A 57,671-nucleotide genomic window follows, 5' to 3' on the forward strand; every position below is an offset into this window, starting at 1 on the left:
ACAAGATGAAGGAAATTATCGAGGAGAGCAGAGGGCTCGGGATTGAATTTGCCGAAATCACAGAGATGATGAAGTTGCTCTATGAGGAGGAGAACGGATGAGGGATGTCATTCAGTTAAGCAATGTGAGCAAATACTACGATCGCTATGCCATGAGGGATCTTAGTGTCTCTGTCAAACAGGGATACATCACTGGTTTAATCGGACCTAACGGCGCAGGCAAGACCACACTGATTCAAATGATCATGGGGATGATCCACCCGGATGGGGGTGAGATATCTCTATTCGGGCAACGCAACGCGCTGGATACGCCTCAGGTGAAGGATAGGATCGGGTATGTCTCAGATGAGAATTATTTCTACGAATCTTTAACGGTCAAGCAGATGAAGAAGATCATTGCCCCGTTCTACAGCAAGTGGGATGAGGAGGTCTGCCGGAAGTATCTGGAGCTTTTCAAGCTTGCACCTGGCAAGAAGATCAAGGATTTGTCCAAGGGGATGAAAATAAAACTCTCTTTAGCCATGGCGCTTTCGCACGGAGCCGATCTGCTGATTATGGACGAACCGACTTCAGGACTGGACCCGGTATTCCGGAGAGAACTGCTCGATTTACTAGGGGAACATCTCCAAGATGAGAGTAAGTCAATTTTGTTCTCCACCCATAATACCGCTGACCTCGACAAGGTTGCAGATTACATTGTATTTATCAATGACGGCCGATTGGTGTTTCATGAGAGCAAGGAAAGCTTGCCGGAGAAATATCTGCTTGTCAAAGGTGAGAAGGAATTGCTGGACCGTGATACCCGCACCTGGTTCCTGGGAATTCGGGAGACACCATTCGGTTTTGAAGGTCTACTTAACAATCGGGCTGAAGGGGAAAAGCATTTTGGGAATATTGCCATCTGTGAAACGCCGAGCCTGGAAGAGATCATGTATTTTACCGTAAAAGGCGGTGGGGTGCATGTATAAATCCATTCACTTGATCCGCAAGGATTTTGTGTTGATCCGCAGATTCTTGCTATTCCTGGTCCCTTACTATATCTACATGGCAACGATGAGTTTACATCTTTACAGCTTATTAGCTACGTTGCCACCCTTGATGCTGCTGATCAATTCCTGCACACAGGATAGCCAATTGCGTATTCAGCGTCTGTTGGTTAGCCTGCCTGTTCGTAGGAAGGAATTGGTGTTTTCAAAGTATTTAGCGCTCCTGCCCTATACTCTGTTCGGTGCCATCAGTATTCTGTTGTTCTACCTAGTAACAACTGTATCTGGACATGTCATTTCGTCTACCTCTTGGCAGGAAATTGGTATAACCCTGGCAATCTTTCCGCTTTTGGCATCCATCTATCTGCCGCTGAACTACTGGCTTGGGGCTAAGGGAGCACAGGTCGTGAACATCGTCTTTATGTTGGCTGTCATGCTTCTCTCCGAGAGTGTTCAAAATCTGGTCAACTTGTTGTCTACTCTAACTAGGGTGTCAGAGGGACTACTTTCCAACCACACGCTATTTTACCTCTTCTCTGGATTACTCTATATTGGCCTGATTGGCTGCTCGTATTTCATTTCCTTGCGTATTTTTGTACAAAAAGATGTATAACTGCCGCTCAATTATCGTTTGACTTCCAGGATATTCTTAATTAATATGGGTGTAGATGAATCGGGCGATGGAGTTCGCCATTAACCGTCTTTTGCAGACTAATGACTCCTACCAGTGAAGTTTTGGCTGGTAGGAGTCTGTTTTATTATGGGATAAATCTGGGTTATAGGAGTATGGGCGTGATGAGGAATTGGCGAGAACGATGGATGGCTTATGCGGGAAAGAGAAGCCAGTTGGCCATTTGGACCACGGTTGTAAAATGGATCATCCTGGGGAGCTGTGTCGGCATTTTAACCGGGACAGCCTCGGCGTTGTTCCTGAAAAGTCTGGATTATGTTACAACGCTACGCATGGAGCATTCATGGCTGCTGTTTTTGCTGCCGCTTGGGGGCGCGCTGGTCAGCTATTTATATTTTCGATATGGAAAGGACAGTGCCAAGGGCAATAATCTGATCCTGGAAAATATCCAAAGTGGAGGAGCGCCAATTCCACTTCGTATGGCACCGCTTGTGCTATTCGGAACGCTCGTCACCCATCTGTTCGGCGGTTCTGCCGGGCGAGAGGGAACTGCGGTGCAGATGGGTGGCAGTCTCGCCGACAGCTTCGGCAGATGGATTCGGATCAGCCCGCTGGATCGTAAAATCCTGTTGATGTGCGGGATCAGCGGGGGCTTCGGTTCTATTTTTGGCACACCACTGGCCGGAACATTATTTGGGCTTGAAGTGATTGCGCTTGGATTGATCAGCCACCAGGCACTGCTACCTTGCTTCGCAGCCAGCTTCGTTGGTGATCTGGTCGCCACGAAGCTGTGGAAGGTGCATCATATTCATTATGCCGTCAGCGAGTTTCCTGCACTCGGCTTCCTGGTTGTGTTAAAGGTGCTGCTGGCATCTGTGATCTTCGGGCTGGTCGGCATGCTTTTCAGTCAGCTTACTCATTTTTTGAAAGTGCGTTTTACATTGTTGATCAAGAATCCGATGGTAAAAAGCGCACTGGGCGGATTCATTATTATTGCCTTGGTGTACCTCGTGGGGACTAGGGAGTATCTGGGTCTGGGCCTCCCGCTAATCGCGGATTCTTTTCAAGGAGAAGTCTCTCCATTCGCATTTCTGTGGAAACTGATCTTTACCGCGTTTACTCTGGGGAGCGGATTCCAGGGAGGAGAGGTAACGCCGCTGTTCGCAATTGGCGCAACACTGGGCCATACCTTGGCCGGACTGCTGCATATGTATGGTCCTTTTCTGGCTTCGCTCGGCTTTATCGCTGTGTTCTGCGGCGCGACGAATACACCGATCGCTTGCTTCCTGATGGGGATTGAGTTGTTTGGATCTGGCGGAGCCATCTATATGTTTATGGCCTGTGTCGTAAGTTATCTCTTCTCCAGTCATACGGGTATTTATACCTCACAGCTGATTGGAGTTTCGAAGAGTCATTTGATTTCAGTACCGGAAGGGACTACTCTAGCTTCGATTAAAGAATTGCTTAAGGTGAAGCGCGAGAAACGGGATGAAACTTAGCCTGCAATCCATTTTCTAATAAGTAAAAAAATGTTATAATCGAGAAGAGGGTGGTGATAATAATCATGAGTGCTCTTTTAGTGATTGGTGTTATCATTGCAGTTGTTGGCCCGTTAGCCTGGTCCTTTGTTGCTGTTGGAAAACGTATATCCGCTGAAGAGAAGAAGGCAGGAAGAGATCTTACGAATGAGATCAATCCTTTCACAGGCGGAAAATAACTTGCATGCCCCTGCTTAAGTAGCGGGGGTTTTTGTTATGGAGAAAATGGAGGGAGTATGAAGAAAACATTAGAAACTGCCTGACACTAGGTGATGCGGGAAGAATAAGCGGAATTGTGAGGGAGGAATTAGCTGCTCTACGATCTGATGTGGTTACGTTTGTTGGAGATTCTCAAAAAGATCGGCAGAGCAGCCATCAAAGCCAATTAATGAAATAGAGCTTTAGTCAGGTAAGGCAAAGCCTAAATATTAGTCCGTATCGAGCAACTCAAGCTTTTCAAGAATTTTAATCGTTGTTAGAGCGGACAACCTAACCGCTAGTTCTACATTACCAGTTAGTACGCCTTCATTTTCCAAAGCTTCTTTATTCTTTGAAAATACTTCTTCAGTTACCTCATTCACAAGATTAACGACGATATCTTTATTCAATTGAATACCTTCCTTCTTGATATTTTACCGATACCTTATATTTCGTCAGAATACAGGAATTTTATTTAGGTCTATAGGTTCAAAATTAAGTATGATAGCGATACTATGGATATCTTTTGTATTTAATAGTCTTTTTTTAATAAGAAATATTTCAATTTTATATACTTGCTGCTGATTAAAAGGGGATTATCATGAAGGTATATAGAAAATGCAATCGGACAATAACCCGCGAGTCAGAAGATGCCTGCAATTGGATGGGTAAATAATAGGATGGGCTATCTATCTATGTATAAGATAATGCCAGCTACATTAACCCACCATCAATAACGCTTCGATGAAAATAGCTCTCTATTCCAAATTAGGTGCATTTTTGTATCTTAATTTTCCCTTCAGTAGAGAAAAATGGAATATAAGAGCATTATTGTACCTTATTTTAGGAGAAATAAGCCCATAGAGCATATTTGGAGGAATTTAACATACGAAAATGCACTTATATAGCTAAACCTTTAGCTGCAGCTGAATTAAGGTACAAAAATGCTGCTATTTACATTTTGGGCGCGGTTAAAAACAATGTTACTCTTCAAGCGTTGTTTGTTACTACATTCGATTACTTCAAGTTATTGTTGATTATGATCTTAACGTTGGTGCTCCAACACAAAAGTGCCCGGACGCGTATAACGCGTACCGGGCATTTTAATAGTTACTGGTTTGCAGACTGTATGGAGAAATCGACAACGCCCTTTTCACCGAACAAATTGCTGTAGCATTGAGAGGTACACCTATGTTAATTTTGTGCAGATTGTACGAACGAACCGACAACGCCCTTTTCACAGACAAATACCCGCAGCATCGAAAGATACGCCTTAACCGGTTGGCTGAGGAACCGCGGTTATGAATAATCGCTACCTGCCTGCTCAACACGGGATGAATAATAGGGATGGCGCGAATACTACCGTCATTGTACAGATGGATCAGCGACTTGGATAAGACGCTAACGCTTGCTCCGGATTTGATGAGGCTGAAAATAGAGTCTATGGTGTTAGTCTCGATAAATGGCTCCAGTGAGAAGCCGGAGGTACTACAAGAGGCGTCTATTAACTGGCGGCACCGGTGCTCCTTCGGGAACATGATGATCGGCATCGTCTGTACCTCAGCAAATTCAACAGAAGGCGAGTCGGCTAAGGGATGTCCGGCTGGCACGGTTAAATAGAACTGTTCCTCATACAGGGGATCTGCTCTAACCGGTCGTCTTCGACGGGCAGGATGGTCACAGCGATATCCATCTCATTTTGCAGAATCGGGTCTACGACATTTTCAGCGGCAACGATTCTGATCTTGATCTTTGGAAATTGGCGATTGAACTCCACCAGTAGCAGTGACACGAGATGATTCAGTTCGCCTGGAAGCGAGCCGATCGTAATGGTACCCTGTTCGCCATCCTGCAATTCCTCCAGTTGCTCTTTAGCGCTGTGCATTACATTGAAGATGGTACACGCATGGGTATAGAGTATAGATCCAACTGCTGTGATGGCAATTTTCTTACCAATCCGGTCAAAAAGCGGTATGCCAAGCTCGTCCTCCAGCGCCTTGATCTGATGAATAAGTGTAGGCTGGGTAACACCCAGCTTGTCTGCCGCACGCGTAAAATGTAGCTCATCGCAGATGGCTTTAAAATATTCGAGTTGCCGTAGTTCCATGTGTCCGTCTCTCCCTGTTACATTATCGCTGCCTACTATAGCAGAAGCCCTCTTGACAGGCAAATGATTTAATACTTTATAGACACGATCCGTTATAATAAGCAATGCGGAATGTCAGCAAGGGAGAGGGAGAGATGAAGATTAAGCGGATAATTTGGAAATGGTTCAGTGGAATGACGTTCAAGAGCAAGCTGCTGACTGTCTTTATACCTTTAATTGTCGTGTCGCTTAGCATTTTGGGAGTGGTATCCAGTGAGATTTTTAGCCGTTCTCTCATCAACCGTAGCGTTAATGATGTAATTGATCAATCGAGTCTGATTATCAATAAGCTGGATTCCATTACGAAAAATATGGAGATTTGCTCCAATATGCTGGTCACGGATGTGAACCGGTTATACGATAACTTTCCCATTGAACGAACAGCTGTAGAGGAGAATCAATTCCGGTTGACGATGCAGAGCCGCTTGGCGATTGATCTGTCATTGTTCGCGGAAACAGATGCAGCCGTTTTCATTGACAGTAACGGTAAAATTTATACGTCCTATCCAGCACGAAATGATGAAAGCGAAGCCATTCGCAGTGGCGTTCCTGAGGAACTGCTGAAACAGGGCAACTATGGCTCAGCTTACTGGTTTCCTATGCAGAAAAGGAATTACATGACACCAAATCCTGATGTACCTGTCCTAACACTAGGAAAGGTAGTTATTAACATCAACACTGGGGAACGCTATGGCACGTTATTCCTAATTATTAAAGAGCCTACCCTGTCAGCTTCTCTTGTAAGCGGGAACAATATTAATCAAAAGAACTATTTTCTCGTGGACGAGCGCCGGATCATCGTGGCCAGCCCGGACAAGGAGCAAGTACTGACCCCAATTACGAATCCAACAGAGCTTGCGCTGCTCAAATCAACATCAGAGCAAACAGAGACGGCTACCCGAAATACAGATGGCAAGAGACTAATTACGGTTACAGATTATCCGGGGATGCAGTGGAAGCTGCTTAATGTAGCGGACCTGGATGTTCTGACGAAGGATGTTGGCAAAAACACAAAGCTCACAATTCTGATCGGCTTCACCTGTCTTCTGTTGTCTTTGCTGGGGGCCCATTTTCTCTCCAAGGTGGTCCTGAATCCACTGCAGGATTTGACGAAAAGAATGCGCCGGGTCATGGACGGTAACCTGTATGTAGAAGCACCAGTTCACACCAATGACGAAATCGGTTTGATTTCCCGTGTGTTTAATTCCATGATCAAGCAGATTCAGGAGCTGCTGCAGAATAAGGAGAAGGAACAGAAGCGGAAGCGAGAATATGAGCTGGCATTGATTACTTCTCAGGTGAAGCCGCACTTTTTGTACAATACGCTGGATACGATTTATATTCTGAATGATATGGATCGTAATCAGGAGGCTCGGGATACAACCAAGGCCTTGGCAGATTTTTATCGGGTGGTGCTTAGCAAGGGCCGTGAGCTCATTATTCTGGATCAGGAAATCAAGATGACTACCGACTATTTGTCCATCATGCAGATGAGATACCCCGATGTGTTCCAGTATGAGATTCGTATCCCGCAAGAACTTCGGAACACGCCGATTCCGAAGTTATCGCTCCAGCCGTTGGTGGAGAACGCTATCTATCATGGCCTTAAGACCAAAGGGGAGCGTGGACTCATTGTTATCTCCGCAGTGAAAGAGAAGGCGAAGATCATCCTCCGCGTGGAGGACGACGGAGTGGGAATGAGTGAGGAGCAGCTGAAAGAGGCTTGTTGCTTCCAAGAGGAGGACAAGGTGGTTAAATCCATCGGCGTTTATAGTGTTCAGGAGCGAATAAAATTGTATTTTGGAGCAAAATACGGTTTAACCATATTCAGTGAAGAGGGAAAAGGAACAAGGGTGGATATTACTGTTCCAGGCGGAAAAACAGGAGGGAAAGCGGATGTACCGGATTATGATCGTGGACGATGAACCCTTGTTTCGAGATTATTTACGGATGAAAATGGATTGGGAAGACTATGGCTACATGGTATGCTGCGAAGCCCGCAATGGTAAAGAAGCGCTGGAGGAAGCAGAGATTCATCGCCCTCATCTGGCCTTGATTGATATCAACATGCCGTTCATGAACGGCTTTGAGCTTGCAGAGCAACTGAAGATACGTTTCTCGGAGATGACGATTGTCTTCGTGACAGGCCACAATGAATTTGAGTATGTCCAGCAAGCGGTTCGTCTGGGCGTTCATGATTATTTGTTAAAACCATTTAATCGGGAGGAGCTCGCGGCCATGCTGGAACGGATTCAGCCGAAGCTGCCGAAGCTCCAAGAATCGCCCGAAGAAGCACAGGCTGCTCTGCAGAGTGCTGATGTCAATAACAAGCAATACCCTGCAGCCGCGATTCAGGAGAGTATCCTGATCTCGTTGCGACTTAGTGACCAGGACACATTAAGTGAGGTAAAGCGCGCCATTCAATCGCTTCGCTCCCATGATTTGAACAGCGAATACGTCTATACGATGCTTATGGGGCTGGTCTCGATCGGACTGTCCTTTGCCGGAGAGCGGGGAGTAGCCTCAGAGCATCTGCTGGAGAATCTGACTGGGTCGTCTCCTGACAAGAATCTCCGCGGGTGTGTGACCTGGGATGAGATAGAGGTTTGGTTGCTGAGCTTTTTCGAACGGCTGATTGGCTTGACGGAGAGCACAAGACAAACCAAGTCTTATAAGCTTTACAGTGATGCAAAAGCATATATTGAACAACATTACACCGAAGAAGAGTTATCCGTTGAGGCTGTTGCTGCCATCTTATTCGTGGACCCCAGCTATTTGCGGCGCGTATTCCGCAAGGAATCCGGTTATTCGGTGCTGGATCACATCACCCATATCCGAATGAAAAAGGCTAAGGAACTGATCCAGAAGGGGAATATGAAGCTATCGACGATTGCATACGAAGTGGGATACAGTGATCCGAATTATTTCAGCAAAAGCTTCAAAAAGAAATTTGGCATGACGCCTACAGAGTTTGAACAACTGAGGTAAAAGGGAGCCGGGTCTGCCCGGCTCTTTTGCATGAATATGGGAATTTACATGTTCTACGCTATAAATTATCCTTATATTTCTCGCTGAAACGGATACCTTCCCTTAGAGTCGGCATTGCTGATTCTACTTGTTGTCCCGTTTTTTACTTATCCGGCCCGTTTTGCTCATTCTGCAAAAGGCACAGATCATTTTATAATGAAAGCGCAAACAAGAAAGCGCTAACTAAATTAAGCTACAGGGGGAAATAAAGATGAAGAGCACATGGAATAAAACGTGGGCTGGAGTACTTGCATTGACACTGGTTGCGTCCCTGACCGCCTGTGGCGGCGGATCTTCTTCAAACAAACCGACTAACACAGGCACTTCAGGAGGAAGTGAAGCCGGAGCGAATGAGAAAGTCAAACTGAAAGTGTACGCACAACATTTTGATGATGATACCGCCAAGCCGTTTGATTACGCAGTTGAAGAACTGAAGAAGGAAATGCCAAATGTGGAGATTGAGCTTGATCCTGCAGTTCAAGACGGATTCCAGAAGCTGAAAACTTATGCGGCGACAGGAAATCTGCCTGATATCTACTATACAGATTGGAACACACTACAAACCTTCTCCAAATCCCAAAACGTACAGGTACTCGACGATTATGATACGACCAAAGAATACAAGGCAAATCTTAATCCAGGTGTGGAATCCCGTATGGTTGCTCCAGATGGTCACGTATATGCCTTCCCGGATACAGGTGTAGAGTTTGAGCTTCTGTATTACAACAAGAAGATTTTCCAAGAAGCTGGCATTTCGGTTCCAATCAAAACGATTGACGAACTTGCCGAAGCAGCCCAGAAATTAAAGGCTAAGGGTTATGTACCACTCTCCATCTTTGCCAAAGAAAAATGGATCACTACAGCGTTCTACAATGCCTTCTTGACACGTGAGGATGGCATCGGAACAGGCGTATTTGAAAAAGGTGACCCGAAGGAAACGCCGCAAAGCGCAGTTACTGCCGCTGAGCAAGTGAAAAAGCTGCAACAAGCCGGGTTACTAGATGTTAATGCAACTAATACGAACTATGACCAAGCCTCTTCAATGTTCTATACGGGTAAATCGGCTATGCTTATCAACGGTCAATGGGAAATTTACAGCGCACAAGAAAAAATGGGTGACAATGTAGACTTCATGTACTGGCCTGCTAAAGACGAGCAAACCTATGAGAACATGAAATTCCAAATGAACGGCTCCGGTGGACCACAAGGATATGCTGTATCCTCCAAGAGCAAAAATATTGATGTGGCTGTTAAAGTAGCGGCTTTCATCGCCAAAAAATCGGCTGAGTACAAATTTACGGTACTAGGTAACCCGATCGTTGCACCGAAGATCGATAAGCCTGTTACGGCAACAGATATTCCGGCAATGATGAAGCGCCTGACTACGGATGTACTGCCTAACGCTAAGGGCTACGCTGTAGCGGTCAGCAAGTTGAGCATCAGCACGGCGATTGATGATAATACGCAAAACCTGCTGGTTGATGGATTTAGTGTAGACGACTTTGTTAAAAATATGAATCGCGCTTTGAGCAAATAAAGAAAGAGCTACAGAGAAACGTTTAAGAACCCTGGACTTCAAGCTTCGGCTTGGGGCTTCCGGGGTTCTAAACCAGAGAATATTTATTTTGGAAAGGAGCTGTGGAGGGTTATGAGACAGTACTTGGGCAATAAAAAAGCGATTCTATTTTTCCTTCTGCCCGCCATGCTAATCTACACCGTAATTATTATCTATCCCGTGCTGCAAACCGTTTACCGCAGTTTTTATAACTGGGACGGACTCAGTGAAGCTACCTTCAATGGGCTAGGGAATTTCCGTGATTTATTCACGGACCCGCTGCTCAAGACATCGCTGAAGAACGGCGGGATTTTCGCTTTAGTGCTTGTTGTGTTTCAGATCGGCTTGGGTACGATTTTGGCTCTGGTCTGTGCAGACGTTAAGGTAAAGGGACGCAAGCTGCTTAAGACGGCTTACTTTATTCCGGTTGTATTGTCTGTGACGGTTGTCTGCCAGCTCTGGATTGCGATCTATGATCCGACTAACGGGCTTATCAATCGCCTGCTGCAAATGCTGGGTATTCCTTATCAGCAGCATTGGTTAACTTCACCGACTAAATCGATTATCGCAATTGCATTTGTCAATGCATGGCAGTTCATGGGCTATCAATTCGCACTCCTGTATGCAGGCGTCAAGTCGATTCCTGAACAATACATGGAGGCCGCGACGATCGATGGCTGCAGCAAATGGAAGGCCCACTGGAAAGTGACACTACCGCTAATGAAAGAAACGTACAAGTTCTGCTTTACAATCGCTATCACCGGCGGGATTAGCGCCTTTACACAAATGCTGATCATGACCAACGGTGGACCGGGAACGAGCAATTATACGATGACCTTCATGGTATACCGTTACGCTTTCTTGGAAAGCAACTATGGTTATGCTTGCGCCGTAGCGGTAGTTCTGGTAATCATTTCGCTCATTGCAACGGTGGTTATCAACAAAGTATTTGATCGTAACGAGGCGGTCTAGGCAGAAAGGGGAACGTGACATGAAAAAGGCGTTAGGCGTACTTTACCAGGTTCCGCTGTGGATCTATTTTATCGTTTCGGTATATCCGCTAGTCTGGATGATTTCATATTCATTGAAAAATAACGACGAAATTTTCTCGACCAATCCGTTTGGCTTACCGACACACTTCCGCTTTGAGAACTATGTGACTGCATGGTCACAATTCAATATTCCAAAATACTTTATCAACAGTATTGTAGTTTCATCCATTGCTACAGTCTTCATTCTGCTCTTTGCGTTGATGTTCGCCTTTGCTGTAGCCCGGCTGACCTGGAAGTTCAGAAATGCCGTTCGGATCTATATGCTGGTCGGGATGTTTATCCCGCTTCAGGTCATTATGATTCCGCTGGCGATTCTGGTTCGGGACTTCCATTTATCTAATACGTATGGAGCACTGATTGTTCCTTATATAGCCTTAGGGCTTCCGTTCTCAACCATGATATTCTACGGATTCATGCGTGGAATTCCAACGGAGATTGAAGAAGCGGCTTGTATGGATGGTGCGAATATCTACCGGATGTTTATGCAAGTGATCATGCCGATGGTTATGCCGGCTATTGCAACGGTTGCAATTTTCCAATTCCTTACGAACTGGAACGAATTCACCCTTGCATATATCCTGATCTCTAATGAAGCGATGAAAACTCTGCCGCTCGGTCTCTTGTTCTTCCAAGGACAATACAGCACGGACTGGGGCGGAATGGGTGCCGTAATGACGATGGCTTCGCTGCCGATGATCATCGTGTATCTGTTCTTCAGTGAGCAGGTGGAACGAGCAATGACGGTCGGCTCTGCGGTTAAGGGATAGGCGAAACAAGCTGAAACTTAGTAAGGCTAAAAACTTTCTGTCTTTCGAGACAGAGAGTTTTTATTGTTTTTTGAAATGAATCGCCCCTATGCTATAATGTTCAGAAAAACAAACGCAGGAGACTGAAATGACTACATTGATTGATAAAATAGCTTTGGTTCATATCGTTGAAGGTCGTGTGCTGGCTGCCCGCTCCACCGGAAAAGATACCTACTATCTGCCTGGAGGGAAACGTGAGCCCGGCGAGACCGATGAAGAGACGCTTGTTCGTGAGATAGAGGAGGAATTGTCCGTTCAGATTAAGCCAGAGACGATCTCGCCATTAGGGACCTTTGAAGCAGGGGCACATGGAAAAGCGGAAGGTGTGACTGTGCGAATGACCTGCTATACTGCGGAATTTGAAGGGGAGTTAGCCGCCGCCTCGGAAATTGAGGAACTGGCATGGTTAACCTACAGCGATCGGGATCGCGTCTCCGCCGTCAGCCAATTGATTTTCGACAAGCTGCATGAGTTGAAGCAGTTATTCTAAATGAAGTCCTGAATGAAATTCTACACGAAGTTCTGAGTAAAAGTCCGTTTACAGCCTATAATAGGCGTAAAGCGGGCTTTTTTTGTTCAAATATAAGAATTTATATGTTTCACTGTATAAATCATCCTTATATTTCTCGCTGAAACGGATACCGTCCCTTAGAGGACGGCAAAGCCGTTTCTACTTGCTGAAAGCGGAATTTACGAATTAAGGACAGATGTCCTTCCCGGAATGCCCCGTAATGTCTTTTAATTAGTAGGAGAGTTAAATGAAGGAGAGAGACGAGAGATGAGAGGAATTATTTTTGCATTTTTGGGTGGGGCCTGCATTACACTGCAAGGTGTCGCTAACGCGAGAATTAGTCAGGATATTGGCACCTGGCAGGCTGCAACAATCACTCAGCTGACCGGATTTTTGATGGCATTGCTTATCCTGCTATTCGTACGGGATGGTAAGAAGGATGGCTTTAAGAAAGTGAAGCCTTTATATTTGCTGGGAGGTTCGTTCGGAGCTATTGTTATTTTCACTGAGGTTACAGCGATTCAGATGATGGGTGTGACCTATACGATCTCTGCGCTGCTAATCGCCCAGTTATTCCTGACGTTCTTAATTGATGTTCGCGGATGGTTTGGGGTTAAAAAACTGAAGCTGCGGGTACCGCACTTTATTGGCATCGGGATGATGATCGCTGGTGTCGTAATTATGAAATTCTAAAACTGTAATACACAAATGGGGGATACACATATGTTAGCGGGAATACTACTGGCGCTTATTGCGGGTTCGTTTGTCGCCCTGCAAAATATTTTCAACAGCAAAGTTAATCAACATACCGGTTCATGGTCGACCACTACATTGGTACTCGGCATGGGCTTCATCGCTTCACTGATCATCAGCCTGATTGTTGAAGGAAAAGGCACCTTTGCGCTGCAAAATATGCAGCCATGGTATTGGATCAGCGGAATGATCGGCGTTGGCGTTGTGATCTGTCTCGTTCAGGGAGTGAAGCTGCTGGGGCCTACCTTCGCGATCTCCATCGTGATGACTTCACAACTCGCTTTTGCCCTGCTATGGGATTCTATGGGGTGGCTTGGACTAGAAAAGGTTCCGTTTAACTTTAATCAGTTTCTTGGAGTACTGGTCATTGTCGGCGGAATTATTGTGTTTAAATTTGGAGGTAAAGCGAAAGGGACAGAAGCAGCACAAGCACCTGTCCTTGGCAGAACGGGTACACAGGAGTAAATCTTACTGTATAGAAATGCAGAATAAGTCATAATCCTCGTTGCTGCGAAGCACCTGATGACGCAGACAAGAGGTTTGAGCACCACCTTAGACCCCGCACCGGCGCGCCGGGGAGGCGCACACGTTGCGGGGGAACTCTTACAGTACTTCGTGCAAATTGTATCCATTGACTTTAACCGAACGATCATTTAAGGTGAGGTCATGAGACATAAAGACGAAAAAAAGAGTAAAGCCATCTTTGAAGCAACGATTAAACTATTGAATGAAATTGGATTTTCGGATATTTCCATGTCCAAAATTGCCAAGGTGGCGAACGTCTCCTCGGCAACCATCTATGTGTATTTTGAAAATAAGGAGGATATGTTAGCCAAGCTTTACGTGAAGGTTAAGGAGAAAATGAGCCAGCAGATGAGCAAGGGACTGGATGAATCCCTGTCTTCCCAAGAATTGTGCGAGCAGCTTATGCGAAATTCTCTGGATTTTATCATGAACAACAAGGATTACTTCCTGTTGCTGGAACAGTATCAGCACTCTCCCTATGTTGAACGGCTATGCCTGGATGATACGTCATCGATGTTTGTTGGGCTGTATGAACTATTCGACAAAGGGAAGCAGAAGGGAGAGCTTAAAGCGCTGAACACTATGCTGCTCTTGTCCTACTGTTATCTGCCAGTCACGCATTTCGCCAAAACGGTATTCAAGGGGCAACTGGAGGGCAGCGAAGAGAATTTCCAGCAGATTATTCGTATGAGTTGGGATGCGGTTCGCTCCTAGATGGAGAAGCTGCTACTATATGTATGACCGAAGAAGTGTTTTACTGGGGGAAGCTAGAGAATATTTAGCACACAACGGATGACATCCAGGCGCATATAGGCGGTAAAAGAGTCTGCAAATAAAAGAACCCTGTCGCTAACCGACAGGGTTCTTTTTGGTTATGGGGGGACGCAAGCCATTAATTTGCACTATACCATTCCTTAGCCTCTGTCTTGCCGAGTCTCCAAACGACAAGGACCGGCAGGATGATGCCAACCAAGAATCCGAAGTTATGCCAGACAAAGTACTCCACGATCCGTAGAAGAATTAGAATGCTGGCGAGTACGATAGCATGGTTACGCCGGGAGGGAATGGGTTGTCCCAAGCGGCTTGCGACCCAAATGGCGACCAAGCCAAAGAGGATCATGATCGCGGCCAATGTCATTTTCAGAGAATTATTACTGCCAATGGAATAGAAACCGTTGAAAAGGTTAACAACCGCTGCGAGATATAAAAGGATTTGCGTCAGCATCACCGCTTGCGGCTTCTGACTGCTTGTCCGAAGATTGCTTGACATATGGATCACTCCTCTTCAATAGGTGAATATGATCACGTTGCTGAGAGTAATTTTTCATCGTCGCTATTAGCCGTATGACTATTCATAAAGGAACTTCACCTCTTTTTGATTCCCTGAACCACGTTGTATTATTCCTCTGACTCGGCCACAGGTGAGGTTTGTTGCACGTACGCAATAAAGCGTTTGGTAGCTGGTGAGAGGTAACGATCTTTGCGCCACTTCAGCCCAATCTCCCAGTACCAGCCCTCCTCCTGGATGGGAATCCAGGCCAAGCCATCGAGCATGAGGCCCAGCGTCTGAGGAAGAACAGACACCCCGAGTCCGGCTTTGATAAAGCCGGCAACCGTAGCCAAATCCTCAGCGTCATATGTGGAGGTCAGCATAAAGCCTGTACTTTGAAAACGAGAGGTTAGGGTAGCCTTCAGGCCACAGTTGTTCTTGAGTCCGACAAAGGGTTCTCCTGACAGCTCCAGCAGGCTCAGTGATTCACGTCCGGCAAAGGGGTGAGTGGAGGAGACAACGATATACAGGGGCGTTTTCTCGATGATGATCCATTCATGATTGTCCATGATGGTTTCCCTGGAAGTGATCATCAGATCAGAGTGACCGGTCTCCAGATGCTCATCAATATCGCCATTGTTGCCTTGCTTTAGTTCAAATCTCACTTCTGGATGGTTTAAGCGGTAGTCCCTGATAAGAGAAGGAACTCGGTCTACGCCTAAGATGTTCAAATAAGACATGGAGATGACACCTTGGTCGGGATGAATCCATTCCTCGATTTCCTGCATCCCGTTCTTGATGTCCTGCAAAGCTTGTTCCACCCATTTCACGAACATTTTCCCGTAACGATTCAGTTGTATATTGCGTCCATTACGCTCGAAGAGCGGAACACCGAGCTCGCTCTCCAGCTTGGAGATCGAATGGCTTAATGCAGGCTGGGTGATGTTTAAAGCCTTGGCAGCCATGGTCATATGTTGCAGACGGGCAGCAGTCAGGAAATATTCTAGTTGGGTAAGCTCCAACTTCGGCACCTTCTTTTATATGAAATATATTAATGAATTTGATTATAACTATGAATTAGACAATATAACAAGTCGGAGGATAAGATTACAGTGAACTTGATGAACAAGTGCATTTGCCTAGTCGGCATAAATAAATAGCAGGAGGATGAATCATGAATACATTTTTGAAAAATCCGTTAAACGAGTTTGCAGGAAAAACGGCGCTGGTTACCGGTGGGACGAAGGGAATGGGTAAAGCCATCGCCAGCAGACTGGCTCAAGCCGGAGCCACGGTGATGACCAGCGCCCGCTCTGTCCCCGACGAGTTGGTGGACGCTAGCTTGTTCGTCCAAGCTGACTTGGCTACTCCTGAAGGGGTGGAGAAGGTCATTCAAGCGGTGAAAAGCCGTTTTGGCAGCATTGATATTGTGGTGCACTGTGTAGGTGGATCGACAACTCCCGCCGGGGGCGCGCTCGCCTTGACCGATGAAGATTGGTTGCATGAGCTGAGCTGGAATCTGCTGGCTGCTGTTCGCCTGGATCGGGGCCTGCTGCCGCTGATGGTCGAGAAGAAGGCCGGAGCCATCGTTCACATCTCGTCAATCCAGAGAGTTCTGCCGTTGCACGAGTCGACCTTGGCGTATGCTGCTGCCAAAGCTGCGCTTACGAACTACAGTAAAGGGTTGTCCAAGGAGTTTTCGCCCCGAGGCATTCGTGTAAATACGGTAGCTCCTGGTTTTATCCAGACGGAGGCTGCTGATGCTATGATAGACCGTCTTGCTATTCAGACAGGCAGCAGAGAAAGCGCACTGGAAGAATTGTTGCAATCCCTTGGTGGCATACCGCTTGGACGTCCGGGTACCCCGGCAGAGGTGGGTGAACTGATAGCTTTCCTGGTATCGGATCGGGCAGCGTCAATCACGGGCAGCGAATTTGTTATTGACGGCGGAACGATTCCGACGGTCTAATTATTTATCCGGGTGGGCATAACCATTCATGAAGTGTGATGGAGAAGGAATCCTCTCGGTCAACGGCACAGAATCTTAGGAAGAGAAGCACCATCAGATTGTGCGAATACAGCAAGAAAAGGCGGGGCAAATGCCCCGCCTTTTTCATAGCGTTTAATCTATGCATCTACCGCGAAATAGTTCATCCCCATCGCTTCGCGTACCTCGAGCATCGTTTCTTTGGCGGCCAGACGAGCTGTCTCTGTACCTGATATCAGAATTTCATCCACGCGTTTGGGATGATTCTGGTACGTTACACGCCGCTCCCGCATCGGCTCCAGCAGCTCATTAATGGTAGCGAAAATCTTTCTTTTACACTCCGAGCAACCGATCTGCCCTTTAGTACAGTCTTCATGAATTTCCTGTGCGCCTTGCGGGCGGAAGGCCTGATGATAAGCGTAGATTGGACAGATGTCAGGGTGACCGGGGTCGGATTTGCGGATACGGGCAGGGTCCGTAGTCGCTTTTTGAATCTGCTGGCTGATTTCCTCCGGTGTGGAGTCCAAATAGATGGCATTTCCAAGACTTTTGCTCATTTTGCTGTTTCCATCCAGACCGACGAGACGAGGGATCTCGCCCACGAGGGCTCTAGGTTCGATTAATACGGGTTTATATAACTGATTGAAGCGGCGGACGATTTTGCGGGACTGCTCGATATGGGGAAGCTGGTCTTCACCCACTGGCACCAGTGACGCTTTGCAAAAGGTAATATCTGCGGTCTGGCTCACCGGATACCCGAGGAAGCCGTAATACATATCCTGAAAGCCGCGTTCTGTTGCCTCTGCCTTGATTGTGGGGTTATGGCGCAAAGCGTTCACCGTTACGAACATGGAGAAATAAGCTGTTAATTCGGCAATCTCCGGGATCAAAGACTGCACCAGGATGGTAGCCTTCTCAGGCTCAATTCCCGCCGCCAAATAATCCATAGCCACCTGACGCAGATTGCGCTGAATCAGTTCAGGCTGATCGAAGTGGGTCGTGAGGGCCTGCACATCTGCAAGCAGTAAAAAGGTGTCATATTGATGCTGCAATTCTACCCGGTTCTTCAGACTTCCGACGTAATGTCCAAGATGGAGCTTTCCTGTAATCCGGTCTCCGGTTAATATACGTTCTTTCATGAATAATCCTCCTCAATAATAGGTTTGTGCGACTGAAATTACGGAACCACCAACCATCGTCCATGGACATCACCCCCTTTAAAAAATACAAAAAAACCCCGTCCGCAAAGGACGAGGTTATCGTGGTACCACCTTTTTAACCGCTATATAAGCTGAACTTAAGAATTTGGCTCCGTTAGATTCCTAAGTTCACTTTCTATATAAGCGGTTCACTAAAAGTACAGGAAGACGCCATGAATAGGCGGTCTTGCGATACTCCTCTCTTGGTAACGGGGAGAGACTCCCGGCAGCGCCTACTTAGGGTTCAGCGTAGCGACTCAGAAGCCCATTCGGCATCAGGTGAGGATCGGTTCACAGCGGCCACCGACTCTCTGGACCTCAACATCTGATGCGTACTTACTCTTCTTCAACGTCGTTTATCCGTTTCACATTGCTATTACAATAAGCCATTTCATGTTAAAAATCAACGCCTCAGGCTTTAAAATCTTCAATTCGTTCAGGACTGGCGTCTGCCAGGGCTTGGCGGAGACTATCTGCTCCATGCTCCCGGTAGCTCGGTGTACCCGGCTGCTGACGCCAGGACTCGTCCAGTCCGCCAGCATCTACAGCGTCAAAACCCAGCTCTTCGACAAGCTGAAGTACAATTGCCTTGGCAGCGGGATCATCCCCGGCTACCGGCAGGGCAATGCGGTTAGGTGAACCAGCGGGTACTCCGCGTTCAAGCAGATTAGCAGCGGTAATCCCATTGAATACTTTATTGACGGGGCGTTTCAAGTACTGCTCGACCCACCGGCTTTCCGGCAAGCCAGCCTCGATCTCCGCAATCAAACCGTCTCGTTGACGGGGATAATAATTCCCGGTGTCAATAATGACAGCGTCTGGTGCAGTGTGATCTAAGATCCCCTCGGGAAGATCAGGAATATTCTTTTGCGGAATCGTTACAATGACTAACTCTGCTCCACGGGCGACTTCTGTAACTTCTTGAGGCGTGGCGCCAGTCTCTGCTGCGAGGTCTGTCAAGGTGTGAGGTCCGCGGGAATTGGCAATTGAGACTTCATGTCCAAGCTTGGTAAGACGACGGGCAAGATTTCCACCGATATGTCCGGCTCCAATAATGGCAATTTTCATATATTCCGACTTCCTTTCCCGATTTAATATGGTATAACATCTTCACTGTAACAGAGAAGTATAGCACTGTAAACAACTTCTTGACTGAACGTTACAAATTATCTATACTGTGATTTATTATTGTTTGGAAAGGAGGACTATTGTCATGACCAGAGGTGGGCGACCACGAGAATTTAAAGATACGGCGGTGATCGACGCAGCCATGGAAGCCTTTTGGATAAACGGATATGAAGGCTGCTCTACTGAGGATTTGTGCAAACAGACCGGCCTTGGAAAAGGCAGCTTGTATAATGCATTTGGCAGTAAGCATGAGTTATACGAACAAGCCCTTCAGCGGTATCATGAGCAGGGCATTCAGGAGCAGAGCGAGCTTTTGCAGCGTCCGTTGCCATTGAAAGAAAAGCTGCGGGGACTACTGGAATGGGCCGTTCAGGAGGATTTCTCTGAAACAGGGCGCCGGGGCTGTCTCTTGATTAACGCAGCCATGGAACGGGCAGGGGTTGATCCGATGGTGGAGCAGGTGGCAACGCGGCATATCGGATTTTTAGAGGAGATGCTTTCTGGACTGATGGAGCAGGGGATTGAGACTGGTGAAATCACTTCAGGGAGAGCAGCCAAAGAACTAGCAGGTATGTTTCTCAGCAGCTATTACGGACTTCGTGTACTTAACAGTTCCGCACAGAATCGTGATTTGGCCAACACCATTGTGGAAGGCACATTGGCAGCTATTTACTAGCCGGGTATCCGGCACTTTTTTTTGCGCTAGAATTGTACCGATCATTACAATACTTAGATTTTACAATAAATTATGAAAAGAGGAGATTGAAATGCCATTTGCAATCTATGTACTTAGCTTGGCTATTTTTTGTATGACCACCTCAGAATTTATGGTAGCCGGAATGATGAATACACTTGCCGCAGAATTCGGAGTAACCGTATCAGCAGTAGGGTATCTTATTACCGCCTTTTCGGCAGGGATGGTTGTGGGTGGGCCGTTGCTCACCGCAGCTTTGCTGAATACACCAAGGAAAAAAGCATTTATTACCCTAATAGCAGTCTTCTTCGTCGGACAACTGCTTGGTGCTGTGGCGGAGAGCTATGCGCTGATGATGGTCTCACGTATTATTACCGGTATAGCCTCATCGGCAGCCTTCGGTGTATCGATCTCCATCTCTGCTTCGCTCGTGGATGAGAATACCCGCGGACGTGCGGTGTCAATTATCTTCGGTGGTCTTATGATCGCTACGGTTCTCGGTACTCCTGCGGCAACATGGGCTGCGGAAGCTTATGGATGGCGATTCAGCTTCTGGGCAGTCGCGATTCTTGTCTTGCTATCAGGAATGACCGCCTTGCGGTTGATTCCGGTATTGTCTACGCCCGAACCTACAAGTTTGCGGCATGAGCTGAAATCCTTTCGTAACCGTGGTCTCTGGGCAGCTTATCTGACCAGCTTTCTCATTATTGGGGCGACATTTGCAGCGTTCAGCTATTTTGCGCCTATTTTCACCGATTTGACAGGCTTTTCTGCAGCCTCGGTTCCACTGCTCTTTGTCGTTTATGGAGCTGCGACTGTGGTAGGGAATTTAATTACGGGCAGACTGGCCGATCGATATATGATGCCACTGCTGACCATAGGTCTGATACTCTTGTCGGTAGCGCTCCTTGCATTTGCCATTGGTGCACATGAACCGGCTGTGGTGATAGCGGCTGTTATCGTCATTGGACTTGCCGGGGTTCCCATGAACCCGCCTATGGTGACCAGGGTTATTAGAGCGGGAGGAAGTGGTCTTATGGTAAACACCATTCATACCGCGATCGTTACTTTTGGTGTAGTGATAGGCTCGTCAGTCGGGGGTCTGGCCATTAGCGCCGGTTATGGTCTGGTCGCACCGCTCTGGATAGGGCTTATCCTTGCTCTAGCCGGTGTAATCTCCCTACTGCCATTTTTGCTCGGGTTCTCCCGTAGTAAAGTGGTGGAAATAAAGTGATCATTCACAGGCTATGCTAAGCCACAGGTATATTTTTTAAAAGGGGATGTCTTGACATGGAGTGAACTCCATGGGATAAGATGCAGAAGAAATGACAAGCTTGGGTGATAAGCTGCCCAGTTGAAAGGAGCGAAAGATGGAGTCTGTGTACAGTATTGCAGACATTGCCCGGGAGACGGGCCTGACTTATGATACGATCCGTTATTATGAGAAAATCGGGCTGGTGCCGCCTTCAGAGCGGACGGAGAATGGTCAACGCCAATACGGGAAATTGGATCTGGAACGGTTCATATTCATCGTGCGGCTGAGACGAACCCGTATGCCGATAAAATCGATTGAACGCTACATGCAACTGGCGATGGATCAGCAGTATGAGAGCTGTTATAACGTATTGCTTGAGCATAAGCAGCAGATTGACCAGCAACTGACAGAAATACAGTCTACGCTTGAGGTTATGAATTTCAAGCTGGAGCATTATCAGGATATGATGAGGCTCTCAGAATTAGGAGGAGAAAACTTTATGAACAATTATTCTTATTATACGGCTACACCGCAAGCACCGCTTCCTTCCGGATTTGGAGTGACTACTACAGCCGAAGAAGCACTTGGAGGTCGTGATCTGACCGGGAAAATCGCTATTGTCACTGGTGGCTATTCCGGTATTGGTCTGGAAACGACCCGAGTACTGGCGAAAGCTGGTGCTACAGTAATCGTGCCTGCAAGAACGTTAGAGAAAGCCCGGGAAGCACTGGCGTCCATTCCGCGTGTAGAATTGGAAGAACTGGATCTGATCGATCCGGCATCCATTGATGCCTTTGCCCAGCGATTTTTAGATTCCGGACGTGCATTGGATATCCTCATCAACAATGCAGGAATTATGGGACCGAAAGTCACTCACGATGCGAGAGGGTATGAGGCTCAGTTTGCCACTAATCACTTAGGTCACTTTCAATTGACAGCCCGCTTGTGGCCAGCGCTCAAGCAATCAGGCAACGCCCGGGTAGTCTCGTTGTCTTCTATCGGGATTCATATTTCTGGTATCGACTTCGATGATCTGAATTTTGAGAACCGGCCTTATGATAAATACGTGGCTTACGGTCAATCCAAAACGGCGAATTCACTGTTCGCTGTTGGACTGGACCGTCGAGGGCAGCCGCATGGCATTCGTGCATTTGCCGTTCATCCCGGCTCGATTGAGACAGACTTGGCACGGGATGTCTCGGAGGAAGAACTGACTGCTACTAGCAGCCAATATACCTTCATCACTACAGAACAGGGGGCCGCGACCAGTGTCTGGTGTGCTGCCAATCTACAGCTTGAAGGCAAAGGCGGAGTATATTGTGAGAGTGTGGATATCTCAACGCTTGTCCCGGATGATGCTCCCTTTGGACCTGGCGTGCTACAACGGGCCATTGATCCCGGTTTGGCAGAGCGTCTATGGCTGCTGAGTCAGAAAATGACTGGCATGACCTTCGATAGCTAATGCTATTTTTGGAATGTGAATGGAATCATTCCTGATTGTATTATAAGGACAAAAACAGGCCGGAGGAAAGAATCTCTGGCCTGTTTTTTTGCTGTGAGCCTAAGTAGTAGATGGAACACTGTGGAAGTAGGACAGAAGCATCACATACAGGAAATTGGGCATGGTGTGAAATTCCGACTTTTGGATTATTTACCTCAATTATCATGGAAACGCCTATATTTACCGTAGAATTGCCACTTATTTCTAGATCGATGATGCCTCTATAATGAGTGTGAATGTCATAGAAGGGAGGAGCGCCTGCGATAACAGATTGTTTAAGTAAGAGCGGGTTGGGCAAGAGGTGGTAAGCGCTTTAAAGAATGGATGCATTGTTTTGTAACCGCTAACAACTCGTCCATTGATGGGATTAAAGCTTTTTACGTACTTACACATCACCTGAGGAGGAATATAATGCGCAACAAGTATGTTGTATGGTCACTCGTATTAACAATGCTGATCTCGAACTTATTCCTGACCGTTGGATCTCCTGAACCTGTATCGGCTGCCGGTGGACCAAACCTGGCACTGGGCAAAAATGTTACTGCGAGCGGCTACACTCAAACTTACAGTCCGAACAATGTGAATGACAGCAATCAAGGGACTTATTGGGAGAGCACGAACAATGCATTCCCTCAATGGATTCAAGTGGATCTTGGTGCCAATACAAATATTGACCAAATCGTATTGAAGCTGCCAACGGCCTGGGGTACACGGACACAAACGCTGGCTGTTCAAGGCAGCACGAACGGTTCAACGTTCTCGGACATTGTCGGCTCTGCGGATTATGAATTCAATCCAGCCGTTGCTGGCAATTCAGTTACCATCAATTTTACTGCCACGAACACACGTTATGTTCGTTTGAACGTGACGGCCAACACCGGTTGGCCAGCAGCCCAATTTTCCGAATTTGAAGTGTACGGTGCCAGTGGCCCAACGCCGACTCCGTCGCCGTCCGCAACGGCAACTCCGGTGCCGACTGCATCGCCAACCGCTGTACCTACGGCGTCGCCAACAGCCACACCAATAGTAACTCCGTCGCCAACGACCGCACCAACGGTCGCTCCTACGCCAACACCGACCCCTACGCCAACACCGACTGCAACACCTGTACCTACTGCAACGGTGACCCCGTCCCCAACGGCTAGTCCGACCGCAACGCCTACGCCACCAACAGGCAGTAACATTGCAATCGGCAAAGCGATCACTGCCTCTTCCAGCACTTTGAACTTTGTAGCTGCGAATGCTAATGATAACAACACCAACACGTACTGGGAAGGCGGCAGCAACCCAAGTTCGCTGACGTTGGATCTCGGTGCGAATCATAACATCACTTCCATTGTGTTGAAGCTGAATCCTGGTTCTGCTTGGAGCACACGGACACAAACCATTCAAGTGTTAGGCCATAATCAAGACACTACAACCTTCAGCAATCTGGTTGCAGCACAATCCTACACGTTCAATCCCGCTTCCGGTAATACAGTAACGATTCCGGTTACAGCAACGGTTAAACGTCTGCAATTGAACATTACAGCCAATTCCGGCGCGCCTGCCGGACAAATTGCTGAATTCCAGGTATTCGGAACACCGGCACCGAATCCCGATCTTACAGTTACTGGAATCTCTTGGACACCGACTTCTGTAGTTGAGAATAATGCAATCACATTGAATGCAACCGTCAAGAATATCGGTTCCGCAGGTTCCCCAGCTGCTAAGGTGAACTTCTATCTGAACAATGAGCTGGCCGGGTCTGCGACAGTAGGTGCTTTGACAACAGGGTCATCGGCCACAGTATCTGTGAATGCGGGTACCAAGACTGCCGGTACGTACACGGTCAGCGCTAAGGTAGACGAGAATAATGAGATCATCGAAGAGAATAAAGCAAATAACAGCTACACACATCCATCTTCACTGGTTGTTGCGCCAATTACAAGCTCCGATTTGGTCGGTACAATCTCTTGGACCCCTAGTAATCCAACAGTCAACAATCCAGTAGCATTTACTGTTAACCTGAAGAATCAAGGGAATCTGGCTTCGGCCGGGGGAGCTCATGGTGTTACAGTCGTTCTGAAGAACGCCGCTGGAACAACTGTTCAGACTTACAATGGTACTTATAACGGTACACTTGCGCCGGGAGCATCGGTGAATGTCAGTGTAGGTTCCTGGACAGCAGCAATTGGGAACTACACGGTGACGACTACCGTTGAGGTAGACGCCAATGAAGCTCCGGTTAAACAAACCAACAATGTCAGCACAACTAATCTGACCGTATACTCGGCTCGTGGTGCTAGCATGCCTTATACCCGGTATGATACGGAAGATGCTACCCGAGGTGGAGGTGCAACACTCCAGACCGCTCCGACCTTCGATCAAGCACTAACCGCATCGGAAGCCTCCGGGCAGAGTTACATTGCTCTTCCTTCTAATGGTTCCTATGTACAATGGACTGTTAGACAAGGGGAAGGCGGCGCGGGTGTGACGATGCGTTTCACTATGCCGGATTCAGCCAATGGTATGGGCCTTAACGGAGCACTGGATGTGTACGTGAATGGTACTAAAGCCAAGACGGTTCCGTTGACCTCTTACTACAACTGGCAGTATTTCTCCAGTGACCAGCCAGGAGATACACCGGGTGCAGGACGTCCGCTATTCCGTTTTGATGAGGTTCACTGGAAGCTTGATACAGCCCTTAAAGCCGGAGACACCATTCGTATTCAAAAGAACAATGGTGACAGCCTTGAATATGGTGTGGATTTCCTCGAAATCGAGCCTGTTCCTGCGGCCATCGCCCGTCCGGCCAACTCGGTATCCGTAACCGATTTCGGTGCGGTTGCGAATGATGGTCAGGATGATCTTGCAGCCTTTGAAGCAGCGGTTCAATCCGCGGTTGCAACCGGCAAGACATTGTACATTCCTGAAGGCACATTCCATTTAAGCAGCATGTGGAAGATCGGTACGCCAGCCAACAAGATTAATGATATTAAGATTCTGGGTGCAGGAATTTGGCACACGAATATCCAGTTCACTAACCCGAATATTTCAGGCGGCGGAATTTCCTTCCGTGTTCAAGGCAAGCTTGATTTCAGCAATATCTACATGAATTCCAATCTTCGTTCACGTTATCACGAAGGTGCGATCTACAAAGCGTTCATGGACAATTTCGGTAAGAACTCCATAGTCAGCAATGTCTGGGTAGAGCATTTTGAGTGCGGCTTCTGGGTGGGTGACTATGCCCATACACCAGCCATCATCGCTGATGGTCTGGTCATTGAGAACAGTCGGATTCGCAACAATCTTGCTGATGGTGTGAACTTTGCTCAAGGTACCAGCAACTCTACAGTTCGTAACAGCAGCATCCGTAATAACGGTGACGATGGTCTGGCGGTATGGACCAGTAACGTCAACGGTGCGCCGGCAGGCGTGAACAACACGTTCTCCTTCAATACGATTGAGAACAACTGGCGTGCAGCAGCGATTGCCTTCTTCGGCGGCAGTGGTCACAAAGCCACCAACAATCTGATCGTGGACACTGTGGGCGGCTCTGCAATCCGCATGAATACCGTATTCCCTGGATACCATTTCCAAAATAATACAGGTATTCTGTTCTCCGATACTACTATAATCAACAGTGGTACGAGTAAAGACCTATACAATGGTGAACGTGGAGCAATAGATCTTGAAGCCTCCAATGATCCCATCAAGAACGTAACATTTACCAACATTGATATTCAAAGAACACAGCGCAGTGCCATTCAGTTTGGATATGGCGGCGGGTTCCAGAATATCGTGTTCAATAACATCAATATTAATGGCACAGGTCTGGATGGCATTGAGACATCGCGATTCACATCACCACATAAGGGTGCAGCAATTTACACCTATACCGGCAACGGCTCAGCCACATTCAACAACCTGACAACCAGCAACATTGCCAATCCTAATATCAACTTGATTCAAAATGGTTTTAACCTTACCATCAACAATTAATAGTAAAGCCACAAGCAGGGTACTCTTCGGAGTATCCTGCTTTTTTCATTGGTTTAATCCGTAGGAAAATATCGAAATTTGGAACTTAGAGTTAGGAGAAATAAGAATTAATTACTATTTATTTCCTCTAATATCATTAGGATGCATACATTAATCGTAGATTTACCACTTATTTCATTGGCAATGATTCATCTATAATTGGAGTATATGTCATTGAAAGGAGGATCGACAGTAATTCCGATTTGTAGACAGAGAGGCGGGCAAAAGAAGAAAAATAGCGTTTTATTGAACAATATGTAACCGCTATCAATCATTCGTTTTTGGATATCTATGCTTTATCGTACTTACATCTGCCTTAGGAGGAATAGAATGCGTAAAAAATATATCGCGTGGTCTCTAGTATTGACCATGCTAATCTCAAACTTATTTCTGACAGTTGAATCTCCTGCTCCAGTGTCTGCTGCCGGCGGACCGAATCTAGCGCTAGGGAAGAATGTAAGCGCTAGCAGTTACACCCAAACCTACGGACCGGGCAATGTGATTGATAACAATCAGGGAACATACTGGGAGAGCAATAACAATGCTTTTCCGCAATGGATTCAAGTAGATCTTGGCGCGAATACGAACATTGATCAAATCGTGTTGAAACTGCCGTCATCCTGGGGAACACGGACACAGACTTTGGCTGTACAGGGAAGCACGAATGGTTCGACATTCAACAATATCGTAGGCTCTGCCAACTATGCGTTCAATCCTAACGTTGCTGGCAATTCCGTTACCATTAATTTCGCGGCTGTAAGCACTCGTTACGTTCGTCTGAACATAACGGCTAACACGGAATGGCCTGCAGGACAATTATCTGAATTTGAAATTTATGGTGCGGGCGGTACGACCCCTACACCAACGCCAACGCCAGCACCAACGTCAACACCAGCACCTACAGCCACTCCAGCTCCAACGCCACCTGTAAATTCTAACCGTGGAGCAACCATGCCGTATACGCGTTATAATACTGAAGATGCAACCCGTGGCGGCGGGGCAACGTTAAAATCGGCTCCGAATTTCGACCAATCACAGACAGCTTCAGAAGCTTCCGGTCAGCGTTATATCGCACTTCCTTCCAACGGTTCCTCCGTGCAATGGACGGTAAGACCAGGTGAAGGCGGCGCAGGTGTGACCATGCGCTTCACGATGCCAGACTCTGCTAACGGTATGGGTCTTAACGGAGCGCTGGATGTCTACGTGAACGGAACCAAAGCTAAGACCGTTCCATTGACTTCTTACTACAACTGGCAGTACTTCTCTAGCGATCATCCGGGAGACACGCCAGCCGACGGGCGTCCGTTGTTCCGCTTCGATGAAGTACACTGGAAGCTGGATACTCCGCTCAAAGCGGGCGATACCATCCGCATTCAGAAGAACAATGGCGACAACCTGGAATACGGTGTAGACTTCCTTGAAATCGAGCCTGTTCCGGCAGCCATTACCCGTCCGGCGAATTCCGTATCCGTAACGGATTTCGGCGCCGTAGCCAATGATGGGCAAGATGATATTGCTGCCTTCGAAGCAGCTGTTCAATCGGCAGTATCTACAGGCAGAACGCTCTATATTCCAGAAGGCACCTTCCATCTGAGCAGAATGTGGAAGATCGGCACAGAGAGTAACATGATTAACAATATCACCATTCTGGGTGCGGGTATCTGGCATACAAATATCCAGTTCACGAATCCGAACATTGCTGGGGGCGGGATTTCCTTCCGCGTTTCCGGCAAACTTGATTTCAGCAACGTCTACATGAACTCCAATCTTCGTTCACGTTATGGGGAACAGGCCATCTACAAAGCTATGATGGATAATTTCGGCAAAAACTCCAGAGTCAGCAACGTTTGGGTAGAGCACTTTGAATGTGGTATCTGGGTGGGTGATTATGCTCATACGCCGGCTATGATTGCTGATGGTCTGGTGGTTGAGAACAGCCGTATTCGCAACAACCTTGCAGACGGCGTAAACTTCGCTCAAGGTACAAGCAATTCTACTGTGCGCAACAGCAGCATTCGTAATAACGGTGACGATGGTCTGGCCGTATGGACCAGCAGTGTCAATGGTGCACCTCAGGGTGTGAACAACACCTTCTCCTTTAACACCATCGAGCATAACTGGCGTGCTGCGGGTATTGCCTTCTTCGGCGGCAGTGGTCACAAGGCCACCAACAACCTGATCGTTGATACAGTAGGCGGTTCCGGTATTCGGATGAATACGGTGTTCCCTGGATACCACTTCCAGAACAACACCGGAATTACTGTCTCTGATACTACCATTATCAACAGCGGTACAAGTAAGGATCTGTACAACGGTGAACGCGGAGCGATCGACCTGGAAGCATCGAGTGATTCGATTCGTAACGTAACGTTCACGAATATCGATATCATCAACACTCAGCGCAGTGCCATTCAGTTCGGATACGGCGGCGGATTCCAGAACATTGTATTCAACAACATTAACATTAATGGCACAGGTCGGGATGGTATTGAGACTTCGCGTTTCACTTCCCCGCACAAAGGGGCAGCAATCTATACCTACACCGGCAACGGTTCGGCAACTTTCAATAACTTGAATACCAGCAATATTGCCAACCCAAATACCAACTTTATTCAAAACGGCTTTAACTTGACTATCAACAATTAATGGTGAAAGTCCAAGACAGGGTGCTCTTCGGAGAGCACCTTGTTTTTTTATCAACCAACGGCTCTATCTCTATAGTATTTCTACGGTTAACGGACAATAGGAAATGATTTACTATATTGTGTAATCATGATACGATGGCAACTGGAGATGTTACGAAAGGAGCATGGACTGGAATGGGAGATATCCTTTAATGGCTAAGTGAATGGAATAGATGGGCTGATGCCTTCTTTAATGGAGGGTCAATTTTGTCTATTTTAAATTTAACCATTATAGGGATCGCTGGGTTCATGTGCTATAAATACGCCAAGCGAATGCCTAGTTTAGGGTATTCGTTTTTTATTGGGAAGCTTGCATCTCCAAGTAGTGCATGATTTCAGCGTTTCCGCAAGGAGATGATCTCGGATGAAATCATTAATGAATAAGATTGCGATTGTTACTGGAGCTAGCCGGGCGCAAGGAATCGGCACTGCAATCTGTCTAGAGTTAGCTAGAGAAGGCGCTGATATCTTTTTCACACATTGGTCCGTATATGATCGCGGAATGAACTATTATATGAATGAAGATTTAGACTGGCCGCAGCAGTTGAGAGATGAAATTGTCAGCTTGGGGGTACGCTGTGAGTCCATGGCGCTAGATTTGTCGCAGCCGGATGCACCAGGGATATTGTTGGGTGAAGTTCAAAAGCAGTTGGGTTCCCCAACTATTCTAGTGAACAACGCAACCTATTCTGTGGATGTAGATTTTCGTTCCATAGATGCAGCGATCCTGGATGCTCATTATAACGTGAATGTTAGAGGTACATGCCTCTTAATGGTTGAGTTTGCCCGCCGGATAGAAGGACAACATAGTGGGCGTATTATTAATATGGTGTCAGGTCAGGACAAGTCACCGGAGCCTGGGAATTTAGCCTATGTTGCAACCAAGGGGGCGGTTTCTACGTTTACAAAATCCATCGCGCTTGAATTAGCCCCGTTGCAAATTACGGTTAATGCAGTAGATCCCGGCCCTACAGATAGCGGATGGATGGACAGTGAAGTGAAGGAACACTTACTCCCTAAATTCCCGATGGGACGCATTGGTGAACCTAAGGATGCTGCGAAGCTAATCGTTTTTTTGGCAAGTGAAGAAGCAGGATGGATTACGGGGCAAATCATTCATTCAGATGGGGGCTTCTGGTGAAGTAACGATTGATATACTTACTAAGGGAAGGACATGATGTCCTTCCCTTTTTTTGCTCAACTATTCTCCAGGCTATTCATCGGCTATTGTAATACTCGGTTCCAGTTCCTTGAGCGTTAGCCATTTCATCCCTATTTCAAAATCTTCTTGGAATGTTGTTTCCAATAAAACTTCAGGTTCTACAGGCATGTTGTGTTTGGCCCTGTACTCCTTCCAGTATTGCGCCCAATCCGCCGGGTTCATCTGTTGCTGATAAATGACAATTTTATGCGGAGCGAGAATGGCATTGGTAATATGAATAGTTTGGCTAACAACCTCGGCAAACGCCTGAAAGTCCAGGGAGCTTCCCCAATCCGCATGTAGTGGGAGGAATTTAATTTCACCGGCCATGCCGTCTTTTCCTTTGACAATTCTGCCATCCAGATAGATGCCCATACCAGGAGGGGTCTTGTCTGGAAAATAGATGCCGACCACCGTTTGCTCTTCTTCAGGCTCTCTCTCTACACAATATCCAACCACAGCAGCGTTGACGTCATTTTCAAGCACGACAGGAAGGCCAAACTCTTGCTGCAAATCTTCAATGATTCGAATCCCGTTGAGCCGTTCATGACTGCTTACGGTAATTTCACCATGAACAGATTGCCCTGGAATACCAAGCCCGATAACATTAATGGAAGGATACTGCACTAGAAATTGGTTAATTATTGCATAGAGACGTTCTTTTTCGAACAATGCCATTACATAGTCTTCCCGTGCCAATACATCACCTTGCAGATTGATTACTGTTGCAACAACAGTATCTTGACCCTGATATTCCCTCATATAGAGGACTAATGCCAAATGATAGTTGAAATTATACCGATAATTTAAAGCGGGTCTTCCCCCGCTCGATGAGACTAACTCATCCTCCAATAACTCTCCATACTTCACAAGATCTTTAACGAGCGAATTAATAGTCACGACACTTAACTTCGTTAATGCTGATAGCTGAGGCTTTGTTGCTGTTTGCACTTGCTTCATTACTCTTCTTACGTGATTCAGGTTAATTTCTTTGATAAGGTTCTTACTAGGCTGATTCATTGGGAGCCTCCATTATTCCTTAATGAAGATTTTTATTCACTATGCAGCAAAATTGATTCTAAAGTCAAGTGTAGCTAGAGCTCACAAGTTAGTGAAGCTTATTGTAACGGTATTGCTAGAATTAATCTTGACAATAAAATCGTACTGAATTATAAGGTGTCTCGAACACCGATGATACGGGATACGCTGGGTGCCTCTACGGAACAAATGGGGTGGATCATATTCGGGCTGACCACAGGCTCGAGCATCGGACTTTTGAGTGCCAGCCATTTGATTGCGCATAAAGGCGGACGTTTTGTCATGATGATGGGTCTGATCATTAGCTCAGCTGGATTGTAGTGTTAATAGCTGTAGGCATAGCGGGTTTATTTTCACATGCGGCAAAGCCAATAGGGGAAAAAGATAGCGAGTCATAAATGCTGTGAATGAATAGAAAATATGCAAGGCTTCCGAGTTGCTTTAGATTCGGTAGTCTTGTTTTTATAATTTAGGAAGAAAAGCGTGATATCCCTTTCGTTTGGTTCTCCGGCAGATTGTCATAGTCTGGAATAAAGAGTAGGATAAGAAAGATGAACCAGATTACTGCTGAAAGGGATGATTGTTTTGAGTAAAGCGCAGTTTAACCCCGTTACATCCTATGAACCATCCCGTAGAGGTGAGGGGGAGAGACACCAATGCAATCCGCAAAAATGAAACTAGAGGCTTATATTCACAGCTATCTGGAATTATGGGACTTCTATGGGGTTATTCAAGTAGTCAGCAAAGGTGAAGTATTATTTGAAAGCGCATACGGATACGCAAATCTTGAGTTTGGGATCAAAAATAATATCCATTCGTGCTTTTCTCTCGCTTCCGTGTCGAAGCAATTTACCGCTTTTGCAATTATGCTGTTGCATGATCAGAACAAGCTGAATATCGATCAGTCTGCACAGGTTTACCTTCCTGAAAACATGAAAATTCATGAGTCTATTACTGTACATCATTTACTGTCGCATACATCCGGGTTATATAATTTTCATAATTTTGAAAATGACTTTTTTGCTGGATACAACAGGAACGAGTATTCGCGAGACGACTTCTTTAAAACATATATTAACAAACAGCCTACAACACCCCCAGGTACCGCCTTTGACTACAATAATTCCAACTATAATTTACTGGCCTGGATCATCGAGAATGTCTCTGGAGAGCGTTATGAGGATTTTATCCGAAACAACATTTTTAAGCCTTTGAAAATGATGAACAGTGATGTAGATGATGGCTGCAAACCTATTAACAACAAATCTACTCCGTATACAAAAGATTTTAATACAATCATTAAGAGTCCTTATCATAATGAAAAATTCAGCATCGGTGCTGGCGCTATCGTTTCTAATTGCGAAGACTTGTTAAAATGGTATATTTGTTTGCGGGATCGGAAGCTCCTGTCCCTAGAAGCCTATTCCAGGTTCTTCAACGAAAACCAAAATAACTACTGCTACGGTCTGGAACATCATTATGTGTATGGGGCGCACAGATATGCTCACGGGGGAGATCATCTAGGAGTAAGCACGTATATGCAGAATTACTTCGATGAGGATCTTTGTATCATCATTCTTTCGAATAACGAAGCCATCGACCAGTACAGACTGGGTCAAGCCATTGCAGATATACTGCATCATGTAGAGGTCAAGGCTCCTACACAACATGATGAACAGATCATCAGCGAAGACAAGCTTACAGAATTCTGCGGAATCTATCTGAAGGATAAGATCGAAATCGAACTTATTCAGGGAAAACTATACTTTACGAGATTTTCAGGGAATCTTCATATCGAGATTTACCCGGTAGGTGAAGGGAGATTTGTGCGCAAGCATTCGGATCAAGTTGACCCCTATCGTATTGAAATGAACGAACAAGGGAAGTGGACATTTTTCGGGTATCCGAAGAATGGATAGCCACTACCCGAATTGAAGTCCGCGACCGTCGCGGGCTTTTTTTCGTTAAAAGACAGTGATTACCAGCTGCGCTGCGTCAAACATATATAGACGCTAGGGAGGAGAGAACAAAGTGACTTTTAAAATACGAAAAACTGCCGTACAGTCCCTCTGGATGATGTGGGAAAAAGCGTTCGCGCTGCTGTCTCATTTTCGCGGTTCGCACAAATCGCGGTTTGGCATATGTACAGTGTTGCTTAAAAAACACCGGGGGGATGACATTGTTTGTCAGGATGCCACGGTTATTCAGCATGGGGAGTGGATAGGAGAGATCCATCTCGATAATGAAATGATCCTGAAGCTCATTCAAGCCGAAGGTTCGGACCGGGCCGCGCTGCAAACCGCCCGTATGCTACGTAAATCCATGCAGCAAATTAACGATGCTTTCGAATCGCATTCCGAGTTCAAGCAGGCTAAAGCTTTGATGGGGATTACACTGCTTCACCGGGGACTAGTTCACGGTCTGGGTTTTGAACAACAAAGCCTAAAATCCGGATTTTTCGAGTGGTTCACAACGATCTATCTTCGACTGCTGCTCTCAGCAATGCACCCGGAGGGAAGACAGCGAATTCGCCGGAGGACAGAGCTGCTGGTACCCATACGGCTCATTCATTCGCGGAATTCCTTACAAAAACGTTTCTCCCCCTTACAGAAAACTACGGGTTAACATAGTTTATGATGAAATAGACAAACGAGCTATTCTCCCCTGACATTAAACGCATATATTTAATTTACCATCATTATTTTTCATATGGAGGAGAGTCATGCTCAAATACCTGGCAGGCGGAATATTGTGTGCAGCCTCTTGTTACATGTTTGTTCCCAGCTTGATCAGCCGAATGACCGGTTTTGGTGTTTTCCGCAAGGGAAGAGCTCAAAAGCAGGTGGCTTTTACTTTTGATGATGGCCCGCATCCGAAATATACTCCGGTATTATTAGATTTGTTGGAATTGTATCAAGTTAAAGCAACCTTTTTTGTGCTTGGCGCGCAAGCAGAGCAGTATCCGGAGCTCATCCGCAGGATGGATCGGGAAGGCCATCAGATCGGCATTCATAATTATTATCATAAGACTAACTGGCTGATGCTGCCCGGTACGATCCGGCGTGAGCATCTGGAACGTTCTGCCGATATTATAGAATCGATTGTTGGAATTCGGCCGAACCATTACCGCCCGCCTTGGGGCTTGATCAACCTGTTTGATTTTTTCCATTACAGACATTACCGCATTGTTCTTTGGTCGCTAAAAGGCGGCGATTGGAGCAGCAGGGTCTGCCGCACCCGCTTACAGTCCACACTCTTAGGCCGAATTACCGATGGTTCTGTTGTCCTGTTACACGACAGCGGAGAGACCATGGGTGCAGACCCGAATGCACCGTACTACATGATGCAAGCGCTGGAGGAGGTACTGGGAGAGCTGAAGACCCGGAACCTGCAATTCGTGCGTCTGGATGAGATGGCTTAGGAAAAAGTGAGAGCTGGGATCCAGGTTATGGACCTCAGCTTTTTTGCCTTTTATCAAAAGAAATCCGGGCGATCGCATCATGCTGATGAATCGATTCTTCATTACGGCATTCCACTGTGAACCTCTCCACAAAGTCATATTCGTAGAGATCAGCGGCAATCAGCCGAGTGAGATCTTCGACAAATCGAGGATTCTCGTAGGCCCGCTCGGTCACCATTTTCTCATCAGGACGTTTCAGCACGGGGTGAAGCGCAGCACTGGCATTCGACTCAGCCGCTTCCAGCAGCATTACCTTCCAATTGTCGTCCAGAAGCTGCGGGTCAACATTGACCCGAATCGAGACCAATCCCCGCTGATTGTGCGCGCTGTATTCACTGATTTCTTTGGAACACGGACAAAGTGTAGTTACAGCAACAGTAATACCCACCGTAATTTCAAACTTCCGGTACTTAGACTCGTCATACGCTATTTCAATATACAACTCGGAATGCCCTAACCCGATTAGATTAGAGGCAGGTGCTGAACGCTCATAGAACCAAGGGAACTCCATCACCAGCTTCGAACCAGTCTGATTCATAACTACGGCTAGTTCTTTTGTCAATTTACATAATTGAGCAAGATCTGTAGATAACCCTTCCTGCCGATAGGATTCCAAAGTTTCTGTCAAGCGGCTCATATTGATTCCCTTACTCTTTTGACCCAGATTCGTAGTCAACTCTATGCTTGCTATGGTCGTCTGAACATGAGGTGCCATAGTTGAATGGATGGTGAGCGGATGCTTAACTCTTGTGATGCCGACCTCTTCAATTGCAAACAAATAATCTTCTCTATGATTCTGCAGGTCGGTCATCTGATCTTTAAGGGTGGGCTTGTTTCCGGTAACGGGCGGGACAGACCCGAACAGCACATGCCGTTCTTTTTTTGTTGGAAAAGAGGATCTGGTCATCTATAGTAACGCTCCTTATTATAAAGTAAATGAATTGTTATATTAATAGTAAACATTACTAATAACAAGTCAATAGTTTTATGTGAGTAGGTCTTATATTTGCTCCCATAATTCGACAAAAAAGTTTGAATAGTTGGTTTATAATGACTGAAGAGTTTCTGGGTAAAGGAAGTTAGTCATGCTTAGAGAATGAAGGGGATTAGTCGATGAAAAAATGGCTGTATGTGTGTTTATGCTTTAGTTTGCTGATGAGTCTGGGTGTATCTAAGGGACCTGTAGCTTCTGCTGCAAAGGCGCAGCAGGTGTTTCGAATCGGGGTTGAACACCTGCCAGAATCGCTCGATCCAGCAGCGGCTGAGGTGGGTAGTTCTTATACGATCGTGAAAGGATTATTTGAGGGCTTGGTTCGTCTGAATAACGCAGGACAAGCTGTTCCCGGCATGGCTGAAAAATGGACGCTTTCGGATGATGGCAGAACGTATACCTTTACCCTTCGAGCAGGTGCCAAGTGGAGCAACCAGCAGCCGGTGAAGGCGTCAGACTTCGAGTACGCATGGAAACGGGTCCTTGCACCGAGTGCTAACACTCTTTATGCGTACAGCTTCTTTGTGATTGCTGGCGCAGAGGACTATAACAACGGGAATTTGAAAGATCCTGCGAAGATCGGTATCAAAGCAATAAATCAAAATACGCTGCAAGTGAAGTTGAAGCAAAAAACTCCTGAGTTCCTCCAAATTCTTGCACATCCAATCTATCTGCCGGTTCATGCAGACACGGTCAAGGGAAATAAGAATTGGGGTAATACGGACAAAACCATGGTCACTAATGGCCCATTCAAGCTTAAATCGTGGGATGACGATGAGGCCGTATTGGTCAAAAATCCCGACTACTACTTGGCGAAAGAGATTTCTTTCTCAGAGGTTCGTGTATTAGTTCCAAGAATCAGTCTGGATGGGATCAACACCGTGACATCAGCTTATCTTATGAATAATGTAGATTGGGTAGGCGGAGAAGAGAATATTGATTATGAAGGGTTGGATGACAAAACTTTCGGTGATTTGATCCACTTGCCATACGGCAGCACGTATTTTTACCAATTTAATCTTAACAAAGCTCCGTTCAAAAATGTAAAGATACGTAAAGCGTTAGCGATGGCTATTGATCGGAAGGCCTTATCTTATGGCACGCCAGCGTATGGTTTTGTGGCTCGGGGGATTCGGGGAACGAAAACGGATTTTCGCTCTGAAATATCGGATACGGCATACTTTAAAGAGGATTTGAAACAGGCTGGGCAGCTGCTAAAAGAGGGTCTGAAGGAAGAGGGACTGAAGGCACTCCCAAGCTTCTCTATTATTATTAACGAAGGTGACGGTCATAAGACTATAGCACAAGCAGTGATTGGAGATTGGAAGAAGAACCTTGGAATTAATGCAAGTATTGAAGTGAAGAGCTTTGGAGAACTGATCGATAAACGGCATAAGGGGAGCTATAGCATAGCCAGAGCAGGATGGGGGGCGGACTTCAATGATCCAGCAACCTTTTTGGAGTATTTCACCTCTTGGAGTGGCACAAATGATTCAGGCTGGAGCAGCCCACAGTATGATAATTATATCAAACAAGCCCAGCAGACCTTTGATACTCGCAAGCGCATGCAGCTATTAGCCAATGCAGAAAAAGTTCTGATCGACCAAATGGTCATTATACCGTTGTATTATTATGTGGTTGATGTTTTACGTAAGCCCGATATCAGGAATGTGTATATTGATAACGATAGATCCGTTATATTCAGCAGAGGATATTTTCAGTGAAATTTAACGCGAAATTTTGAAGATCACCACATAATGCCCGCGTTTGCGGGCTTTTTTAGCTGTTAGCCTGTGAAATATTAGGTAGATGTATCTGTTTCTAGTGACTTGCATTGTTATATAAGTATTCATAAAGAGAGAGGGGGACTACACATCGACACCACAGGGATCGAAGATTATATTCAACAGGTGCAGCAGGGCACGACGGAAGCATTCATCCCGATTGTAGAGGCGTACCAGCGGCAGTTATTTATCTACTGCTGTCGTCTGCTGGGTGACGAGCAGGATGCTGAGGATGCGGTGCAGGATATTTTTCTGAAAGCCTATAAGTCAATCTATAGCTATGCGCAGGCCGTCAGCTTCAGCGCTTGGCTGTACAAGATTGCTTACAATCATTGTCTGAATCTGATTCGCAAACGCCAATTATACAATAAGCTGAGCCGGATCTGGAAAGGACATATTGTAGCAGAGAGCGCCGAACAGGAGTACTTAAAAGGGGTATTCAATGAGCCACTTTCTAAAGCACTGACCAAACTTTCTGGGGAGGAAAGAAGCTTGCTGATTCTGTATGTTTTTCATGATAAGAGCTATACAGAGATCGGAGAAATTGCAGGCAAAAGCCCGGAAGCTGTTCGTAAAAAAATCACCCGGGTTCGCAAAAAGGTTAAGGAAGACATCAATATATCTCAGGAGGAAGGCCAATGGGAGCATACATGGATTCAGACGAAGAGTTAAGAAGGTACTCCGTTTCTGACGATCATTTTCGAGAGATAGACCTCACATCCAGCATAAGACAGGAAATTGAGAAGATGGGGCATACCAATGCTACCAAATCCCGGCCCGTTAAAAGAAAAACAGTTCTATCCATTGCTGTAAGCTGTGTTTTTCTGCTCTCATTTACCGCTTATGCGGCCTCTGGACACCTTCAAATCTTCAATAGTAAAGGGGAGGTTGTGGTTAAAACGACCGATCCATCACCATCGTTGCCTGATAAGCTGAGCAATGAATTGGAGATATACGGGAGACAAGTACTGAGTCTTTTAAAACCCGGCGAATTGGCGGCTTACTACATCAAAGATGATTATATAAACAAGCTGAACGGCTATGACACAGTAAATGAACTTAAATTTGAGCAACTACCTATAAATTATCGATCCTATAAAGAGTTCTTGGCTGAGCAGGCCCGGACTTCGGCACCGAGACTTCAGCAGCCCGTGTATCTTCCCAAAGGGTTAAGCTTCTCATACGGTAAAGTATTTCTTGAGATGCCTCTTGGTAAGGAGAGCGAACCGTTAAAACAAAAGCTAATCGATCGGGCGAATGCTTCCAATAATAATGACAAATTATTTATCGAGAAACTGCAGGGTTCCAAAGCTTCCTCGTCAGTCCTCCATTTAACAGATGGGAAGAATGATACTGCTGTAGGCATTACGGCCAGTTATGGCCTGGGAATCAGCTTGACTAAATCGCCGGATGCCACGTCCGAGATCATCCAGTTAAAGCAAGTAGAGGCCGTCTATCTCAATCAGCCTATTCTTGGCGAAACGATCACCTGGTATGATAGCAAGCAAGGGGCTGCTTACTCTATAATGGTGAATAAGCCTGGACTGGTGAGTAAAAAGGAGCTTATAAAGATGGCAGAGAGTATGGTTACAGAGTGATTTCTGCCGTTGCGCTAGCCACGGATGATGAAGAAGGAAGCTGTCATGTGGTCGAGGGCTCATAAAGTGAAGCACAACAAAAGAGGCTGATCCCCAAGATATATCTTCTTATGGGACAGCCCCTTCTTTTTGTAATAAATCTAACTTGTTGTGATTCTAAGCGGGAAATGTAGCTGTTAATTCATCTACAGGATTGCCTTCTTGCTCTGAAGCGTTAAATTGAATGTTATATAACTGTGCGTAAAGTCCATTTCTTTCTAACAAAGAATCATGTGTGCCTTCCTCAACAATAGCACCTTGATCTAAGACGATAATTCTAGATGCTTCTCTTACGGTTGAGAGTCTGTGCGCAATCACTAGTGTTGTTCGATCCTTCATTAACAAATCAAGAGATTCCTGAACCATACGTTCGGACTCATTATCGAGAGCGGAGGTAGCTTCATCCAGAAGAAGGAGTGGAGCATTACGTAGAAAAGCTCTGGCAATAGCTATACGTTGTCTTTGTCCTCCGGATAGAGTGGATCCATGCTCACCCAGCAAAGTGTCATAACCGTTAGGCAGCTTCGATATAAATTCCTCTGCACCTGCTAGACGGGCGGCTTGCTCTATTTCTTCATCCGTTGCTGTACTAGAGCTGTAAGCAATATTATCCCGGATCGTCCCTGAGAACAAATAAGGAGATTGTGGAACATAGGTGATCATTGCCCGGGCTTCTTCAAGCTGATCAAAAATAGATTTTCCATAAACAGAGATACTGCCTGCACTTGGCTCATACAGCCCGCAGCATAATCGAATGAGGGTCGTTTTCCCCGACCCGCTTGGTCCTACAACAGCGATGGTTTCACCGTGCTGGATGTGGACATTAATACCAGTAAAAAGCGGGGATTCATTACTCTTGTTAGATGAATAGCTGTAATGGACATTCTGTATTTGTAGTGCAGCCACTTCATCAGAAATTACAGGTAATACGCCTGGTTTTGGTGACGCGTGATCGTTTCCTTCATCAGGTGAATCTAATATAGCGAATACGCGGTCTGATGCACCTAAAGCTTCCTGTACACTGCCCCATGTTTGGGACATATGGACAAATGGCCATTGAACCCTTCCCATCAGAATAATAAAGGCGAGTACTCCACCTGCAGTCGTCCCACCTTTTAAAGCAGATAAAGCTATTAAAGCCGCACATGTTATCATAATGATATTGTTGATAAAAGCAGAAGATTGCCATAGGAGTCCATTAAGAAGGGATCTTCTCAGCTGCATTCTTCGTAACTTCTCACGTTCTAACGCATATTTGTCTAAGAGAATTTCTTCTAGTGAGAAAGCTCTGACGACTGCCATGCCTTGCAGTGTTTCTTGTAGAATCCCACGCAATTCTGCCTCTTTCGCATATATTTCAGTAGATAATTTACGTAGCCTGCGATCAAAGAAGCGACCAGAAAGAAATACAAGGGGTCCTGATCCGAGAGCAAGCAGTGCGAGCCAGACATCTGTTTTGGCCAAGTATAGAAAGGAAATAAAACATAAAAGAAGGTTATATCCTAAATCATATACGATGCTATTAATCATACCAATCGCTATTCCTGCATCCTGATTATTACGTGAAGTCAAATCACCGGAATGCATGGATTGTACTTGCTGAAAAGGTAGTCGGTTGCTCTTGCCAAATAGCTTACCACGGATATCCCAGGCCATCCGACTCTGTATGACAAAGCGGAAGTAATGCTGTAGCATGAGACAGAAAATGATGATCACACAGACAATGGCACAAATAACGGTTATTCGCGTAAGCGCATCCATATTGGAGCTGTTGATCGTATCAATAAACACCTGCTGTACAGCCGCAATTCCTACATCCATGACTAACCTGGCGGAGAGGAGGAGTAAAGCAACAATAAAGCCAATACGATAAGGCCTAGCATAAGACATTAATCGACGCAGCACATTTCCTAGTTTAAGCTCCTTGGATTCAGTTATATTCATTGTACTTCCTCCATGACCGCTGTAGTTTTGTCATCGTTGTTCAATGTTGTCTCTACCATTGTATAATACTTTCCTTTCAAATCCATGAGTTCCAGATGGGTCCCCTCTTCGACAATAGAGCCTGCTTCCATGTAATAAATATGATCTGCATTTCTGATGGTAGAGAGTCTGTGGGCAACAACAACGGTAGTTCGATCATGCATGAGTTCTTGTAGTGCTTGCCCGATGATTTCTTCATTGTGGCTGTCGAGCGCTGCAGTGGGCTCATCAAGAAGCAGAAGTTTAGGCTTTCGGACAAACGCCCTGGCAATGGATAGTCGCTGTCTTTCGCCTCCAGATAATGTAAGCCCCCGTTCACCGATAAAAGTCTCATATTGATGAGGAGTTGTCATAATGAACTCATGGATACCTGCGCTTTGTGCCGCTGCAATAATGTCTTCAGTAGTAGCATCAGGTCTTCCCCACGCAATGTTCTCATAGAGTGTTCCGGAGAATAGATAGGATTCCTGAGATACATAAGCCAAATTGCTACGCCATGATCGATGTGGAATGCTGTTTAACAGCAGATTACCGGAGTGAATTGTACCTTCATTAGGCTCATATGATGACAGTATTAATTGAAGAAGGGTACTTTTTCCGCTACCGCTAGGGCCGGCAAGTGCGGTTACCTTACCAGGCTGAATCGTAAGATTGACGTTAGTTAATACTTGATCATTACCATAACCAAAACCGACGTTGTTAAAAGAAATAGGATATAATCCGCTGACCGCTTGATTGGTGTTGGTCGAGGTTCCCAAATGAAGATCTTTACCATTGGAATCACGGCGTACACCTTCTTTTTGTAAATCGAGAACCTCGAATAACCGCTTACCTTGCGCCAAAGAGCCTTGTAATTCGGTCCATAGATTCGCAAGCTTCGATACTGGATTCGCAATTTGCTCGAAGCATACAAGAAAGGCTGCCACAGCGCCCACATCCAAACGACCATGAATAACGAGATATCCACCATAGGAGAGAACATAGAGCAAACCACCAAGAATAACGGCAAGAGGCATATTATAAGCTACAGCTTCTAAGCGTGAGACCGGTAAATGTATTTTCAAATATTTCATAACCCGCCCTGTGAATTGCTGCTGAAGCTTGGGCGCAAGGGAGAAGGTACGAACAACCTCAGCACCCTGTACCGTATCCTGTATAAACATTTGTTGAGTAGTTTCAATGTGCTGTCTTTGCTCATGCATGGAACGTAGGCGAGAAGAAAAGGGAAGCATCACAAGCGGAACCAATGAGCAGATCAATAGCATCCCCAAGGTTAAGGCATATTGGAGAGAGAGCAGATAGGTCAGAAGAAATGTAATTTGCATCAGATTACTGAAGAGATCAATCGTCTTCTGATTGATGCCTTGTTGGGCAGCAGTCGCAGAATCATTAATACGACTGATGAGATCGCCAGAATGATAACGGTCTAAATCTTTCATTTGAACATTTAATAATCTGGACAGAACAGATACCTGAAGCTTAGAGGTGGATTTGAACTCAAGTACACCTGATAAGTAAGTTTTTAGAAAATTAGCCGAAGCCTCCACAGTAATGATTACTATTGCAATAATTGCTCCGGAAATCAAACTGGACAAGTCTTTATTCGTAGCAGCATTGATTATCCGCCGTAATGATTCAGCGATCCCAACTGCTGCAAGAGAAACGATTGCTGCCAAGATACACAATATGAGATACCAGCCAAAATAGGGTTTTCCAAGTTTCAGTAAACGCATAAATGTATTCGAAATGGCTCGTGATTTCTTTGTTGGCTCCGCTTGAGCATTCATCGATTTATTCAAATTAAATCCTCCCTGGTTCCTCATCTAGCATGACCTTGGTAGTGATAGCCAGCAGTTCTCGCAATTTATCTACTTGAAGATGGTAATATAACCGATGATCTTCTCTTTTGATCTCGATGAGGTCTAAGAAGAATAAGAAGTTGGCATGATAAGATACCGCTGCGGGTGTGATGCCAAGTGCTGTTGCAATTTCTTGCCCATAGTGAGGGCGATTGCGTAATAGTAACAAGAAGTCTAAACGTCTTTTATCCGAGAATGCCTTTAAGAATAATTCCGTTTTCTCCCGATCGGCGGCAGGGCCGAATATAAGATCATTATGTACTCCGAAGATTACTGTTACCACACGTTCAGATTCTGATGTGTTAAAAAAGAGACAATGGTTTCCAAATTGAGTTATGAAGCTAACGTGAAAATTAGTAGGGACGTCATATAAGGCAGGTTCATTTTTGTTAACCTCACGAATAAATCGTTCAGGATTATCTAGGAACATTTCTTCATACCGCCGGGAAGCTTCTTCAGATGCCTTTCTTAGTGGCTCTTTCAAAAGTGAAAACACATCTCGATAGAACTGTTTGAAGAGCTGCATATAACGTTGCTTCGTATCCTCCGGATGATTGAGGCATTCGAACAATGGTCCATGAGCCTCAATAACCTCATGATGTGGTTTTGTTCTAGTTAGAAGCTCTGTCATTAAGCGAAAATCCTTTTTAACGACCTCCCAATCGTTTCCATCGAGTAGTTCTTCTAATTTATCGTAATATACGCCGTATACCATCTCTGCAACTACCTTCTTGGCTGGGCTTTCCTCCAAACGAGTGATCCATGCTTCAGCCGTTAGTGGTTCTGCCCAGGTACAGATGGACTCAAAGAAAGCAAAGTCCAGTGCTTTATGAAAAAAGTTAAATTGAAAGAAAAACAGGAGTTCCCGGTGTGCATGAGGCGACAAAAGTGACCGTGCTTCTTCATGATAGGATAAGGCAAGGGGATCCAGTTCAATTTTATAATCCGCTGCCCACGTCCGTATCTGCTCTTCATTAGCAATCATCCCCATGAAAAGAATGAATTCTAAAGCCTCGTTGTAAGCAAAATTAATGTTCTTTAGTAAGGTATTCTTCATCGTATCTGCCATCTTAGCCTCCATTTTTGAATAAAGTGAAATTTAAATATTATGTATGATTGATCAATGTTCAATAATCACTTAATGTTAAAATAAACCATATCCTATTTTTTGTAAAGATAAATATTTATTTCGTGATTTGACGATGTAATTCAATTTGAACAATTTTGAGGAACTGAAAATGTTTGTATGATAAAGTTTATATGGTAAACCATGGATAATCGAATCTCTGTTGGAGTAAGAATAGAGGAGGAAATTATTTTATCTTTACATAATTATTTGAAATCGGAAGAAGTAAAGATAGGAATATTAGTGATGAGGGGGAATATGGAAAATTTTTTGTGTTAGAGGATTTGGATGGTAATTTATTTGATGTATGGCAGCATCATGATTGTGAGCTAGTTTACTAGATCCTTTAGCTAATCTTACTTTCACAGAATGCCCTCTTTAAAAGTCTTGATTATTACGTAGCAGAGCGCCGAAAGATAATGGATTTCCCGCTCGAAAAAAAGAGCAGTTCAGAAACTAATAAATAGTTCTGGACTGCTCTTATGTGTTTGAAGTGTCGCCCCGCTGCACTTCTTCTTGGTGTTTTATTATTTTTTAAAAATTATTTCAAAAAGATTATTCCTCAGTAATAAATCTTCTGCCAAGCCACCACATTACACTGCTGATCGCCAGAAAATATAAAGGCATTGTCAGCAATGAACCATTATGGAGAAAGCTCATTCCCCATGTTGTTAGGCTCACCAGCAAGTAATACCCCAAGCTGAATATTGCCCCAGCTGTACCAATTACATCGTGGAACTGAACAAGGGCGAGACTCAGGCAATTAGGCAAAGCCATGCCGGCTCCAATCAACATCACGAATATAGCCATTAACATACAGATGACGGCAAGGATGTCTGGCACCCCAGACAGGCTGCTTCCTAGCGTTAAGAGTAACGCTCCGCCGGTCATGACTAGACAGCCGCGATGAATGATCTTTTCGGGTGCATAAAGCGGTAATAATCTTCTGGAGATCATAGCCCCGACAACGGAGGCCAGAGCTACGATAATGCCCATAAAACCGTACACGCCTGGGGATAGCCCAAAATGTTCAATAAAAATGAAGGGCGCTTCGGCATAATAACTGAATAATACCCCGTTAATTCCACCGATTAATCCTCCGAACACCAGCACACGAGGCATTGCAAGCATTCTTCGAACTACTGGCAGTATTGCGACCTTTGATCTTTGAGAGACATTTGTTGTCTCTGGCAGTTTCAAGAAGGCATACATAAACAAGAACACACTCATCACTACAAGGACAAAGAACACCGCCCTGAAGCCGAAGACCTGGTCAACCCAGCCGCCAATAAGCGGTCCGACAGCAGGGGTAAACGCAATAACCGCCGATATTTGAGCGAACATGACATGTCTTCTCTCACCGGACACACTTTCGCGGAGCATCGTTTGGGTGACGACCGAGCCTGTTGCAGCACCAAAAGCCTGGATAAAACGGCTCACCAGAAGCCAATCGATGGAATTCGCATAAAAACACATCAAGCTTCCGATGCCATAGACGATGAGACCGCCTAGCATCGCAGGTCTGCGTCCGATCAGGTCAGACAACCAGCCCCAACAGAAGACGCCCAGAGCAAATCCGATAAAATAGATGCTTAATGTGAATTGTACGGAACTATTAGATACCCCAAGTGCCGCTGCCAGATCCGGTAGAGATGGGGTATAGATGGTCTCACTAATTTGTGGAAAAGCCACAAGAACAATCATTAAAAGCAACGATGGTACTGCAAATTTCTTCATTATATTTAGCCCTCCTACAAGCTTATACTCTGTTACGACAACAAGAATATGAGCCTAGCTAGGGAAAGGGGGGCATCATGATGGCAAGACGACTATAAATCATCATTTGTTGAATTACCTTTCATTGTTATGAGTGTAGGAGGGTTTGTAAATCATTGTTAATGCTCGGCCTAGGTTAACATGCTTGATATGCCAAGTCAACTATCCCAGGCTATTATTACTATACATCTATTCAGTTGAACCTTTTATTCGTAATAGCCCTCAGTAGATTTACGGAGTTGCTTGAATTGATTCCCGTCATGGCCGAACCATACTTGAGAATTCGTACGTGTAGCCAGTGTGCGGATCCTTTCTACTGTCTCCCGGTACCCAAGCAGATCATAAATAATGCCTGGCGGCCGGACGGGTGGACCGTAGCTTTCTGCTGAATAGATCGCATCCGAGGCGAGGATGATTCCTCCCGTTTCCGGCAGTTCTATGTGCAAGCCAATCATGCCCCAAGCATGTCCGCTGCCAAAATTGAGGATCTTAATGCCTTCAGCGAGTTCCAGGTTATCCTCCTGGCGTTTGATGGTTTTCCACTGCAGATGGTTCTTAATCCAGGCATCAATGTCGTCCCAGACATAAGCACCGTCCTTGATATTACGGGCATAGCTCTGCAGCGCACCGTTCAACTCATCTTCATTTACGATAATAGTCGCGTTTGTGAACATCTCCAGGCATCCCGCATGATCCAAATGCAAATGGGAAGCAATGACGTACCGAATGTCTTCGGGTCGTACGTTCAGCTGTTCCAGCCGGTTATGCAGATAACATTCCTCACTGGCGACCCATGGAGAAGACAATTGGGTAGATTCAGCCCAACGTCCTTCAGGGCCCATCGAACTGGGATTACATGCAGTATCGAATAAAATCTTTCCCTCAGGGTGGTCAATCAACACGGTATAGATCGGAAATTCAACGAATTGCGTTGCCGCATTAGGGTTATTAATCGTAGCCGGATTATGCATGGCGATGATCCAGTTCTTGTCCATACTCATCACTCCGTTATCCATTACGTACAGTTTAGGGCGTGGTTTAATCATGTTCGACATACTCATTTCCTCCTGATGAAGAGTTAATTTCATTCCATTGCACACTTCACTCGTAACAGTTACGCTAGTGTGGCGGCAGGTATAGACATACCTTAATCTAAAATCTAAACTTACATAAGGAGGCACTTTAAAGTGCCCAGGATACTTAAAAGTTCATAAGGGGGAAAAGGTATGACATCTTCCAATAGAAAAAAACAACCCGACTTTACGCTGGCAGGCTGTGGCTATAGCAGGGTCCTTGATATTATTTCCAACAAATGGACAGGGCTCGTCATTTATGCATTAGAGAACGGCCAGATCAGGTATGGGGAAATTTCCAGAAAAGTTGATGGCATTTCCAAAAAAATGCTGACAGAAACGCTGCGAAAGCTGGAGCGAGATGGAATCGTAAAACGCCATATCACACCGGTGGTGCCACCAATCGTGGACTATTCGCTAACTGCATTAGGCGAAACCTTACTTGAACCAATGAAAGAACTAAGGCAGTGGGGCAGAACGAATTATTCAGAAGTCGAAGAGGCAAGGGCCAACTATGATCGGACATTACCAGAACGAGGCTAAGCAAGTAATAGCCTCTTTTTTTGGCGATGCGAGAGTTATGTATGAATTAAGAATTCCTTAAGAATTGTTTCATAACCAGTTCATACTTGGGCATTACATTGGTTTAGACGAATTCTTGAATTGAAACGGAGTGAATATTCGTGCACCAATTATTATCCTGGATATCTGAAACAGCCCTGCATCTGGTAAACACAATGGGAGTATGGGGGATATGGATAGGCATGATTCTGGAGAGCGCCTGCATTCCGATTCCAAGCGAGGTAATTATGCTCAGCGGTGGTTGGCTGGTTGCTCAAGGCTCACTTTCATTTGTGGACGTAGCTGTAGCCGGAATCATCGGGAATCTCTTGGGTTCAATCCTTGCATATTATGTAGGCCGGGCCGGGGGACGGCGCCTGCTCCAGAAGTATGGCAAATATATTTTGCTGAATGAGCATCATCTGGAGCAAGCGGAACGCTGGTTCCATCGTTTTGGGGAGAGTACTGTATTTTTCACCCGTATGCTGCCCTTTGTCCGTACCTTTATCTCTTTACCGGCAGGGATTGCAGGCATGAAGACCTGGAAGTTTGCAGTATTTACCTTGCTAGGCAGTATTCCCTGGAATTTGACCCTGCTGTATTTGGGATATCGTTTGGGAGGAAACTGGAGTATTGTGGAACACTATTTAAGACCAGTTAGCTATGGCATTTGCGGTGTGGTATTGCTGCTTCTCGTGTGGTGGTTGCTGCGCAGAAGAAAGGATCGAACAGTCTGACTTTAGAGCAACGGAGGTTGTACTTTTAGATCTCATGTGAAATGACATATGATAAGTGCATCCTGAAACAAATAGAGGTAGGGTGATTGGCCGAGATGTCCATTCGAATGAAATTTCTGCTGTCGTACGCGGCAATGCTGGTAGTACCGCTGCTTCTGATTCTGATAACAGCTATACTGCTAACTATCGTCTATCATGGGGATGTGCAAAGCCTTGAAAGTGCCTATGGGAGTAAATTTGATGGTATGGAAGAGAGGGATACCCGCGATCTGATCAAACACACCTTCATGCAGAATAAAGAATTACTAACAGACCCTGTTTTTTTGAATGATTTATCCGCAGATATGCTCAAGAAGAACACTTATATTTATATTCGTGCTGACCATAAGGCTTTGTATGCATCAGACGATTTCCTCCTTAAGAAAGGGCTGATCGACAGCCTGCCGGATTTCAAACAAGCTGGAACTCATAATGAGCCCTATCGGGAGAAATATAACAATGACTCGTATCAGATTGCTCAGTTTGATCTATTATCCAAGGATGCTGAACCGGTAAGTATTTTTTTGGTGAGTAAAATCGACCCTTTGGTTCAATTCGTGCGAACGTTTTTTCCGATTTTATTCCTCTCCACCGTCGTAGTCCTCTTGCTGACACATACCTTGCTGACAACCTATATGTCGAGACGAATTATCCGTCCCTTGCTTGAACTGCGTAAAGCTGCGCGGATGGTGACTGACGGTGATCTTGATTTCAAGGTGGAGATCCGCGGCAAGGATGAGCTCGGACAGTTAGGCATGGCCTTTGAAGAGATGAGGTCACGGCTTCAGGCGTCTATTCAAGTCCAGCAGCAATATGAGAACAACCGCAAAGAATTGATTACGAATATTTCCCATGATTTAAAAACACCGATAACTGCTATAAAAGGCTACGTGGACGGAATCTTGGAAGGTGTTGCAGACTCACCCGAAAAAACTGAAAAATACATGCGCACCATCGCCGCCAAAGCCGGTGAAATGGATCATCTGATTGATGAATTATTTTTGTACTCCAAGCTGGATATGCAGAAGCTGCCGTTTTCCTTTGAATCCGTACCGATTTTCCCTTTCCTAAATGACTGGGCGGACGAGCTGAAGGTGGAGCTGGAAAAACAGAAGGTAGATTTGCAAATTGATATGGACGGCGGGGAAGCAGCCAAGGTTGCTGTAGACCGTGACTCGTTTAAGAGAGTGCTCGGCAACATCATTCAGAACAGTCTGAAATATATGGATAAGCCGAATAAGAAGATCACCGTTAGCACCCGGATAGAAAATCACGCCCTTACACTGGCTATTGGAGACAATGGTCCTGGTGTTCCTTCGGAAGCCGCTGAGCATATATTCGAACGGTTTTACCGTGCGGAGCAGTCCAGAAATACGAAAACAGGCGGGAGTGGTCTTGGTCTTGCCATCGCTAAGCAGATCATAGTAGAGCATGGGGGGGGCATTTATGCGGACAGCCAGGAAGGTGAGGGAATGGTGATTCGAATTGTATTACCGATAGAAGAGGAGGCGCTGGTCCATGCAGAGAACGATACTGATCGTAGAAGATGAGCCTTCCATTGCTGAGCTTCAGCGGGATTATTTGGAGATGAACGGATATCGAACGGAGATTGCTGTTGATGGAGAACAGGGGCTGGAGCTAAGTCTTAGCGGCAAATTTGAATTAATCGTGCTGGATGTGATGCTGCCCAAGCTGAGTGGCTTTGAGGTGTGCAAAAAAATCCGTGACGTGCTGGATATTCCTATCCTAATGGTCACTGCACGACGGGAGGATATAGATATTGTACGCGGTCTTGGGCTTGGCGCGGATGACTATATGACCAAGCCCTTCAAGCCTGCTGAACTGGTCGCCAGAGTAAAAGCCCATTTGTCACGTTATGACCGTCTGAAGGGGAGCGGGAGTGGATTTTCCACGACAGAGCTTGAAATCAGGGGGCTGCGTTTGAACCCCGACTCCCGCCGTGCTTTTGTCAGAGATGAGGAGGTCACGCTGACGACCAAGGAATTTGATCTGCTCTATTTTCTTGCCCAGCACCCCAATCATGTATTCAGTAAAGACCAGCTCTTCGAGCGGTTATGGGGCATTGACTCGCTTGGCGATACCCAGACGGTGACCGTGCATATCCGCAAACTGCGGGAGAAAATCGAAGAGGACTCCGCCAATCCAGTGTATATTGAGACGTTATGGGGAGCGGGCTATCGATTCCGTCCTTAAAATGAATATGGCAAAGTCAAAGCTAATCTGTGGATGATGCTTTGGCTTTTTTTGTTATCAGGGGAGTTAATAATTATTTAAGAGTCTGTTCACAGCCATTTTAGATTTACCCAGTAGTCTAATGTTGCGGGAAAGCTTCCGGGAACTAGACATTATAGCTAAGGGGGAGTAGACATGGAGGATATAGCGAAGTTAACAGAAGTAAGCAAGGAATTCCGTAACGGCAGAGGCATTAGCGGTGTGAATCTGTCGCTGCAAAAAGGTGATATCTACGGATTGCTCGGACCTAATGGTGCCGGCAAAACGACCCTTCTAAAAATGCTGACCGGACTCATTTCTCCAAGCTTCGGAAGCATTTCATTGTTCGGACAAGATTTGGAGCGTTCCTTCGCATCAGGGATGCGGAAGGTGGGTTGTATGATTGAATCCGCTGATTTTTATGATTATGTCACCGCGATTCAATATTTGAAACTGAATGCCAGCTTTTATCCGAATATCCGGGCGCAACGGATTGATGAAGTACTTGAGGCTGTGGGTTTAGCCGCTTTTGGCAAAGAAAAAATAAGACACTTTTCCACCGGCATGAAACAGAAGCTTGCCATGGCCTCGTCGATTCTGCACTCCCCCGAACTTGTCATCTGGGATGAGCCGACGAATGGACTGGATATTGAAGGGGTGGTTCACTTCCGCGCGCTAGTACAACAACTATCTGCTGAACAGGGGATTACCTTCCTGATTTCCAGTCATATGATTCATGAATTGGAGCAGCTCTGCAACAGAGTAGGGATCTTGAATCAAGGCGTTCTGATCCGTGAAGGCAACGTTCAGGAGCTGCTAACGGATAATCATTCTCTGGAGCAGTATTATATCGCGGAACTTCAAAAAGGAAAGGAGCTGATGAACCATGGACGGCTTGACAGCAGGATTTAAAAACGAACTCCAGCTCATGATCTATCGTAAAAAGACAATCTTCTTCTTCGCAATATCCGTATTCATTCCGTTGCTGCTGATTGCACTATTTCATTCGCTGCAGCCTGTTCTGGGACTGTTTACAGTCAGTCCAACCTATCCAGTCCAGATGCTGGAGATCTATACAATCTTCTTGATTCCGCTGTTTCTGTTTCTGGAGATTGCTGATTTATTTCCACAGGAAGTCTCCTCTAGGACCTTGAAACTGGCCCTGCTGCGGCCCATTACGAGATTAGGTGCTTATATGGCTAAGTTTCTTGCGCTGGGGGTAGCGATCGGAGCATTGCTGCTTCTTCTTGGAACCGTGAGCACCTTGTGTAATCTAATATTTGGAACCTCAGGCACCGGAAGTATCGACGCTTTCGGATTACTAAAAGCTTACGTAGCAGCGTTCCTGTCCATGTGGTCCCTTGCAGCCTTGTTTGTATGCATGGCCCAATTTTTCCGGAGTGCTGGCGGCTTTCTTGTGTTCTCAATTCTAATATACGCAGGGACCAAAGCCGCTCCTTACTTTCTGCAAGGCTTCTCCTCCTTCTCCATAACTTCATATACAGGCTGGTATTCCTTATGGCTAGGACATTCCATCTCCGTTGCCAAGCTGGCAACGGGTTCGGTATTTGTGTTATCCAGCCTGGTTATGTTTTTGGCCCTAGGCTATATCTTCTTCGAGAGGAAGGAGGTCTAGCCTGGAATTTTGGTGGTAAGCAAATCATTCATGCTGTTATATGGAAGGGGAATGGGTCGATGAATAGCACAAGCACTTTAGTAGAGAGAGAACTCCAATTATGGAACAAGGTTCCGCAGGTCACGATCTTTTTCTGGATGATTAAAATCATGGCTACGACTGTGGGAGAAACGGCAGCAGATTATCTCAATTTCAATTTGAATTGGGGATTAACAATCACCACTCTCGCAATAACGGGTCTGCTGATTGTCGCGCTGTTTTTTCAAATGTCGGCCAATAGATATATTCCTTCGTTGTATTGGCTGGCAGTCGTACTGATTAGCGTTGTAGGGACGCTAATTACTGACAATCTCGTTGACAATCTCGGAGTTCCGCTGGAATCAACCACTCTTTATTTCTCTCTGGCCCTGCTGGTTACCTTTGTGGCTTGGTATGCAAGCGAGAAGACGTTGTCGATCCATTCCATTACCACAAGAAAGCGGGAAGCGTTCTACTGGCTGGCGATTCTCTTCACCTTTGCATTGGGAACAGCAGCCGGTGATCTTGTCGCCGAAAGTATGAACCTAGGGTACCTGGTCTCTGCAGTGATCTTTGCCACTATTATTGGATTGATTACCTTGGCACACTTCCGCCTGAAGCTGAATGCTGTTGTGGCGTTTTGGCTATCGTATATTCTGACCCGCCCTATGGGGGCGTCACTGGGAGATTACTTATCACAGCCCCATAGTGAAGGCGGACTTGAGCTGGGGACGACTGGTACCAGCATTATTTTTATCGTTATTATTCTGGGACTGGTTCTGTATTTGACCAAAACCAAGAAAGATCAGGTTTCTCTGTAGTCTCTTTCATTCTCTGAAACCAATGCTGAACTAGAAGGCAAGCGAAACGAGGAGTTTTTCTATGAAACAGAATCCAGTAGTACTTATTGTAACCTCCAAATTCGGAGACGGTCATGTGAAAGCCGCTGAGGCCATCGAGCTCGCTTTTAATAACAAAGGCTTTCGCCGTGTCCACACCATAGACATGCTTGCTGAAGTATACCCTCGTGTGAATGAATTCTTCCGCAGATTCTATTTGAGTGGCTCCGTCCTTTCACAAGAAATCTACGGATTGGTGTATTCACTGACGAGCAAGATGTATCCGGGACACCCCTTGGGGAGTTGGGTTCATTCCATGGGCAAGCGGCAGGTGCAGGAGATCCTTGATAAGATACGACCGGATATCATTATTCATACCTTTCCGTATTTAGCTGCCGCTCAGCTTATCAAGGAGACGGGGCGTCCCGTCCCGACATTCACAGTCCTGACGGATTATGTATTGCATGGAAGATGGTTGCATCCCCATACCACCAAGTATTTTCTCGCCGCCGAAAGTGTGAAGCCAGCCTTCCTGGAAGCGGGAATATCGGAAGAAGCACTCATGGTTAGCGGTATTCCCATTCGTTCAGATTTTGAACAGCTTCAGGATCGTGAGGACCTCTTCGATAAATATGGACTAAGCATTAACAGGCGTTATCTTCTTCTAGCGGCAGGTGCATACGGTGTGTTGTCTAATATTAGAGGTTTGATCCAGAGTGTGGTCGATAAATCTGATTTTGATGTCATCGTCGTGTGTGGGAATAATCACAAGCTTCGAACGGCGACTGAGGATTTATTTGGTCAGAACAATCGTGTCCATGTGCTGGGCTATACGGATAAAATGCACGAGTGGATGTCTATCGCATCTTGTCTGCTGACTAAGGCGGGCGGGATCACTTTGACGGAAGCGATTGCTCAATCCCTCCCGGTTCTAGTCTATCGCCCGCTTCCGGGACAGGAAGCGGGCAATGCAGAGTCGTTGGCAAGCCAAGGAATCATTGATGTTGTTAACAATGAAGATCAGTTCATCCGTAAGCTTCAGCAGATGGAACAAAGAAGCTATAGAGAAGAGAAGCAACAATTAATGAAGAGCTTTTCGCGAAAATCCTCTTCGGAGCTTATTGTCTCGGAAGTGCTGCAAGTGATAGAGGCTCGGCAGCCGGTGGCTCGGCACACCAAACCCAGAATCACCGAAGGGCAGGCGACCACCATGCAGGGTCTCTAAAAGAAAGAGTAAGCAGCAGATCTTTACCGGACTGGCCTTGGTTCTCTTCTTTAAAGAATGGATTGCACAATCATGATTTAAGATTTATTTAATAGTCTCTTCACGATGAGTTTAGGATTATCACTTAGGATTAGCATTGTGCAAGATAAAAACTAGCAATGAAGGGAAGGTAGAAACATGAAGAAGAAATGGCTCTTAACGGGAAGTGCAGTTGGAATTAGTGGTGCGCTGATGTTGGCCACTGGCTTTACGGCGTTTGCAGGAACCTCGGGGTATGAAGATTACAAGGCTGCGCTGAAGAATACGGTGCAGAATCTGCAAAGCGTGACTGTTCAGGCAGATGCAGTTCTTAAGGATAACGGTTCCCTGCTTAGTGGGGCACAAAGTACATTGAAGGCTAACCTGAAGAATGAAGCGGTGAGTGGAACCGTTAAGATTAGCGGTAAAGCAGGTTCTCAGAACCTCAATCTTTATAGTCAGCCTGATGGGCAAGTCTGGAAAAGTGATACCTCCGACACCTACTATGTGAAGCAAGACAAAGCAGAGAAGGATGAGCAGAAACAAGGCAAAGAGCACAAGGATGAAGCTTGGTTCAACAGTCAGGAAGAGACGGTCATTGATGCACTGATCGGTAACTTGAAGAATGAAATCACCTCTACCACTGCAAACGACGGGTCCAAGAATATTTCCCTGCAGCTGGATAGTGCGCAAATTCCGGCGGTTGTTCAAGCGCTCGCACCGGTTGCTTTCAAGCATTTGTCGGATCAATCACAGCGTGAGGACCTGCAGGACAGCGGGGCGAAAGTGCAGCTGAACAATCCGGAGAATCTATTTAAGCACAGTCTGTTTAACGCCAAGGATATCGCGTTGACCGAGGGTGTGCAAATTCAAAGCATCCATCTGAACGCAGTGGTCAATCCGGCCAATGAAATTCAGCGCCAGCAATTCGACATTACATTTACAGGTAAGGATGCGCAAGGGGTGTCCCATACATTAACTGCAAGTCTGGATGTTCAATTGTCGGCTTTGAACACTACCACTCCTGATACCATTGATTTGAATGGGAAAAAGGTGCAGCAAGTACAGGATCATCATGAGGGTAGACATCACGACTAAACGGAGCTAGAAATAGCAATTGTACGGAATTTAGAACGGATAAGAACCTTGAGTTCCTATCCGTTCTTTTTTGAAGTCACGATAAGGATGAGGAGCGCACGATAATTGTGGAAGGCGTTAAGGCAGCTGAAGCTTTCACCCTTTGCATATTAACGGTTTAGACGTGCAGCGGTATTTGCAATCTACCTGTGGGTTCGTTAATTCCGCAGAGGACAACTTTAGCTTGATTAAAATGCAAATGAATCCGTATCATAGAGAGGAGCTATACAATGAACGAGAAGTAAAAACAAGGATTTATTAGTCCTACCTTTGGAGGAATCGACGTGAGTGCAATTTTTCAAATTCATAACTTGGCTAAATTGAATTGGTCGACAGATGCCAACGCTCTGAACAAGTATTTATTCTCACAGATCTCTGCGGAGATCGCCGAGCCGACCAGGATTGCATTGATTGGGGCTTCTGGTCAAGGGAAAAGTACGCTGCTGCGAATCATGGCGCTGCTGGACACGCCGGATGAAGGAGATCTGCTGGTCAACGGTAAGTCTTTTCAACATATTCCTGCCCGGCAATGGCGAATGACTGTTACCTATGTGGCTCAGCAAGCGGTCATGCTTCCGGGGAGTATAGAGGATAATTTACGCATGGTAAGCAAGCTGCATGGCCAGCCGTACGATGTTTCCCTTGCCACCGAGCTGCTAGAGCAGCTTGGACTTGATTATCTGGATCTTGGTAAAGTGGCGGAGGATTGTTCAGGCGGAGAGAAGCAGCGGATTTCCCTCATTCGGTCGTTGCTGCTTCGCCCTGAGATTCTTTTGCTGGACGAGATCACAGCTTCACTGGATATCAACAGCACACAGAAAGTGGAGGCGCTGCTGCTGAATTGGCACAAGCAACAAGGGACGACCTTCATCTGGGTCACTCATGATCTGGAGCAAGCTCGTAGAATAAGTAACCGGACATGGATGATGGACAAGGGCGGCTTACAGGAATACAGCAGTGACGCTTTTTTTAATGAACCTGTGGCGAACTTGGCCAAAAGATTTGTTGGGTCTACGGAAGGAAGTCTGCACTAATGACATTAACCGCACTCAGCTTCACATTGCTCTTTGTAATGGGCACCATGATGGTCTCGATCTGGCAAAAGCTAGGCCTGGAAAAGGATATTGCTATTGGAACTGTACGATCAGCAGTACAGCTTTTGGTCGTTGGTTATGTGCTGCAGTTTATTTTTAATGCTGATCATATCCTATACATAATCCTGATTATTCTTTTTATGATTGCTGTTGCTTCATGGAATGCTGCCAAGCGAGGAAAGGGCTTGCCTGGACTATTTTGGAGGATTGCTCTGGCAATTTCGGCTTCGGAGCTGCTGATGATGGGAATTCTTCTGGGTCTACATATTATCCAGGCTACCCCGCAATATATTATACCGATCAGCGGAATGACGATTGGGAGTGCTATGATTGTCTCCGGACTGTTCATTAATCATATCAAGCAGGAGGTTCAGTCGAATAAGGGAGAGATCGAGACACTGCTATCTCTTGGCGCAACCGCTCAGCAGGCGATGCAGAAGGTTCGGGCAAGCTCCGTGAAATTCAGTATGATTCCAACGATTGATGGAATGAAGACGGTAGGCCTTGTACAGCTGCCCGGAATGATGACCGGAATGATTATTGCCGGAGCCGATCCTATCATAGCTGTCCGTTATCAGATTCTAATTGTATTTTCATTTACTGCTTCTGCTGCGATTACGAGCATGCTGCTAAGTGTGTTGATTTATCGGCTCTTTTTTACGGCTGGTTTGCAATTGAAGCACCCGCAATGAATCTAGGTTTCTGATGACGCTAGACAGGCAAGTAGACATTGATTATA

General features: G+C 45.9%; 51 protein-coding genes, 1 pseudogene, 1 riboswitch and 1 other annotated feature (1 of these 54 only partly in view). Of the genes and pseudogenes, 39 read left to right on the plus strand and 13 right to left on the minus strand.

Going from position 1 to position 57,671, the window contains the following annotated elements; all coding sequences use genetic code 11:
• The 5 genes from HPT30_RS17540 to HPT30_RS17560 form a co-directional block, all read left to right on the plus strand.
• A protein-coding gene (locus HPT30_RS17540) for a GntR family transcriptional regulator (protein ID WP_175372650.1) crosses the window boundary here: on the plus strand, positions 1–101 show its 3' portion. 280 nt of this gene lie to the left of the window's left edge; 101 of the gene's 381 nt are visible here — the last part of the coding sequence; its start codon lies beyond the left edge, outside the window; it ends in the stop codon at positions 99–101.
• Positions 98–967: an ABC transporter ATP-binding protein gene (locus HPT30_RS17545; RefSeq protein WP_175372651.1), complete on the plus strand. Its 870-nt coding sequence runs from the start codon at positions 98–100 to the stop codon at positions 965–967. The genes HPT30_RS17540 and HPT30_RS17545 overlap by 4 nt, the downstream gene beginning before the upstream one ends.
• Positions 960–1,598, plus strand: coding sequence for an ABC-2 transporter permease (locus HPT30_RS17550; protein ID WP_175372652.1), 639 nt, complete (start codon positions 960–962; stop codon positions 1,596–1,598). The genes HPT30_RS17545 and HPT30_RS17550 overlap by 8 nt, the downstream gene beginning before the upstream one ends.
• A 54-nt stretch (positions 1,599–1,652) precedes the next feature.
• Positions 1,653–1,716, plus strand: a riboswitch (Fluoride riboswitch).
• A 64-nt stretch (positions 1,717–1,780) separates the two neighbouring features.
• On the plus strand, positions 1,781–3,115 hold the full coding sequence (locus HPT30_RS17555) for a voltage-gated chloride channel family protein (protein WP_175372653.1): 1,335 nt from the start codon (positions 1,781–1,783) through the stop codon (positions 3,113–3,115).
• Between the two features lie 65 nt (positions 3,116–3,180).
• Positions 3,181–3,333 (plus strand): hypothetical protein, encoded by a 153-nt coding sequence (locus HPT30_RS17560; RefSeq protein ID WP_175372654.1) that lies wholly within the window; start codon positions 3,181–3,183, stop codon positions 3,331–3,333.
• A gap of 249 nt (positions 3,334–3,582) precedes the next feature.
• On the opposite strand, the gene HPT30_RS17565 is transcribed toward HPT30_RS17560, so the two are convergent.
• Both HPT30_RS17565 and HPT30_RS30990 read right to left on the minus strand, forming a co-directional pair.
• A complete protein-coding gene (locus HPT30_RS17565) occupies positions 3,583–3,762 on the minus strand; it encodes a hypothetical protein (protein WP_066369436.1) in 180 nt (59 codons plus the stop codon).
• 693 nt (positions 3,763–4,455) lie between these two features.
• Positions 4,456–5,459 (minus strand): annotated as a pseudogene (locus HPT30_RS30990) (LysR family transcriptional regulator).
• Positions 5,460–5,593: 134 nt separating this feature from the next.
• On the opposite strand from HPT30_RS30990, the gene HPT30_RS17580 reads away from it, so the two are divergent.
• The 9 genes from HPT30_RS17580 to HPT30_RS17620 all read left to right on the plus strand — a co-directional run bounded on the left by HPT30_RS17580 (position 5,594) and on the right by HPT30_RS17620 (position 14,441).
• Complete coding sequence (locus HPT30_RS17580; RefSeq protein WP_175372656.1) at positions 5,594–7,423, plus strand: sensor histidine kinase; 1,830 nt, start codon at positions 5,594–5,596, stop codon at positions 7,421–7,423.
• Positions 7,395–8,486 carry a response regulator transcription factor gene (locus HPT30_RS17585; protein WP_175372657.1) on the plus strand — a complete coding sequence of 364 codons (1,092 nt, stop codon included), beginning with the start codon at positions 7,395–7,397 and terminating at the stop codon, positions 8,484–8,486. Before HPT30_RS17580 ends, HPT30_RS17585 begins: the two co-directional genes overlap by 29 nt.
• 250 nt (positions 8,487–8,736) lie before the next feature.
• The gene (locus tag HPT30_RS17590; RefSeq protein ID WP_175372658.1) at positions 8,737–10,062 is read left to right on the plus strand and encodes an ABC transporter substrate-binding protein; all 1,326 of its coding nucleotides are present in this window, start codon (positions 8,737–8,739) and stop codon (positions 10,060–10,062) included.
• Positions 10,063–10,173: 111 nt separating this feature from the next.
• Entirely contained in the window at positions 10,174–11,052 is an 879-nt protein-coding gene (locus HPT30_RS17595; protein ID WP_175372659.1) for a carbohydrate ABC transporter permease, read from the plus strand.
• A gap of 19 nt (positions 11,053–11,071) precedes the next feature.
• The gene (locus tag HPT30_RS17600; RefSeq protein WP_175372660.1) at positions 11,072–11,899 is read left to right on the plus strand and encodes a carbohydrate ABC transporter permease; all 828 of its coding nucleotides are present in this window, start codon (positions 11,072–11,074) and stop codon (positions 11,897–11,899) included.
• Between the two features lie 127 nt (positions 11,900–12,026).
• Positions 12,027–12,428, plus strand: a complete 402-nt coding sequence (locus tag HPT30_RS17605) for an NUDIX hydrolase (RefSeq protein ID WP_175372661.1) — start codon at positions 12,027–12,029, stop codon at positions 12,426–12,428.
• A gap of 288 nt (positions 12,429–12,716) precedes the next feature.
• Positions 12,717–13,142, plus strand: coding sequence for a DMT family transporter (locus tag HPT30_RS17610; protein WP_175372662.1), 426 nt, complete (start codon positions 12,717–12,719; stop codon positions 13,140–13,142).
• Between the two features lie 30 nt (positions 13,143–13,172).
• Positions 13,173–13,667: a DMT family transporter gene (locus HPT30_RS17615; RefSeq protein WP_175372663.1), complete on the plus strand. Its 495-nt coding sequence runs from the start codon at positions 13,173–13,175 to the stop codon at positions 13,665–13,667.
• A gap of 201 nt (positions 13,668–13,868) precedes the next feature.
• Positions 13,869–14,441: a TetR/AcrR family transcriptional regulator gene (locus HPT30_RS17620; RefSeq protein ID WP_175372664.1), complete on the plus strand. Its 573-nt coding sequence runs from the start codon at positions 13,869–13,871 to the stop codon at positions 14,439–14,441.
• A 178-nt stretch (positions 14,442–14,619) separates the two neighbouring features.
• Here HPT30_RS17620 and HPT30_RS17625 read toward each other — a convergent pair whose 3' ends face one another.
• Together HPT30_RS17625 and HPT30_RS17630 are read right to left on the minus strand one after the other, a co-directional pair.
• A complete protein-coding gene (locus HPT30_RS17625) occupies positions 14,620–14,997 on the minus strand; it encodes a hypothetical protein (protein ID WP_175372665.1) in 378 nt (125 codons plus the stop codon).
• Between the two features lie 128 nt (positions 14,998–15,125).
• Entirely contained in the window at positions 15,126–16,019 is an 894-nt protein-coding gene (locus HPT30_RS17630) for a LysR family transcriptional regulator (RefSeq protein WP_175372666.1), read from the minus strand.
• Between the two features lie 152 nt (positions 16,020–16,171).
• On the opposite strand from HPT30_RS17630, the gene HPT30_RS17635 reads away from it, so the two are divergent.
• Positions 16,172–16,966 (plus strand): SDR family oxidoreductase, encoded by a 795-nt coding sequence (locus HPT30_RS17635; RefSeq protein ID WP_175372667.1) that lies wholly within the window; start codon positions 16,172–16,174, stop codon positions 16,964–16,966.
• 158 nt (positions 16,967–17,124) lie between these two features.
• Here HPT30_RS17635 and trpS read toward each other — a convergent pair whose 3' ends face one another.
• Both trpS and HPT30_RS17645 read right to left on the minus strand, forming a co-directional pair.
• A complete protein-coding gene (gene trpS, locus HPT30_RS17640; protein WP_175372668.1) occupies positions 17,125–18,123 on the minus strand; it encodes a tryptophan--tRNA ligase in 999 nt (332 codons plus the stop codon).
• Positions 18,124–18,227: 104 nt separating this feature from the next.
• Positions 18,228–18,542 (minus strand) — a binding site (T-box leader).
• A gap of 52 nt (positions 18,543–18,594) precedes the next feature.
• Positions 18,595–19,251 (minus strand): NADPH-dependent F420 reductase, encoded by a 657-nt coding sequence (locus HPT30_RS17645; RefSeq protein WP_175372669.1) that lies wholly within the window; start codon positions 19,249–19,251, stop codon positions 18,595–18,597.
• A gap of 145 nt (positions 19,252–19,396) precedes the next feature.
• Between HPT30_RS17645 and HPT30_RS17650 the strand changes: the two genes are divergently transcribed.
• The 6 genes from HPT30_RS17650 (at position 19,397) to HPT30_RS17675 (ending at position 30,609) form a co-directional block, all read left to right on the plus strand.
• Complete coding sequence (locus HPT30_RS17650) at positions 19,397–19,987, plus strand: TetR/AcrR family transcriptional regulator (RefSeq protein WP_175372670.1); 591 nt, start codon at positions 19,397–19,399, stop codon at positions 19,985–19,987.
• Between the two features lie 91 nt (positions 19,988–20,078).
• Complete coding sequence (locus tag HPT30_RS17655) at positions 20,079–21,239, plus strand: MFS transporter (protein WP_175372671.1); 1,161 nt, start codon at positions 20,079–20,081, stop codon at positions 21,237–21,239.
• A 136-nt stretch (positions 21,240–21,375) separates the two neighbouring features.
• Complete coding sequence (locus tag HPT30_RS17660; RefSeq protein WP_175372672.1) at positions 21,376–22,722, plus strand: SDR family NAD(P)-dependent oxidoreductase; 1,347 nt, start codon at positions 21,376–21,378, stop codon at positions 22,720–22,722.
• A gap of 450 nt (positions 22,723–23,172) precedes the next feature.
• Positions 23,173–26,745, plus strand: a complete 3,573-nt coding sequence (locus HPT30_RS17665; RefSeq protein ID WP_175372673.1) for a discoidin domain-containing protein — start codon at positions 23,173–23,175, stop codon at positions 26,743–26,745.
• 369 nt (positions 26,746–27,114) lie between these two features.
• Entirely contained in the window at positions 27,115–29,430 is a 2,316-nt protein-coding gene (locus tag HPT30_RS17670; RefSeq protein ID WP_175372674.1) for a discoidin domain-containing protein, read from the plus strand.
• 402 nt (positions 29,431–29,832) lie between these two features.
• The gene (locus tag HPT30_RS17675) at positions 29,833–30,609 is read left to right on the plus strand and encodes an SDR family oxidoreductase (protein ID WP_175372675.1); all 777 of its coding nucleotides are present in this window, start codon (positions 29,833–29,835) and stop codon (positions 30,607–30,609) included.
• Positions 30,610–30,681: 72 nt separating this feature from the next.
• Here HPT30_RS17675 and HPT30_RS17680 read toward each other — a convergent pair whose 3' ends face one another.
• Positions 30,682–31,689 (minus strand): ROK family protein, encoded by a 1,008-nt coding sequence (locus HPT30_RS17680; protein ID WP_175372676.1) that lies wholly within the window; start codon positions 31,687–31,689, stop codon positions 30,682–30,684.
• Positions 31,690–31,860: 171 nt separating this feature from the next.
• Between HPT30_RS17680 and HPT30_RS17685 the strand changes: the two genes are divergently transcribed.
• The 4 genes from HPT30_RS17685 to HPT30_RS17700 all read left to right on the plus strand — a co-directional run bounded on the left by HPT30_RS17685 (position 31,861) and on the right by HPT30_RS17700 (position 35,128).
• Positions 31,861–32,028 (plus strand): hypothetical protein, encoded by a 168-nt coding sequence (locus HPT30_RS17685; RefSeq protein ID WP_175372677.1) that lies wholly within the window; start codon positions 31,861–31,863, stop codon positions 32,026–32,028.
• A 335-nt stretch (positions 32,029–32,363) separates the two neighbouring features.
• A complete protein-coding gene (locus tag HPT30_RS17690; RefSeq protein ID WP_175372678.1) occupies positions 32,364–33,626 on the plus strand; it encodes a serine hydrolase domain-containing protein in 1,263 nt (420 codons plus the stop codon).
• Positions 33,627–33,738: 112 nt separating this feature from the next.
• The gene (locus HPT30_RS17695; protein ID WP_376767047.1) at positions 33,739–34,332 is read left to right on the plus strand and encodes a YkoP family protein; all 594 of its coding nucleotides are present in this window, start codon (positions 33,739–33,741) and stop codon (positions 34,330–34,332) included.
• Between the two features lie 97 nt (positions 34,333–34,429).
• The gene (locus HPT30_RS17700; protein WP_175372679.1) at positions 34,430–35,128 is read left to right on the plus strand and encodes a polysaccharide deacetylase family protein; all 699 of its coding nucleotides are present in this window, start codon (positions 34,430–34,432) and stop codon (positions 35,126–35,128) included.
• A 34-nt stretch (positions 35,129–35,162) separates the two neighbouring features.
• Here the strand turns inward: HPT30_RS17700 and folE2 are convergent, their stop codons facing one another.
• Positions 35,163–36,074, minus strand: coding sequence for a GTP cyclohydrolase FolE2 (folE2, locus tag HPT30_RS17705; protein ID WP_175372680.1), 912 nt, complete (start codon positions 36,072–36,074; stop codon positions 35,163–35,165).
• A gap of 206 nt (positions 36,075–36,280) precedes the next feature.
• Between folE2 and HPT30_RS17710 the strand changes: the two genes are divergently transcribed.
• The 3 genes from HPT30_RS17710 (at position 36,281) to HPT30_RS17720 (ending at position 39,540) form a co-directional block, all read left to right on the plus strand.
• Positions 36,281–37,882, plus strand: coding sequence for a peptide ABC transporter substrate-binding protein (locus tag HPT30_RS17710; protein WP_175372681.1), 1,602 nt, complete (start codon positions 36,281–36,283; stop codon positions 37,880–37,882).
• Between the two features lie 105 nt (positions 37,883–37,987).
• Positions 37,988–38,614, plus strand: a complete 627-nt coding sequence (locus HPT30_RS17715; RefSeq protein WP_217622426.1) for an RNA polymerase sigma factor — start codon at positions 37,988–37,990, stop codon at positions 38,612–38,614.
• Positions 38,581–39,540 carry a hypothetical protein gene (locus tag HPT30_RS17720; RefSeq protein ID WP_175372682.1) on the plus strand — a complete coding sequence of 320 codons (960 nt, stop codon included), beginning with the start codon at positions 38,581–38,583 and terminating at the stop codon, positions 39,538–39,540. The genes HPT30_RS17715 and HPT30_RS17720 overlap by 34 nt, the downstream gene beginning before the upstream one ends.
• A 156-nt stretch (positions 39,541–39,696) precedes the next feature.
• On the opposite strand, the gene HPT30_RS17725 is transcribed toward HPT30_RS17720, so the two are convergent.
• From HPT30_RS17725 to ahlS, 5 genes are all read right to left on the minus strand, one after another.
• A complete protein-coding gene (locus HPT30_RS17725) occupies positions 39,697–41,523 on the minus strand; it encodes an ABC transporter ATP-binding protein (protein ID WP_175372683.1) in 1,827 nt (608 codons plus the stop codon).
• On the minus strand, positions 41,520–43,361 hold the full coding sequence (locus HPT30_RS17730; protein ID WP_175372684.1) for an ABC transporter ATP-binding protein: 1,842 nt from the start codon (positions 43,359–43,361) through the stop codon (positions 41,520–41,522). The genes HPT30_RS17725 and HPT30_RS17730 overlap by 4 nt, the downstream gene beginning before the upstream one ends.
• A gap of 1 nt (position 43,362) precedes the next feature.
• A complete protein-coding gene (locus HPT30_RS17735; protein WP_175372685.1) occupies positions 43,363–44,490 on the minus strand; it encodes a helix-turn-helix domain-containing protein in 1,128 nt (375 codons plus the stop codon).
• A 612-nt stretch (positions 44,491–45,102) separates the two neighbouring features.
• A complete protein-coding gene (locus HPT30_RS17740) occupies positions 45,103–46,284 on the minus strand; it encodes a multidrug effflux MFS transporter (protein WP_175372686.1) in 1,182 nt (393 codons plus the stop codon).
• Between the two features lie 245 nt (positions 46,285–46,529).
• Positions 46,530–47,378 carry an AhlS family quorum-quenching N-acyl homoserine lactonase gene (gene ahlS, locus HPT30_RS17745; RefSeq protein ID WP_175372687.1) on the minus strand — a complete coding sequence of 283 codons (849 nt, stop codon included), beginning with the start codon at positions 47,376–47,378 and terminating at the stop codon, positions 46,530–46,532.
• Positions 47,379–47,549: 171 nt separating this feature from the next.
• Between ahlS and HPT30_RS17750 the strand changes: the two genes are divergently transcribed.
• The 11 genes from HPT30_RS17750 (at position 47,550) to HPT30_RS17800 (ending at position 57,624) form a co-directional block, all read left to right on the plus strand.
• A complete protein-coding gene (locus HPT30_RS17750) occupies positions 47,550–47,939 on the plus strand; it encodes a winged helix-turn-helix transcriptional regulator (RefSeq protein WP_175372688.1) in 390 nt (129 codons plus the stop codon).
• A gap of 194 nt (positions 47,940–48,133) precedes the next feature.
• Complete coding sequence (locus tag HPT30_RS17755; RefSeq protein WP_175372771.1) at positions 48,134–48,694, plus strand: DedA family protein; 561 nt, start codon at positions 48,134–48,136, stop codon at positions 48,692–48,694.
• A 95-nt stretch (positions 48,695–48,789) separates the two neighbouring features.
• Positions 48,790–50,283 carry a sensor histidine kinase gene (locus tag HPT30_RS17760; protein ID WP_175372689.1) on the plus strand — a complete coding sequence of 498 codons (1,494 nt, stop codon included), beginning with the start codon at positions 48,790–48,792 and terminating at the stop codon, positions 50,281–50,283.
• Positions 50,252–50,947 carry a response regulator transcription factor gene (locus tag HPT30_RS17765; RefSeq protein ID WP_175372690.1) on the plus strand — a complete coding sequence of 232 codons (696 nt, stop codon included), beginning with the start codon at positions 50,252–50,254 and terminating at the stop codon, positions 50,945–50,947. Before HPT30_RS17760 ends, HPT30_RS17765 begins: the two co-directional genes overlap by 32 nt.
• A gap of 174 nt (positions 50,948–51,121) precedes the next feature.
• On the plus strand, positions 51,122–51,877 hold the full coding sequence (locus HPT30_RS17770; protein WP_175372691.1) for an ABC transporter ATP-binding protein: 756 nt from the start codon (positions 51,122–51,124) through the stop codon (positions 51,875–51,877).
• Positions 51,852–52,601: an ABC transporter permease gene (locus HPT30_RS17775; RefSeq protein ID WP_175372692.1), complete on the plus strand. Its 750-nt coding sequence runs from the start codon at positions 51,852–51,854 to the stop codon at positions 52,599–52,601. Before HPT30_RS17770 ends, HPT30_RS17775 begins: the two co-directional genes overlap by 26 nt.
• 59 nt (positions 52,602–52,660) lie before the next feature.
• Positions 52,661–53,440: a COG4705 family protein gene (locus HPT30_RS17780; RefSeq protein WP_175372693.1), complete on the plus strand. Its 780-nt coding sequence runs from the start codon at positions 52,661–52,663 to the stop codon at positions 53,438–53,440.
• A 61-nt stretch (positions 53,441–53,501) separates the two neighbouring features.
• Positions 53,502–54,683: an MGDG synthase family glycosyltransferase gene (locus HPT30_RS17785; protein ID WP_175372694.1), complete on the plus strand. Its 1,182-nt coding sequence runs from the start codon at positions 53,502–53,504 to the stop codon at positions 54,681–54,683.
• A 177-nt stretch (positions 54,684–54,860) separates the two neighbouring features.
• Positions 54,861–55,799, plus strand: coding sequence for a hypothetical protein (locus HPT30_RS17790; protein ID WP_175372695.1), 939 nt, complete (start codon positions 54,861–54,863; stop codon positions 55,797–55,799).
• Positions 55,800–56,122: 323 nt separating this feature from the next.
• A complete protein-coding gene (locus HPT30_RS17795) occupies positions 56,123–56,872 on the plus strand; it encodes an ABC transporter ATP-binding protein (RefSeq protein ID WP_175372696.1) in 750 nt (249 codons plus the stop codon).
• Positions 56,872–57,624 (plus strand): ABC transporter permease, encoded by a 753-nt coding sequence (locus HPT30_RS17800; RefSeq protein WP_175372697.1) that lies wholly within the window; start codon positions 56,872–56,874, stop codon positions 57,622–57,624. Before HPT30_RS17795 ends, HPT30_RS17800 begins: the two co-directional genes overlap by 1 nt.
• The last annotated feature ends 47 nt before the right edge of the window (positions 57,625–57,671 follow it).

The sequence above is a fragment of the Paenibacillus agri genome (assembly GCF_013359945.1).
Lineage (GTDB): Bacteria > Bacillota > Bacilli > Paenibacillales > Paenibacillaceae > Paenibacillus_AQ > Paenibacillus_AQ agri.

What these genes read in the sequence shown, in the direction of transcription:
- HPT30_RS17545 (WP_175372651.1), top strand. Translation starts at nt 98, where the DNA reads ATGAGGGATGTCATTCAGTTAAGCAATGTGAGCAAATACTACGATCGC.
- HPT30_RS17550 (WP_175372652.1), top strand. Translation starts at nt 960, where the DNA reads ATGTATAAATCCATTCACTTGATCCGCAAGGATTTTGTGTTGATCCGC.
- HPT30_RS17555 (WP_175372653.1), top strand. Translation starts at nt 1,781, where the DNA reads ATGAGGAATTGGCGAGAACGATGGATGGCTTATGCGGGAAAGAGAAGC.
- HPT30_RS17560 (WP_175372654.1), top strand. Translation starts at nt 3,181, where the DNA reads ATGAGTGCTCTTTTAGTGATTGGTGTTATCATTGCAGTTGTTGGCCCG.
- HPT30_RS17580 (WP_175372656.1), top strand. Translation starts at nt 5,594, where the DNA reads ATGAAGATTAAGCGGATAATTTGGAAATGGTTCAGTGGAATGACGTTC.
- HPT30_RS17585 (WP_175372657.1), top strand. Translation starts at nt 7,395, where the DNA reads ATGTACCGGATTATGATCGTGGACGATGAACCCTTGTTTCGAGATTAT.
- HPT30_RS17590 (WP_175372658.1), top strand. Translation starts at nt 8,737, where the DNA reads ATGAAGAGCACATGGAATAAAACGTGGGCTGGAGTACTTGCATTGACA.
- HPT30_RS17595 (WP_175372659.1), top strand. Translation starts at nt 10,174, where the DNA reads ATGAGACAGTACTTGGGCAATAAAAAAGCGATTCTATTTTTCCTTCTG.
- HPT30_RS17600 (WP_175372660.1), top strand. Translation starts at nt 11,072, where the DNA reads ATGAAAAAGGCGTTAGGCGTACTTTACCAGGTTCCGCTGTGGATCTAT.
- HPT30_RS17605 (WP_175372661.1), top strand. Translation starts at nt 12,027, where the DNA reads ATGACTACATTGATTGATAAAATAGCTTTGGTTCATATCGTTGAAGGT.
- HPT30_RS17610 (WP_175372662.1), top strand. Translation starts at nt 12,717, where the DNA reads ATGAGAGGAATTATTTTTGCATTTTTGGGTGGGGCCTGCATTACACTG.
- HPT30_RS17615 (WP_175372663.1), top strand. Translation starts at nt 13,173, where the DNA reads ATGTTAGCGGGAATACTACTGGCGCTTATTGCGGGTTCGTTTGTCGCC.
- HPT30_RS17620 (WP_175372664.1), top strand. Translation starts at nt 13,869, where the DNA reads ATGAGACATAAAGACGAAAAAAAGAGTAAAGCCATCTTTGAAGCAACG.
- HPT30_RS17625 (WP_175372665.1), bottom strand. Translation starts at nt 14,997, where the DNA reads ATGTCAAGCAATCTTCGGACAAGCAGTCAGAAGCCGCAAGCGGTGATG.
- HPT30_RS17635 (WP_175372667.1), top strand. Translation starts at nt 16,172, where the DNA reads ATGAATACATTTTTGAAAAATCCGTTAAACGAGTTTGCAGGAAAAACG.
- trpS (WP_175372668.1), bottom strand. Translation starts at nt 18,123, where the DNA reads ATGAAAGAACGTATATTAACCGGAGACCGGATTACAGGAAAGCTCCAT.
- HPT30_RS17645 (WP_175372669.1), bottom strand. Translation starts at nt 19,251, where the DNA reads ATGAAAATTGCCATTATTGGAGCCGGACATATCGGTGGAAATCTTGCC.
- HPT30_RS17650 (WP_175372670.1), top strand. Translation starts at nt 19,397, where the DNA reads ATGACCAGAGGTGGGCGACCACGAGAATTTAAAGATACGGCGGTGATC.
- HPT30_RS17655 (WP_175372671.1), top strand. Translation starts at nt 20,079, where the DNA reads ATGCCATTTGCAATCTATGTACTTAGCTTGGCTATTTTTTGTATGACC.
- HPT30_RS17660 (WP_175372672.1), top strand. Translation starts at nt 21,376, where the DNA reads ATGGAGTCTGTGTACAGTATTGCAGACATTGCCCGGGAGACGGGCCTG.
- HPT30_RS17665 (WP_175372673.1), top strand. Translation starts at nt 23,173, where the DNA reads ATGCGCAACAAGTATGTTGTATGGTCACTCGTATTAACAATGCTGATC.
- HPT30_RS17670 (WP_175372674.1), top strand. Translation starts at nt 27,115, where the DNA reads ATGCGTAAAAAATATATCGCGTGGTCTCTAGTATTGACCATGCTAATC.
- HPT30_RS17675 (WP_175372675.1), top strand. Translation starts at nt 29,833, where the DNA reads ATGAAATCATTAATGAATAAGATTGCGATTGTTACTGGAGCTAGCCGG.
- HPT30_RS17680 (WP_175372676.1), bottom strand. Translation starts at nt 31,689, where the DNA reads ATGAATCAGCCTAGTAAGAACCTTATCAAAGAAATTAACCTGAATCAC.
- HPT30_RS17685 (WP_175372677.1), top strand. Translation starts at nt 31,861, where the DNA reads ATGATACGGGATACGCTGGGTGCCTCTACGGAACAAATGGGGTGGATC.
- HPT30_RS17690 (WP_175372678.1), top strand. Translation starts at nt 32,364, where the DNA reads ATGCAATCCGCAAAAATGAAACTAGAGGCTTATATTCACAGCTATCTG.
- HPT30_RS17700 (WP_175372679.1), top strand. Translation starts at nt 34,430, where the DNA reads ATGCTCAAATACCTGGCAGGCGGAATATTGTGTGCAGCCTCTTGTTAC.
- folE2 (WP_175372680.1), bottom strand. Translation starts at nt 36,074, where the DNA reads ATGACCAGATCCTCTTTTCCAACAAAAAAAGAACGGCATGTGCTGTTC.
- HPT30_RS17710 (WP_175372681.1), top strand. Translation starts at nt 36,281, where the DNA reads ATGAAAAAATGGCTGTATGTGTGTTTATGCTTTAGTTTGCTGATGAGT.
- HPT30_RS17720 (WP_175372682.1), top strand. Translation starts at nt 38,581, where the DNA reads ATGGGAGCATACATGGATTCAGACGAAGAGTTAAGAAGGTACTCCGTT.
- HPT30_RS17725 (WP_175372683.1), bottom strand. Translation starts at nt 41,523, where the DNA reads ATGAATATAACTGAATCCAAGGAGCTTAAACTAGGAAATGTGCTGCGT.
- HPT30_RS17735 (WP_175372685.1), bottom strand. Translation starts at nt 44,490, where the DNA reads ATGGCAGATACGATGAAGAATACCTTACTAAAGAACATTAATTTTGCT.
- HPT30_RS17740 (WP_175372686.1), bottom strand. Translation starts at nt 46,284, where the DNA reads ATGAAGAAATTTGCAGTACCATCGTTGCTTTTAATGATTGTTCTTGTG.
- ahlS (WP_175372687.1), bottom strand. Translation starts at nt 47,378, where the DNA reads ATGTCGAACATGATTAAACCACGCCCTAAACTGTACGTAATGGATAAC.
- HPT30_RS17750 (WP_175372688.1), top strand. Translation starts at nt 47,550, where the DNA reads ATGACATCTTCCAATAGAAAAAAACAACCCGACTTTACGCTGGCAGGC.
- HPT30_RS17755 (WP_175372771.1), top strand. Translation starts at nt 48,134, where the DNA reads ATGGGAGTATGGGGGATATGGATAGGCATGATTCTGGAGAGCGCCTGC.
- HPT30_RS17760 (WP_175372689.1), top strand. Translation starts at nt 48,790, where the DNA reads ATGTCCATTCGAATGAAATTTCTGCTGTCGTACGCGGCAATGCTGGTA.
- HPT30_RS17765 (WP_175372690.1), top strand. Translation starts at nt 50,252, where the DNA reads ATGCAGAGAACGATACTGATCGTAGAAGATGAGCCTTCCATTGCTGAG.
- HPT30_RS17770 (WP_175372691.1), top strand. Translation starts at nt 51,122, where the DNA reads ATGGAGGATATAGCGAAGTTAACAGAAGTAAGCAAGGAATTCCGTAAC.
- HPT30_RS17775 (WP_175372692.1), top strand. Translation starts at nt 51,852, where the DNA reads ATGGACGGCTTGACAGCAGGATTTAAAAACGAACTCCAGCTCATGATC.
- HPT30_RS17780 (WP_175372693.1), top strand. Translation starts at nt 52,661, where the DNA reads ATGAATAGCACAAGCACTTTAGTAGAGAGAGAACTCCAATTATGGAAC.
- HPT30_RS17785 (WP_175372694.1), top strand. Translation starts at nt 53,502, where the DNA reads ATGAAACAGAATCCAGTAGTACTTATTGTAACCTCCAAATTCGGAGAC.
- HPT30_RS17790 (WP_175372695.1), top strand. Translation starts at nt 54,861, where the DNA reads ATGAAGAAGAAATGGCTCTTAACGGGAAGTGCAGTTGGAATTAGTGGT.
- HPT30_RS17800 (WP_175372697.1), top strand. Translation starts at nt 56,872, where the DNA reads ATGACATTAACCGCACTCAGCTTCACATTGCTCTTTGTAATGGGCACC.